The following is a 57,671-nucleotide window of genomic DNA, read 5'->3' as shown; positions in this document are numbered from 1 at the left end:
AGTTTGACTTAAAACCGCAAACGACTTTAAAGAATAAAAATATTGAACATGTTCTGTCTAACTCTTTTGGGTTTGGAGGAAACTGTTCCACTCTTATCTTCTCAAAATGCAATTAAAAAAAACATATATAAATGGAATAGGTTGTATTTCGACTCAAAAAACATTTGATACTGTTTTTTTAGAAGAAGCCACACACAACCTCGACGAGAATGTACTTAAAATCGTTCCGCCGGTTTACAAGGATTATATTTCTCCTGCTGCCATAAGAAGAATGGCAAAAGGTGTGAAAAATGGAATCGTGGCCTCGGCAATTGCCATGAAAGATGCACAACTTGAAAATGTAGATGCCATTATTACCGGAACAGGATTAGGATGTATTGAAGATTCTGAAAAATTCCTGACCAACATCCTCGATAATAATGAGCAATTCTTAACACCAACTTCATTCATCCAGTCGACACATAATACGGTTGGCGCTCAAATTGCGTTGTTGCAAAAATGCAACGGTTACAATTTTACCTATGTCAATGGAGCTGTCTCTTTTGAATCGGCACTTTTAGATGCTAAAATGCAAATTGAGGAAGAAGAAGTACAGTCTGTTCTTGTGGGCGGTGTGGATGAAAATGGTGATTACACTACTGCGCTTTTTAAATTGTCAGGACGTATCAAACCAGACGGCCAGCAACCCTACAACCTTTTAGAGGCTACTACAGGCGGTGCCGTTTATGGAGAAGGTGCCAGTTTTTTTGTTCTGGAAAATGAACGAAAAGAGACTACCTATGCTGAAGTACTGGACATTGCCTTACTAAATACGCTGGAAGAAAATGAAATTGAAGCCGCAATCAGATCTTTTTTGAAATCCAATCAATTAGAAATTTCAGATGTCGATGCCTTGATTTTAGGATTTGACGGTAATGCAGATTTTGAAAATTATTATAAAAATCTAACCCAAAAGGACTTCGCTCAAACTCCGCAATTGTATTACAAACATTTGAGTGGTGAATACGATACCGCTTCGGCTTTTGCTTTATGGATGGCGTCTAAAATTTTAAAAACTCAGGAAATCCCTGAAATTATAAAAGTAAATTCAGTCGAAAGACCGGCTTATAATACGATTTTATTGTACAATCAGCTCAACGGAAAAAACCATAGTTTTACGTTACTTTCAAAATGATAACGCATAAAAACATTTCGTTATTCTTTCTCTTTGTATTGCTGCTACTGCTTCTTCTGAATCTCTATACAGCAATTAACGGAGCATGGTTTATCGCAATTGTTTTAATTTGGTTAGGCATAAATGCTGTGGGCTCTGCTGTAATTTCTTCTAATTATCATGTAAAAGCTTACTGCAATAATTCATTGGAAACCCAAAAGAAAATTGCGATTACCTTTGATGACGGACCCTCTATTTTTACTCCGGAAGTTTTGACTCTTTTAAAGAAATATGAGGTCAAAGCTACTTTTTTCTGCATCGGAAAAAACATCGAAACTCATCCTGAAATCGTACAACAAATTATAGCAGAAGGACATTTGGTTGGCAATCATTCGTACAGCCATTCTCCTTTTTTTGATTTTTACAATGCTACAAAAATCACGACTGAAATTCAGAAAACGGATGCTCTTTTAGAAAAGTACACCTCCAAAAAAATAAATTTTTTCCGCCCGCCCTACGGGGTTACGACACCCTCCATCCGAAGAGCTTTAAAACGTACCGGCCACAAAGTAATTGGGTGGAATATTCGTTCATTGGACGGTGGCACAACCAACCAAAGTTTAATTTTCAAACGAATCATAAAACGTATTTCTCCGGGAGGAATTGTACTTTTGCACGACACAGGAGTACACTCTGTTTTAGTACTGGAACAGTTTTTGCAATTTTTGCAGCAAAACAATTATAAAGTAATTTCAACCGAAGAACTTTTGAATCTGAAAGCTTATGAAAACTGAACGCGGATGAAGCTGATTCGCTTACGCGAAGACGCGGATAAAAAACGGATTTTAATCCTTTAATCTGTAGCAAACTAATAAAGCACAATTCGTAATAAATATGAAAACTAAAATAGCACTCTTAATTTTATTTATCTCAGGCAATTTGTTGGCTCAGGAACAAAAAATGTCTGATGCCGAAATTAATGCTTTCAAGCAGGATGTAAATGTAGTTTCCAAAAAAATCAAAACCCTGAGTACCGATTTTGTTCAGTACAAACACTTGGACTTTTTATCGAAAGATATTGAGACTTCGGGAAAAATGATTTTTAAAGAACCTTCTTTACTGCAATGGCAATACAAGAAACCATACAATTACAGCATTGTTTTTAAAAACGGGAAAATCCTGATTAACGACGAAGGGAAGAAAAGTGCCGTTGATATGGGTAACAGTAAAATCTTTGGCAGAATCAACAAATTGATTGTCGGAAGCGTAAGCGGTAATATGTTTGACGATAAGGAGTTTGTCATTTCTTATTTCAAATCAAAGGGACAGAATATCGCTAAGTTTGTTCCTAAAGATGCCACTTTAAAAAAATACATCAAACAAATTGAACTGACTTTCGACAAAGAAGAAGCAACTGTCGTTCAGGTAAAACTCTTAGAATCCTCTGAAGATTATACCCGAATTGTACTTAAAAATAAAGTGATCAATGCAAAAATCGACGATTCAGTTTTTACTAATTAATTGCTTCCTTGCAATTGTTCTGGTTTCTTGTGGTTCTGTCACAAAAAACTATACTCCTAAAAAATTAGACCGAACGTCTTATCAGGTCCCTTATTTCGCAGATTCAAAAACCGATTACGTGTATAAAACCAACATTACGGTTTACGGCCATGAAATGTCTGGAATTTTCATCGCCAAAAAAATCAATGACACTACACATCGTATTGTTTTTACAACAGAATTTGGCAACAAATTAATGGATTTTGAGATTTCTGAAACAGCCTTTAAAATCAATTCGATTGTATCCGAACTAGACCGAAAAATCCTTATCAATACCTTAAGAGAAGATTTTCGCTTGCTGCTGAAAAAAGATTATATCTTTCAACAACAATTCGAAAACGAATCAGCTGACATCTATAAATCACAGGATGGAAAAAAACGTGACAACTATCTTTTTGTCTCCAAAAAAGACCAAAAGTTAGAAAAGGTCGTTCAGTCTTCTAAAACAAAAGAAAAATTTACACTGACATTTAGTTCAGAAAACAATATTTTTGCGGAGAAAATTTTGATTAATCATCAAAATATTAAGCTGAAAATTGAATTAAATTATTTGAAATCAGAGTAAAAATTTAAACTAAACCTAAACTTAAACCAAACCAAAAATGAAAAAAATAACCGTAATTGCCTTTGTTTTATGTATTGGAGTTATAACGTCAAATGCCCAGGTAAAGGTTAGTCCGGGATTACGCGGAGGTTTAAATATATCGGATTTAAGTAATATGCCGGGGAATAGCAGTTCAAAATCTGATTTTTATGTGGGTGCGTTAATGGCTATAAAATTCAATAAATATTTTACGCTGCAGCCCGAGTTAAATTATTCCAGACAAGGCGCTGATATTCGTTTGTCTTACTTAGATTTTGACAACAATACTTCCCGTCGCAGAAGCCAGAAAGCCGAAATCAACTATCTTACACTTGGAGCTGTGGCTAAATTTAATTTTAAAGGAAAAGGTTTCCACGTATTAGCAGGACCATCAATAGATTTAAAAACCAATGATAATTTTGACAAATTTGGCGAGAACCCTGTTGATGTTGACTTTGCTATTGTTGGCGGAGTTGGATATACCCTTCCAAACGGATTAACTTTTGAAGCCCGATTGAAACAAGGATTAGTTGATATTTATGGCTACGACGGATATGATTATGATAATGATAATAACAGACGCTATTATGATGACATTACTTTAAATCAGGTTTTCCAGATTGGTATTAGTTACACGTTCAAAGTAAAATAATTTAAATCATGAACAAAAGAAATTTAATAATTATCGTATTGGCCTTGTTTGCCATAACAAGTTCACAGGCACAAGTTACCTTTAAACCTGGTCTGAGAGCAGGAGCTTCTTTTTCTACATTCTCCAATACACGTTCCGACTATAAAACTGATTTTTATATTGGAGGTTTTGGTGAAATCAAATTGACTAAAATTTACACTTTACAACCGGAAATCACGTATAGCCAGCAAGGAGCGAGTAACGTTAAAACTTTTATCAGTTATAATAATGGCAATGATGTTGTGAGTTCGAAAGATTTAGAAATTGATTATCTTTCCATTGCTGTAGTCAATAAATTTACTTTAAAAAATGGCTTTCAGTTTCAGGCTGGGCCCACTTTAGATTTTAGATTACAAGACAACTTGCTTTATGAAAAATCAGATATTGATCTGGCTTTTATAATGGGTATTGGTTATAGATTACCTTCCGGATTGACTTTTGAGGCCCGTTTCAAAAAAGGAATTGTGGATGTTCTTGATAGTGATTATTACGGCAGCAACGGTAACAATAATGATTATTGGTTTAGAGATTATAATACAAATGTTAGTTTTCAAATAGGTGTTTCTTATCCTTTTGGCAGATAAAAAAAATATGCTTTTAAAATTCTTTTACAAAGTTCTTTCCGAAGAAAAAACAGGAGATTCTAAATACACAATTTCGATTCTGATCAATGAAAAACACGACGTTTTCAAAGGTCATTTCCCGGGCAATCCGATTATGCCTGGAGTTTGCATGATTCAGATTATTAAAGAACTTACGGAGTCTATCACCAAAAGTACTTTGATCATGCAGACACTTTCCAATGTGAAATTTATGGCGCTAATCAATCCCGAAGTAAATCCGGAATTACGCTTAGAACTTGATATTGTTACAACAGAAGAAGATTTGGTTAAGGTGAAAAACACCACTTATTTTAACGACACCGTTGCGCTGAAACTGAGCAATGTGTACAAAAAAATATAACTATGAAATTAGTATTGTCATTGTTTTTATGGGTTCATTTTGTGAGTACTCCGGATTTGTCCAGCATCAGAAAAATGTATGCCGACGTCACAAAATCAGAAGCAAACGCTAAAGAATTTTCAGAAAAACTTTCTGGTATTTCTGCCAACGATGATAAAATTCTGGTAGCCTATAAAGCGGCTTCTATTTTATTGGATTCGAAATTTAAAAACCGGTTAAAAGATAAAATGGATCGTTTTAAAGAAGGCGCAAAGTTATTGGAAGCCACTATAAAAAATGATCCCAATAATATCGAAATGAGAATGATTCGGCTGAGTATTCAGGAGAACGTTCCTGGAATTACCGGCTATAGAAAAAACATTAAAGAAGACAAAAAATACCTCACCGAGCATTACGCAGAGCAAAGTGCTGCTTTAAAAGAATATCTAAAAAACTTTGTTTTACAATCAAAGAGTTTCTCTGAGAAAGAGAAACAATTTGTGAAGTAGATAAAGGAAAAAAAACTCATGATACCTACTTTACCACAGCAGGAATTACTAAACGCTACAAATTTTTGTGTGATTGTACCCACGTACAATAATCACAAAACATTGAAAAGAGTGTTGGATTCTGTTTTAGATTTCACTTCAAATGTCATTATTGTTAATGACGGTTCGACCGACGAAACTTCTGAAATTCTGAAACACTATTCGCAATACACTCAGATTCATCATCCTAAAAATCTGGGAAAAGGAAGAGCTTTACGAAATGGTTTCAGAAAAGCAATCGAATTAGATTTTGAATACGCGATTACAATTGATTCAGACGGACAGCATTTTGCTACCGATATTCCGAATTTTATTGCCGAGATTCAAAACCAACCTAATTCTTTATTGATTGGGAGCCGAAATATGACTCAGGAAAATGTTCCTAAAAAGAGCAGTTTCGGAAATAAGTTTTCTAATTTCTGGTTTAAATTTGAAACCGGAATTCAACTCGACGATACTCAATCCGGTTACCGACTGTATCCTTTGAAACTCATTCCGAAACAATTTTATACCAATAAGTTTGAATTCGAAATTGAAGTAATTGTGCGCTCTGCCTGGAAAGGTATTGTGGTTAAAAATATTCCTGTTCAAATTTTGTACGATCCTGCTGAACGTGTTTCTCATTTTCGTCCGTTTAAAGACTTTACCCGCATCAGCATATTAAATACCGTTTTGGTCATTTGGGCATTGCTGTACATCAAACCCAGAGACTTTTTTAGAAAAGCAAAAAAAAAAGGTTTTAAAAAATTCTTTTTGGAAGACATTTTAGAAAGTAGTGATTCCAATTTTAAAAAATCGGCAGCAATTGCTTTGGGAATTTTTATCGGAATTTCTCCTTTTTGGGGGTTCCAAACCATCCTGCTTTTAACTTTTGCTACCTTATTTAAGCTTAACAAAGTGATTGCTTTTTTAGCTTCCAATGTGAGTTTTCCGCCTTTCATTCCTTTTGTTATTTACGGATCTTTAAAAATGGGAAGTTACTTTGTTTCAAACGATGTTATGCTTACTGCAAATGGTTCGGTTACACTCGATGATATTCAAAAAAATGCAACACAATATATCGTGGGAAGTCTTATTTTAGCATCCGTTTTAGCGCTCTCAGCAGGTCTGGTAAGTTATTTACTTTTAACCGCTTTCAGCGCGAAGAACAAAACAAAGATTACATAATGTTTTGCCACAGATTGAAAGAATTAAACGGATTTTTTTCGCCACGAATTTCACAAATTAGCACAATTTAATTGGCGAAAATTCGTGAAATTCGTGGCGAAAAAAACTGTAAGCAAAAACAATACTAAATAAACATGCATCAATATTTCTACGCCATTCATCTATTTGTAAACCGAAGAAAATCTTTATCGGTTATTCTGGCTATTTTGATCCTTTTTGTTTTTGGCTTTTTTGCCTCTCAAATTAAATTTGAAGAGGATATCACCAAACTGATTCCCACGAATGATAAAACAGATGTCACGGCAAAAGTGCTTAAACAGCTTAATTTTGCTGATAAAACTACGGTTATTTTCAAACTCGATAAAAACGGAACCGAAGACGATCTAAAAGAAATGGCAACTGCTTTTTCAGACAGTGTCACTCAGTCCTGCAAGCCCTATGTAAGCGGTATTCAGGGAAAAATTGACGAAGAAAATATTCAGGAAACCATTGATTTCGTCTACCGCAATCTGCCTCTTTTCCTGGAAAATAAAGATTACGAAGTCCTGCAAAGTAAACTTCAAAAAGACAGTATCGCGGCGACAGTTCAGGGAAATTATAAATCAATTATCGCTCCATCCGGATTTATCACGAAAGATTTTATTTTACAGGATCCGTTAGGAATCTCCTTTATCGCTTTAAAAAAATTACAGCAATTAAATATTGGTGACGATTTTACGCTTGACAATGGTTTTGTTATGACCAAAGACAAAAAGAAATTACTTCTTTTTATTACCTCAAATCTTCCTTCAAGCGAAACCGAACAGAATACCATTTTTGCAGCAAAACTGAAATCCATTCAGGACAATCTGAATCAGAAATTCAAAACCAAAACCTCGATTCATTATTTTGGCTCTGCCCTGATTGCAGTCGCAAATGCCAATCAAATCAAAAGTGATATCATCCTGACCACATCAATCGCGATGTTTACACTGATGCTCATTTTGATTTTGTTTTATAGAAAAGTATTGATTCCGATAATTATTTTTCTTCCTACTGTTTTTGGCGCTTTGTTTGCCATCGCCTTTTTATACTTTGCAAAAGAACAAATTTCTGCTATTTCATTAGGAATTGGTTCTATTTTATTGGGAATCACCATTGATTATTCCCTTCATATTCTCACACACTACAAGCACAACAGCGATATAAAAACCTTGTACAAAGACATTACTATGCCGGTAATCATGAGCAGTTCAACAACGGCTGTTGCCTTTTTGTGCCTGCTTTTTGTAAAATCAGATGCCTTAAATGACTTGGGGATTTTCGCTGCCGTTATCGTAATGGCTTCTGCATTTTTCTCTCTTTTAATTATTCCGCATCTCTACAAACCAAAAGAGAATAACGTAGAACACAAGAAAAATGTGATTGATAAACTGGCTCATTTTTCCTTTCACAACAACAAATTTCTGATTGGTTTTTGTGTTTTAATAGTTATTGTTTCCTGCTTTACTTATAAGAATGTGGGGTTCAACAACGATTTGTCACAACTGAATTTTATTCCGACAGAAATAAAAGCGGCTGAAAAAGATCTGGAAGAAAGCACTAGCCTAACCTCCAAAACTATCTATATCGCAGCCTACGGAAATAGTATGGAAGAGGTTTTACGAAATAACACTGCCCTGTTCTCCGATTTATCAAAAGAAAAACAAAACGGCAAAATATTGAATTTTAGTTCTGTTGGCGGTATTATGCTTTCGCAAAAGGAGCAACAGCAAAAAATCGATCGCTGGAATTCGTTTTGGGACACCAACAAAAAACAGCTTCTACAAACAGACCTAATTTCTGAAGGTTCCAAACTCGGATTTAAACCTACTACTTACACCGCTTTTTTTGAGCATTTGAATTTCAATTTCAAACCCATTTCCGCACAGGAATATTTGAAAATACAGGCTTTACAGCTGAAAGAATTTGTAACCGAAAAAAACGGATTCTTCACCATTTCTACTCTCGTAAAAGTGAGTCCTGAACAAAGAGATTCTTTCGTAAAATCAACTGAGACGAAACAAAATCTGATTGCAATTGATCGCCAGCAGATGAATGAAACGTTTTTCAGTACTTTAAAAACCGATTTCAACACACTGGTAAATTATTCGTTTATAGCAGTGATTCTGATTTTATTTTTCTTTTTCCGAAGACTGGAATTGGTTATTGTAAGCTGTATCCCAATTGCTTTAACGGGAATTGTTACGGCTGGGATTATGGGTGTTTTTGGACTTCAGATGAATATATTCAGCTTGATCGTCTGTACCCTGATTTTTGGTCATGGTGTCGATTTCAGTATTTTTATGACCAGCGCCCTTCAAAAAGAATACACGACCGGGAAAAACGAAATTGCTATTTATCGAACCTCTATCATTCTTGCCGTAATCACCACTATTTTAGGAATCGGTGCAATGATTTTTGCTAAGCATCCGGCCTTGCGATCTATTTCATCAGTGTCACTAATCGGGGTTTTTGCGGCCCTTATTATTACGTTTATTTTCTATCCTATTCTTTTTAAAATATTCATTTCAAACCGTTCAAAAAAAGGAAATCCTCCGTTTGTCTTACGCACTTTTATACACGGTGTCATCTCTTTTTTCTATTACGGTATGGGCGGAATCTTGATGTCGCTTTTCAGTATCACTATTATGCCGCTGCTGCCGATTAAGGAGAAAACAAAAATGAAAGCCTTCCGATACGTGATCTCAAAATTCATGAAATCGGTATTGTATTCCAATCCGTTTATTCATAAAAAAGTCGTCAATAAATTTGGAGAAACCTTCGAAAAACCGGCCATTATTATTGCCAACCATTCTTCGTTTATTGATATTTTGGCAATGGGAATGCTGAGCCCTAAAATTATATTTTTAGTAAGCGACTGGGTGTACAACTCTCCTATTTTTGGCGGTACCGTCAGAAAAGCAGGTTTTTATCCGGTTTCGGAAGGAATTGAAGGCGGAGTAGAACATTTGCGCCAAAAAGTAAACGAAGGGTATTCGTTAATGATTTTCCCAGAAGGAACGCGTTCTGAGAGCAATCAGGTCAAACGTTTTCATAAAGGAGCCTTTTATCTGGCTGAGGAATTTAATCTGGATATTATTCCTGTGGTCATTCACGGAGCTTCAGAAGCGATTCCAAAAGGCGATTTTGTCATTCATCACAGCCATCTTACGATTTCAATCTTGGAACGAATTTCTCCGGACAATACTTCTTTTGGAAAAAATTATGCTGAGAGAACCAAACAAATGAGTGCTTTTTTTAAAGAAGAGTACCACAAAATCCGTCAACAATTAGAAGGTCCGGACTATTTCAAAAAAATGATTTTACACAGTTTCGATTATAAAGAAATCGAAATCATCCATAACGTCAAGAGCGATTTAAAAGAGCATCTGGAAGTCTATTATCGTTTAAACAAACAGCTTTCGGCAAAAGACAGGATACTCCATTTATCCAATGATTATGGACAATTAGATGTGTTACTAAGCTTGCAGGAGCCTCAGCGAAAAATAACTTCGTTTAATTTTGACGAAGAAAAACGAGCGATTTCAAAAACCAATTATTTCCTCAAAAAAAGAAAAATCTCTTATTTAGATACGCTTGAACCGGCTTTGCAAAATCAATATGATGTTCTTTTGATTTCCGATAAAAATCAAGCCAATGATCTTGAAAAAATCATTTCTCTAACTTCTACGGTAATCTTGCTCAATCCTTCTGATTTAAAAAACACTTTGATTACATTTGATTTTGAATGTGTTTTTGAAGATAACAGTATAATTGTATTAAAGAAAAAAGGAGCATGAAAGAACATTACGATGTTGTAATTGTTGGCAGTGGATTGGGTGGATTAGTCTCTTCGATTATTCTCGCCAAAGAAGGTTATAGCGTCTGCGTACTTGAAAAAAACAATCAGTATGGTGGAAATCTCCAGACTTTTGTACGTGACAAAACCATTTTTGATACCGGAATTCATTACATCGGAGGCTTAGAAAAAGGACAAAATCTGTTCAAATATTTCAACTATTTGGGCATTATGGAGCATCTTAACCTCAAAAAAATGGACGATAACGGTTTTGACATCATCTCTTTTGAAGACGATCAAAACGAATATCCTCATGCACAGGGTTACGCTAATTTTACTTCTCAATTGGAACATTTTTTTCCGGAAGAAAAAACCGGTATTGAGGAATACTGCAAAAGAATCAAAACAATTTGCGAATCTTTTCCGCTCTACAATTTAGAATGGGAAGGTAAATACGATAATGAAATCTTAGGCTTAAACGCCAAACAGACGATCGATGAATGCACCCAAAATGAAAAACTGAAAGCTGTTCTTGCCGGTTCTAATTTTTTGTATGCCGGAATTGCCGACAAAACACCTTTTTATGTTCATGCCCTTTCTGTAAATTCTTATATTCAAAGTTCGTGGCGCTGCATCAATGGCGGAAGTCAGATTACCAAGCAGCTTTTAAAACAGCTTAAAAAATATGGTGGTGAATTTTACAAATACAAAGAAGTTACCCGTTTTAATGTTGAAGATAAAAAAGTAACTTCGGTAAACATGAAGGACGGGACCAATGTTTCCGGTACTTATTTTATCTCAAACATAGAGCCTAAAACAACTCTTAAAATGACCGGTGAGGAACACTTCCGAAAATCATTTTACAGTAGAGTTCAAAGTCTTGAAGGTGTAATTTCGGCGTTTAGTCTGTACATTGTCTTTAAACCAAAAACTTTTAAATACATCAATCATAACCATTATCATTTTAAGAAAAGCAGCGAAGTCTGGACCGCTCATAACTATGATGATGATTCCTGGCCAAAAGGCTTTATGGCCTCAATGAATACCTCCAAAAAACAGGAAGAATGGGCAGAAGGAATGACTTTTATTACCTACATGAAATACGATGATGTAATCCCGTGGGCAGATACTTTTAACACTACCGTTGAAGAAAATGACCGCGGAGAGAGTTACGAAGAATTTAAATCCAGAAAGGCAACGAAATTCTTAGACGAAATCGAACTAAAATTTCCGGGGATCAAAAATTGCATTCAATCCGTTCATACTTCAACACCACTCTCCTATCGCGATTATATTGGCGGGCACAATGGCAATATGTACGGATATGTTAAGGATTCGAATAATCCGATGAAAACGCTGATTCCCTCAAAAACCAAACTGGATAATTTGTATCTTACGGGCCAAAGTATCAACATGCATGGGGTTCTCGGAGTAACTATTGGAGCCGTGGTAACCTGTTCTGAAATTGTTGGTAAAGAATATTTGGTAAACAAAATCAATCAGGCATCTGAATAAAAAGCTATGAAAAACCGAATTATATTCTTTTTATTTATCGGTTTTTTAACGATGTTGGCCTCTTGTGGAACATCAAAATCAATGCGACACCAGCCTGAGATTGCCAAATACAATGCGACAAAACCTGTTGTCACTAAACTATCGGACAGTATTTTTATTTCCGGAAAAAATTCGCTTTTAAAAAACAGACAAGGCCTTTGGGAATTGTATGCCGAAGGCGATCCGTTAGAAATCGGACTCAACACGGGTGCTTTATCAGATTCGCTTTTAAAAAAACAAGAACGTATTTTCTTCTCTAAAATACAGGATATCGTTCCGTCAAAATTTCAACAGAAACTCCTTCGCCATTTCCTGAAATGGTACAATCGAAAACTATATTTGAATGTTCCGGAAGAATATCAAACCGAAATTTTTGGAGTTTCACAATACACCTCTCCTGATTTTAATAACATTGCACCACGATACCAGCGCAGTCTGTACCTGCATGCTGCACACGATATTGGCCATGCCCTGCAGGATTTGGCTTTAGTGGGCTGTTCATCCTTTGCAGCATGGGGAGAAAAATCGGAAGACGGAAATTTAATCCTCGGACGCAACTTTGATTTTTATGTGAATGATGCTTTCGCAGAAAATAAAATCGTGGCGTTTATCAATCCGAAAGAAGGTCACAAATTTATGATGATTACCTGGCCCGGAATGATTGGTGCGGTTTCCGGAATGAATGAAAAAGGACTAACGGTTACCATTAATGCCGGAAAATCTGAAATTCCGTTGATTGCCAAAACACCCATTTCAATTCTTACCCGCGAAATATTACAGCACGCCAAAAACATAAACGAAGCAATTGCTATTGCCAAAAAAAGAGCCGTTTTTGTATCCGAATCAATTATGGTGGGAAGTGCCGAAGATAACAAAGCCGTTCTGATTGAAGTCACCCCTCAAAAAATGGACGTTTACGAGACTCCAAACAGCAATCAATTATTTTGTTCGAATCATTTTCAGGGAGAAGATTTAAAAAACGAAAAACGCAATCGCTTCCAAATGGCCAACAGTCATTCTGAATATCGTATGGAAAAGATGAAGGAACTTTTTTCTCAAAATCCGAAAATCGATCCTAAAATTGCCTCTGAAATTCTTCGAAATAAAGAGGGTTTAAATAATATTAGTTTGGGATATGGTAATGAAAAAGCACTTAACCAGCTGATGGCTCATCACGGTGTTATCTTTAAACCTGCTACAAAACAAGTTTGGGTATCCACAAATCCGTATCAATTAGGCGAATTTGTGTGTTATAATCTGGATACCATTTTTAAAGAAAGAAAAACAGATCGCATTGTTTCCTTACAGCAAGTAAATTTAGACATTCCGAAAGATCCTTTTTTAGAAACAATAGCCTATAAAAATTACCAAAAATTTAGAGTCGAAGACCACAAATTTGATTCGTATCTGAAAAACAAAGAAACAATAAGTCCTGAATTCATACCGAATTACCAATCGTTAAACCCTGATAATTGGGTTGTGTATTACAAAGCAGGGTTGTACTTTTATCAAAAAAAAGAGTACCGTCTTTCTCAGTCCAATTTTGAAAAAGCACTAACAAAAGAAATCACAACTGTTCCTGACAAAACAGTCATTGAAAAATATTTAAAAAAAATCAAAAGAAAATTACAATGATTCCATTAATAGAAAAAAAATCTCTAGAAGAAATTAAAATTTTTCAAGAGCAGAAGTTAGCGGAACTATTACACTATATCAGTCAAAATTCTCCTTTTTACAAACGTCTTTTCGCCGGACAAAACATTGATCTTTCGAAGATTAAAACCCTGGAAGATTTACAGCATTTACCCGTAACAACAAAAGAAGATTTACAAGAGTACAACGATGATTTTTTATGTGTTCCGCAACATCAGATTATTGATTATGCTTCTACTTCCGGAACTCTGGGTGATCCCGTTACTTTTGGTTTAACCGATTCTGATCTGGATCGTCTGGCTTATAACGAAGCCATTTCGTTTGCCTGCGCCGGAATTGCCGAAGGTGATGTGGTACAGCTGATGACGACAATTGACAGAAAGTTTATGGCCGGTCTGGCTTATTTTCTGGGATTGCGAAAATTAAAAGTGGGGGTAATCCGCGTTGGTGCCGGAATTCCGGAATTGCAATGGGATTCCATTTTAAAATACAAACCGTCTTACCTGATTACCGTTCCTTCCTTTTTACTGAAATTAATCGAATATGCCGAAGCACACGGAATTGATTACAACAACTCCAGCATAAAAGGCGCCATTTGTATTGGCGAACCTTTGCGAAATCAGGATTTTTCAATGAATACTCTGTCAAACAAAATCACCGAAAAGTGGAATATTAAGTTGTTCTCCACTTATGCGTCTACCGAAATGAGCACCGCTTTTACCGAATGTGAACACGGTGTTGGCGGTCATCATCATCCGGAATTGATCATTGTTGAAGTTTTAGATGAAAATAATAGGCCTGTAAAAGAAGGTGAAATTGGCGAATTGACTTTTACCACTTTAGGTATTGAAGCCATGCCTTTACTGCGTTTTAAAACCGGAGATATTGTACAACTACACAACGGTCCTTGTGCCTGCGGAAGAAATACCTTGCGTGTTGGTCCGGTGGTTGGCCGCAAAAAACAAATGATCAAATACAAAGGTACAACACTTTATCCGCCAGCGATGAATGATGTTCTGAGTGGTTTTGACAATATCGAAAATCATATTATCGAGATCTCTACCAACGATTTAGGAACCGATGAGATCCTGATAAAAATAGCCGTAAAAAATCAGACTCCCGAATTCTTGCAGGAGATCAAAGATCATTTCAGAGCCAAATTAAGAGTAACCCCAAAAATTGAATTCGCTCCAAAAGAAGCGTTGAATCCTTTGGTTTTTAACCCTATGAGCCGAAAACCTATTCGTTTTTTTGATTACCGAGTTACGGTTTAAAGTTGCTAAGATACTGAGATTCTAAGGATCTAAGTTTCTCTTTTACTATTTAATAAGAATGAAAACTCAGAACCTTAGCATCTTAGAGACTTAGAATCTTTTAAATTGAACTAAATGTTGTAATTTTGCAAAAAATATTGAAGATGGTCAAGATTGGCAACATAGAATTACCCGAATTTCCTTTATTACTCGCACCGATGGAAGATGTGAGCGATCCACCGTTTCGCAGATTGTGCAAAACGCATGGCGCTGACTTAATGTATTCTGAATTTATTTCGTCGGAAGGATTAATTCGTGATGCTATCAAAAGTCGAATGAAGCTGGATATTTTTGATTACGAACGTCCTGTTGGAATCCAGATTTTTGGTGGTGATGAAGAAGCAATGGCACTTTCGTCTAAAATTGTTTCTGCCGTAAAACCGGATTTGGTGGATATTAACTTTGGATGTCCGGTAAAAAAAGTAGTTTGCAAAGGTGCCGGAGCCGGAGTTTTGAAAGATGTTGATCTGATGGTACGTTTAACCAAAGCAGTGATCAGAAGTACCGATTTACCTGTAACGGTAAAAACGCGTTTGGGCTGGGATGACAGCTCTATTAATATTGATGAAGTAGCCGAAAGGCTTCAGGATATTGGTGTTCAGGCTCTGACGATTCACGCCAGAACCCGTGCACAAATGTATAAAGGCCATTCTGATTGGTCGCACATTGCACGTGTAAAAAACAACCCAAGAATCACCATGCCTATTTTTGGAAATGGCGATATCGACAGTCCTGAGAAAGCATTAAAATATAAAAATGAATACGGTATCGACGGGATCATGATTGGTCGCGCTGCGATTGGTTATCCATGGATTTTTAACGAAATCAAGCACTACTTTAATACCGGTGAGTACTTACCTTCCCCTACCGTAATTGATCGTGTTGAAGCGGCCAGAAATCATTTGCAATGGTCTATGGATTGGAAAGGCGAACGCTTGGGAATTGTAGAAATGCGCCGTCATTACACCAATTATTTCAAAGGAATCCATTCGTTTAAAGAATACAAACAAAAACTGGTTACTACAGACGAACCTGAAAATCTTTTCGCTGTTATGAAAGAAATCGAAGAGGTTTATGCCGGATATGAGTTTGTTTAAAATATAAAAAAGAGGAAGTTTCATTTACATGGCTTCCTCTTTTTGCATAAAATCATTTAATTCTCAAACTCAAGAAATGCATCATTTTCAAAATAAAAAATGAATGCATCAAACAATTGATTAATGGATGGATTTTCTAATTCTTCTTTTGCATTTTCTACCACATCTTCAATGCTTGCAGCATCCAAGGTTTCTATCCAACCCATTTCTTTTACTTGTTTTGGCAAATATTCATCTGAGTCTGGTGCAAAATCACGACTATCAAGTGAAAAAATTCCTAAGGTATCTAAATTCCATTCGCCAGAATTTGGTGGAAGATAAAACCATTCTAAATTCTTTTCCGGATGTGATAATACGTCTCTAATACTTATTAATTCCATACTATTTTCACTTAAAATTACACCTGCACACGTTTCCATTTTCCTTTTTTATAAAAGAAAATCCCTGCTAAAGTAATAGCCGTTTCAGCAACCGGAATTGCAATGAAAACACCTTTTGGTCCCATATTAAAATGTTTTGCCAGCACAAATGCCAACGGAATCTGAAACAGCCAAAATCCAAAGAAATTAATTCCTGTTGGTGTCCAGGTATCTCCCGCCCCATTAAATGTGTTGATCAAAACCATCCCGATTCCGTAAAAAATAAATCCGATACTCATAATCTGTAACGCTTCAACAGCAATGGTTTTTACCATTTCGTCATTGGTAAAAAATGAAATGATATATTCTCCAAAACACAAGGTAATGATCATAATCGTTGCCATAAAGATGACATTGTATTTTGCTGTGGTATAAACCGATTTCTCGGCGCGCTCAATTTGTTTGGCTCCTAAATTTTGTCCTACCAAAGTCGCAGCGGCATTACTCAATCCCCAGGCCGGAAGAATAAAAAACATCATTATTCTAAGAGCGGTCTGATAACCTGCCGATCCGTGATCTCCTCCCGTTGTTGCTACCAGCTGTGCCAGAAAAATCCAACTACAGGAAGCGATCACAAACTGTAATACGCCCGGTGCTGCAATTTTTACTAAGGCATTTATCTGTTTAAAATCCGGTAAGAGGTAGGACATTTTAATTTTCAAAACTCCATTTCCATAGAACAAGTGATAAATTTGATACAGGACACCAATACTTCTTCCGGTAGTGGTGGCGATCGCAGCACCAAGTAAACCAAGCGCAGGAATTTCGGCAAAACCATTAATTAGTATCGGGCATAAAATAATATTACAAATATTGGCAATCCAAAGACTTTTCATAGCGATTGCAGCATTTCCGGCACCACGGAAGATTCCATTAATCAGAAATAAAAGCGTAATACTTAAACTGGAACCAATCATAATCTGGGTATACCTAAAACCATGCTCGGCCGCATCTGCAGATGCTCCCATTAAAAGGAGAATATCTTTGGCATAGATAATTCCAAAAATGCTTAAAAAAACACTTAACACAAATGCAATAACGATGGCCTGCATCCCTGCTTTTGCAGCAGCGACGGGATCTTTTTCTCCAATACGCCTTGCTACCACTGCAGTTGCTGCCATACTTAACCCGATGTCAATAGAATATATAATGGTTAAAACCGATTCGGTTAATCCAACCGTCTGGATTGCAAAACTGCTGTGCTCCAAATGCCCGACAAAATACAAATCGACTAAAGCAAAAACAGATTCCATCATCATTTCCAAAACCATCGGAATGGCTAATAGAATGACTGCTTTTTTAATGCTTCCTGCGGTATAATCAAAAGACTCATCTCCTTGGAGAGCCTGTTTTAAAGTCGTGTAAATTTTAGAAAATAGATTTTTCTGTATGGTAGTTTCTGTCATAATAAATTAAGATAAATGATAAAATTTGTCCAAATGCAACGATCTGAACTCAAAAAACAAACGTAAGTATCCTAATTATTCTAAAAATAAAATAGGACTAAGCAGAAACTATCATATGCTGTAGATTTTTAAGACGGTAAATATAGGTAATATTTTTCTGGTAGAAATACTAATCAAGAAGCTTTTTACTCACACGGCTGCTGGCAATTAAAGAAGCCACAAAACCAAGTGATACAATAGTTGCCATCACAATAAGTACATTTTCTAAAGTAAAAACGACCGGATAGGCCAAAGTGGGTGTCAGCATAATCAGATTGTATTCTTGTTGAAGCAATACTAAAATGATGCCCAGAACAAGACCAATTATACCTCCAAAAACACTTAACAAGGTTCCCTGAAGCAGGAATATTTTGCGTAAACTGGTGATTTCTGTTCCCAGATTAAAAAGCGTTTTCAGATTGTGCTTCTTCTCTAAAATCATCATAATTAAAGCACCCACTAAATTAAAAAGGGCTACGATAATTACTAGTGTAAAGATCAGGTACACTACAATGTTTTCGGTATTGAGCATCTTATACAAAGATTCGTTAAGCTGTGCTCTGTTTTTTATAGTGATTTTATTTTTGAATATCTTTTCAAGCTGAGATCTGATCGCAGTTTCATTGGCGTTTTCTTTCAGATTGAATTCTATTCCGGAAATCTGGTTTGTTTTATACAGCAGTAATTCCTGCGTCAGACCCAAATCTGCAAAAACATATTTTGAATCTAAATCTTCACTGATGGAGTAAATTGCAACTGGTAAAACGTCTGTTTTATTAAACGCTTCTTCCGGATTTTCGATCGCTCCTTTTCCTGGTTTAGGTGCAAATATCTGTAAAGGATTTTCGAAATCAAGAATTCCTAACGAAAAATCACGAGCAATTCCATAACCAATGACCACCTGATAGGTATCCGGTTTTAGCCATTCTCCGTTAAAAAGTTTTTTCCTGATATCGTTAACAACAATATAGTTTTTGTCAACGCCTTTTAAGTAGGTTACCAGCTGTTTGTCTTTAAACAAAAACAAAACCCGTTCTTCGATAATCTTACTGTAGGAAGCAATTCCATCAATGTTTTTAAGCTGAGTTTCCTGATCCGGCGTTACAAAAAATGATTTTCCGTAAGTGCTGCTTATTTTCAGATCAGGATCTATTTCGTTGGTGAACGAAAGACTGAAAACCTTTAGTCCGCTAAAAACGGACAAAACCACAAACAAAGCCATCGTTCCAACAATAATTCCCATGCTGGCAATACGATTGATGATATTGATAGCATTGTTTTTACTTCTGCTAAAAATATAACGTTTGGCTATGTAAAGGGGGAAATTCAATTTATGATTTTCTTCTTTTTTCTAAAAGATCACGGTTTTCAATTGGGTTCTCTCTGTTAGATAATGCATTATCAATCTTTTCGATATAATCTAAAGAGTCATCAATAAAAAACACCAGGTTGGGTACACGACGCAATTGCAAACGCACGCGTTGTGACAAATCGTGTTTGATTAAAGTTGTATTTGACTTTATGCCTTCTAAAGTTTCTTGGGCTTTATCCTGAGGAAAGATGCTTAAATAAACTGTCGCTACCGATAAATCTGTAGTAACACTAACTTTGGATACTGAAATTACTAAATTAGTGATTCCGTTTTTTCGCACTTCACCTTGCAAAATATCAACCAAATCTTTTTGGATGACACCGCCTATTTTTTTCTGTCTGTTTGTTTCCATACTGCAAAAATACTATTTTTAAATTTCAATCGGTGCAATTTCAAATGAACAATAGGATGATTTTTGTATTCTCGTTCACTTTCTTTCAAAAATAACTCACCTTTTAAAGAAAATTCAGCCAGTACTCTACTTGTTTCAACATTTTGAGAAGTTGTAAAACATGATAAAGGTCATTTGTTTTATGTGGATTATTTCACAATTTTAATAGAAATAATACAACACTTCCTATTATGAAAAAGAGAGAACCTATCAGTCATATTATGACTAAAAGCGTCATTACTGCAAGTGAAAGTGACGACCTTAAAAAAATCGTTGAACTTATAAAACATCACTCTATCCGACATATCCCAATCGTCAGAGGCAAAGAAGTAATTGGTATCATAAGCCGCACGGATATTAATCGCCTAACTTTTGGTGCTTTGTTCGAAGGACAGGAGGAAGCTGACGAAGCTATTTTAGAAATGCTCAGTATTTCTCAAATCATGACTTCAAAGCCAAAAACCGTTTCATCCGATACCAGTATTCGGGATTTAGCTCAAATTTTAGTTATGGAGGAATTTCACGCACTTCCTGTTGTCGACAATGGCAAACTTAGCGGCATTGTAACGACAACAGATGTTATGAAATATTTACTTGAACAATACGATTAACTTTAAATAAAAAAAACTTTTCACCAGTCTATTTCCGGTGAAAAGGTTTTTCTATTTAAGTCCTGAATCAACTTTAATATTGTACTGTTTTAGAAACTTTTTAAAAAGGGACTACTACTTTTTTTAAAACTGCTCCAGTGGAGCAAAATAGGTATAGTAATTTTAATTTCACGGTATCAAAAAGCTCCAGGGGAGCGGAATGTAAATCTTTTAACCCCTCCCTTTTTATACCAAATTTTCCGCAATCCAGTCATTTTGACAAGCAAAAAAATCTTCGCTGCGATTATACAATTTTGCCAAATTTTATCCTGATAATAGAAACAACAACCTCTGACATAGCGCTCCGCTGGAGCTCATTTGTCGTGCTTGATAATTGTGCTATACCTATTAGGCTCCTCTGGAGCCCAATTCGGAATTCATCTGTGGCATCTACGGCCATTTTCAAAATTATATTTATCTAGATTAATAGAAGTAACGGATAGTCGAAAATTTAAAAGTTCCCATTCAATACTATTATCTGTTTTGCAACCATCCCTCCGGATTGTTATTCGATGTATTTTGAAGAATCAAAAACTTAATGATGGTTTTTCCGGTGTCACCACTGGTTCTCACTTTTCCTATACTTTGTTTTACATTTACTTTATCACCTTTCTCCACAAAAACCTGACTAAGGTTTTGATAAACGGTAAAATAATCTCCATGCTGAATCATAACAGCTCTGTTGATTGGAGACAAAACAATTACACTCGATACTACTCCTTCAAATACGGCACGGGCACTTGCTCCTTGTTCTGTTGTAATCTCAACTCCTGAATTATGCACCGTTAATGTCGGATAAAGAGGGTGAGGCTGATCACCATATCCTAATGAAATAAATCCTTTTTCTACCGGCCATGGTAATTTTCCTCTGTTGGCTTTAAAATCGGCAGCTAAAATTTTTCCTTCCGGAGTCAATGCAATTTTAGACGAGGAAACCGGAGTTTTAGATGCTGTCGAACCAGGATTTTCTTTTGCTCTTTCCAGGGCAGCTTTTCTGTTGGCTTCTGCAATGGCTTCACGGATCAAACGATCAATTTGTCTGTCGATTCTTTTGGCTTCCTGCTGTTTGCTTCTCGTATCGGCAATAATTTTGTTCTTGTCCTTTTTAATCGAATTAACTAGTTTTTGCTGCTCTTTCTTTTCCGTTTCTAAACTTTGTTTTTCTTTTTCATTTTCAGCAATAATCTTCTTCTTCACAATACGCTGACCGTTCAGTCTCGCATTATAGTCTTCCAGCTGTGCCGTTTTGGATTGAATTTCCAATCCCTGGTTTTTTCTGAAATTGGTATATTGTTTTAAATATTGTGCTCTTTTATAAGCTTGTAAAAAGCTCTCTGAAGATAAAATAAACATAGCTCTGCTTTGCTCAGATCGGCTTTTGTATGATTTAAGAATCATTTTTGAATAATCTGCCTTTAATACTTCCAATTCTTTTTTAAGTTTATTAACCTTAACCTGATTAATATACATGTCATTACTCAAAAGTTTTTCCTGCTTTGCAGTAGTATTAATCAGCTTTTCTTTCAGCTTGATTTTATTGGACTGAATTAAATAAACATTTACTGCCGATTTTTCTTTTTTCTTTACCGATTGCAGCATCTTTTCATTATCTCTAATTTCCTGCTGAATCTGAGCTTTACGCTGTTCCAGTTTTTCTTGTTGCGAATCTTGTGCCCACATAAAAGTAGTGGCACATATAAAAATTAGGCTTAGGAGAAATTTTGGCATGTTTATATTTTCTTTTTGCAAATTTACTTAATTATAACTTTCTTATAACCACTTGGCACACTGTAAGGAAAAGAAAGTTCTTCGTTAAACGAAATCGTATTGTAATTTAAACTAATATTTGTTTTTCCTTTTGGCTGAATTGCACTGATTTCAATACTTGTTGGAAGTATTCCCTGATTGAAAACCTTACTGTCGGCATAGGAAATCTGCAGGAATCTGTTTTCTGATGGCTGCGAGATCTCTTCTTTTTGCAACAGGTATTTTTCAGGATCCAAATAGAATGATTTTTTCAGATTAGAATCTTTTTCATCTTCTAAACGAAAAAGATTATCTACTATCGTTTGTGCATATTTCCCTTTTCTCAAATCATCTAAAGCTTCACCAACCAATAGGTTCTGAACTTTACTGTAATCCAGTTCTGTTCCCAGCCATTTACTTAGACTTGTAAAATCGCCTTCGTAGTAGGTACCGTTTATTTTTTCGTAGTAGCTTACTGCTGTTGGCGTAATCAAAGCTTTTGCCATAGTAATACCCAGGAAACGAACACTTACTAAAATTTGTTTGTCTTTTTCAATTTTAATCTCGGCGGTAACATTCTGACTTTGTTTATCGTCAACATATCGTGCACCGGCTTTTACGTACAGCGTTGAAAAATCTAACTTATTGTTATAGTGATTCTCTATTACTTTTTTTTCTTCTTTTGGCGTAATTTCTTTTACTTCGCTGGTATTGTTCTGCACGGCAACCGCCTTTGATTTACAGGAAATCATAAAAACGGATAATACCGCTATCGCTATATATTTTTTCATTTACCGCCTTTTTTAATTTTGAATCTGGACAAATCAAAATCTGTTTAATTGTTTATAGTGTTGTTTCAGGTTGCCGAAAATAAAAATCAAGATCTTAGCATATAAGCACATCCCCCTCTTTCCTCTATTTTCTTTCCTCTATTTTTTCTTTTTCAATAATTCATTTGCCTTCAAAAAGTATTCCTCTTTTTTCTTTGCATCTCCCAATCCATTGTAAGCCTCTCCCAACTGAATATTAAAATTTGCCTCCAGTGTTTTGTCCTCTACCACATAATCGAGTCCTATTTCTAAAACGGTTTTTGCATTTTTAAATTGCTTTAACTGATTATTTCCTAAACCGGCGTAGTAATAAAACTGCGGCTGACTTGGATAAACCTCAATCATGCTCATTGCTCTTTTTGTCATTGGCTCAAACTGTTTCATCTGAGCATACGCTTCAAGCAAAAGCAAATTAGTTTCACGGTCTGTCTCTGAATTGGCTTTTAAATCTTTTTCATAATATTTAATCGCATTTTCAAACTGACCTTTACTGTGATAGAATTTTCCAATTTCTTTGGCCACATCCACATTAGGATCGTTATCGAAATAGGAAATGGCTTTCTCTAAATCTGACGCATACTGTGGATTTTTGTTTGTATAGATCAAAAACTCATTTAAGGTACGATGTTTTATTTTGGAATCAATTTTTGAACTTCCCAAAATTACATTCATTGCCTTAATCGCTTTATCAGCCTGATTGGAATCCAGATACCCTTTAAACAAACTTACCTGCGCCCATTCTGAAGTTGGAATTTCCTTTGCCAGCTGTTTTGCAACATTTAGCGCCTTATCTGTTTCTTCTGATTTTGAATATAAAAAAATCAGATTTACATAATTTGATTCTTCTTTTGGATGCTGCTTTATCTGCTCAATCAAGTTATCAATTTCTGCATTTTGATATTTCCCCTGAGATAAGATTTGCAATCTATAGCGATCACGATCTTCTGATTTCCCATACTTATCATTCATTTCATTGATCGCCACCAACGCTTTATCAAACTGATTGGTGATCATATACAGCGAAATCAAATCATCTTTGTACTCTTCATCAAAAACCATTATTTTCTGAATGGTTTCAATCGCCAAAGGATAATTTTTGGTTTCAAAACTTACATCATAAATTCCCAGCCAATACCATTTGTTTTTAGGATCAAGTTGAGTCGCTTTTTCAAAAGAATCCTGCGCGCTTCGATAATCTTTTAAGGACAGATAATTTTTCCCGAGTTCAAAATAAGCCACCGCATCATTGGGTTTTAGTTTGATACACTTTTGTAATGAAGTGACGGCCTTATCATAATTTTCAATTCCTTTTTGTTTCAACGATTCATAAAAAGCATCCTGATACTCATCGGTTGCCACAGCAATATCTTCCGGCTCTGTTTGAGCCATAACCGAAATGGGATTGCCAAGCAAAACGAAAAATAAAATCGCGATAACTCCTTTTTGTATCATTTATTAAAATTTATTTTTAAACAAAAACGAATCTATTCCAACTGATAATCTATTCTAAAACTGAATAATCTCCGATGCTAACACTGCTAAACTTACCATCATAAACCACATGATTTCCAATCATTGCATTGTCAAGCTGTGCATTTTTTATTTGAGAATAAGTTTGTATTAAACTGTTGCTAATTGTACTGTCTGTAACGTGACAACCTTTACCAATGGATACATTTGGACCAACTGTTGTGTTTTTCAACACTACATTTTCGCCAATATAACACGGTGGAATGATAGTTGAGTTTTCCAATTTCACATCGTAATCTACTAAATGCTCCCCATCATTGTGTAAAAACCCTAACATCCTTGAATTTGTTTCAACAGTAACATCCTTATTTCCGCAATCCATCCATTCATCCACACTTCCGGTTTTAAACACTTTACCGTTTGCCATCATGGCTTTAATTCCGTCGTTGATCTGATATTCTCCACCATTTTGAATATTATTATCCAAAACTCCCTGAAGTTCCTTTTTCAAATCACCTACTTCTTTAAAATAATAGATTCCAATAACTGCTAAGTCACTAACAAATTCTTTTGGTTTTTCTACTAATTCTATAATTTCATTATTAGTATTTAATTTTACGACACCAAATGCTTCCGGCTGATCCACTTGTTTCACCCAAATAACAGCATCGGCAGAAGGATCTAATTCAAAATCGGCTCTGATCAAAGTATCTGCATAAGCAATTACTGCCGGACCTGATAAAGATTCTTTGGCACACATAATCGCGTGTCCAGTCCCTAAAGGTAAATCCTGACGGTAGATGGAAGCTTTGGCTCCTAAACTTCCTGCCAATTCTTCTAAACTTGCTACAAGATCATCACCAAAAAAAGCAGGATCTCCTAAAATAAAAGCAACCTCTTCAATAGGTTCTTTTAGTATTTTGGCAATGTCTTCCACCAATCGGTGCACGATCGATTTACCTGCAACCGGAATTAATGGTTTTGGAACTGTTAAAGTATGTGGTCTAAGTCTTGATCCACGACCCGCCATTGGAACGATTATCTTCATTTCTTTTTATTTATTTTAATGGAAAGGTTTAAAAAACCCTCTTAGTTTGGTTCTTAATTTTAATCGTAAAGGTTATTTATACTGTAAGTTAAAACTTTTTTACCGCAAAGTTCGCAAAGCTTTTTCGCAAAGATTCCTAAGTTTTTTCATTTCATTTTTAAGATCGCAATCTATTAAAACTGATTACTGCGACCGTGACTGAAAACTATTTTACTCCTGTACTTCCAAATCCGCCTTCTCCTCTTGACGTTTCAGAAAGCTCGTTCACTTCTATCCATTCTGCTCTTTCGTGTTTTGCAATGATAAGTTGTGCGATTCGCTCTCCATTTTCAATGACAAATTCTTCGTTGGATAAATTTACTAAAATTACGCCTATTTCGCCTCTATAATCTGCATCGACAGTTCCGGGAGAGTTTAAAACGGTTACTCCTTTTTTCGCCGCCAGTCCGCTTCTTGGTCGTACTTGTGCCTCATAACCAATAGGCAACTCTATAAAAAGTCCGGTTTTTACAATGGTTCTTTCTAAGGGTTTTAACGTAATAGCTTCTGTTAAATTGGCACGTAAATCCATTCCTGCCGAAGCGATCGTTTCATAGTTCGGTAAAGCGTGCTGTGATTTATTGATAATTTGTATTTTCATTTTTATTTTAAAAGATTAAAAAGTACCCTTACTTTTTATTCATAATTCCTTTGATTGTTTGTTTTTCGTTATGATAAACAAAATAGACAAAGCCCAAAAACAAAGGGATTCCAACAAAATAATTTTCTCTGAATCCGTAAAAAGAGATAGCCGAAAATACAATTGAAATTCCTAAGTAAGCTCCAATTTTGTTCATATCATAAGGGATGGGATAGTATCTGTTTCCTAAAATATAAGAAATCAGCATCATACTTCCGTACGCTGAAATAGTCGCAATTGCAGAACCGTAGTAACTGTACTTTGGAATTAAAACATAGTTTAAAATCAAAGTCACGATGGCTCCCACAATCGAGATATAAGCTCCAATTTGTGTTTTGTCTGTTAGTTTATACCAAACCGATAAGTTGTTGTAAATCCCTAAAAAGAAGTTTGCCAAAATGATTAACGGCACCACTTTCATGGCCTCCCAATACGATTTATTATCTAGCAATAAATATTTTAAAACGTCTGCAAATACAATAACACCTAATAAAATCAATGATCCTAAAATCACGAAGTATTTTGTAATTACGGCATAGGTCTGAGGTGCATTTTCGTTTTTCGCATGACTGAAAAAGAAGGGTTCAATCCCGAGTCTGAAGGCCGTTGCAAATAAAACCATGAACAACCCTAATTTATAACAGGCTGAATACGCTCCAACTTCAGATTTTGCAAGATTCTCCGGCAACAGATATCCCAGCAAAATTTTATCAAAATGTTCGTTAACTGCGAAAGCAAGTCCTGCCACTAAAATAGGCAAACCATATCTCATCATTTTCTTCCAAAGTACCGGATCAAATTTTCGTCCAAGTGAAAGATAGTTTGGTGAAAGCACGATGAACGTCGCTAAACTCGCCAATAGATTGGCAATAAAAATATAAGCAATCTGAAAGTTTTCGACATACAAATTATCCCAAACAGAATTAGGGTTTGATGCTGCCAGTTTAGGAAGGTACATCAGGAAAAATATGTTCAGTAACAGATTGATTATAACATTACCAATTTTAATCGCCGCATAAACCATAGGCCGCTGATTGGCTCTTAACTTAGAAAAAGGAATTAAAACCAAAGCATCTAAAACCAGGATCCATACGGTGTAGGTGATGTACTGCACATCTACTTCGGCCAAAGTTGCCAATGTATTTCTAAAAATTAAAGCTGCAAATAAGAAAATTATCGACGACCAAAATATTGAAATTGTAGAAGTAGCTATTACATTTTTCTTGTCGTCTTCGGCACTGTAAAACCTAAAAAATGCCGTCTCCATTCCGTACGAAAGTACCACATTAAAGAAAACCATCCAGGACAAAACAATCGAAACTTCACCGTATTCTGCAGTTGGTAAAATACCGGTATACAATCTGACTAACAGAAAACTCAGCATTCGCGGCAAAACCGTCGCTAGTCCATAAATAGCCGTTTGTTTGAATAGATTTTTATATAATCCCAAAATATATGTGTGTAATAAAATTTATAAAACAAAAATAACCAATTCTTTGGTTTATTATTGATTTTGCGCTTCAATAAAAGAACTTGCCGGAATTTTAGTGAGTTAATTTTTTTTCGTCTAAAATTTTAACAAAATGAAAACCTCTTGGTCCGTACCCCTGATTGTAATAGAAACGGTGCGCAGCAAAATTTCCGGTAAATGCATCCAGAACGATACTGCTGCAATCTAAATCAATTGCTTTTTGTTCGATATAATCCGTTAGCAATTTTCCAATTCCTTTTGATCTAACGTCCGGATTTACGACAAAATTGTCTATCTCAAGATATTTCCCTGTCCATAGTTTTGTAGCCGACCAGCAACCGGTAATCCCTAAACAAACACCCTCTTCAAAAACACCGATCTGGATATAATTATGAGGAACCATTTCTGAAAGATAGGCCGTGTACTTTTCAACTGAAAGATTTGGATAAAGAAATCGCATGGTATCAATCTGATCCACCATTTCTTTGATTGTCGTGAGTTCTTTTATTTGTAGTTTCATTGTTTAAAAAAATAGATTTCAAAAATACTTATTTTTTCGTTGTCGCTTATATAATTCTCAACCCGATATAGAAATACACGAATAACCGCTAATCTGCTTCCGGACAATGCTTTTAGACAGTCTTTCTTTTATTTCAAATTTTTTCTAGCATCCAATATGATCAAAAACCGTCATTTTAGGACTAACAACTGAAAATAACTTTAATTCTCATTGTCACACTAAAATGTTACAGTTAATCTTCATTTTACTAAGAAAGTCTTTGTTTTTGTTTAAGATTATTCTTACTTTTGCAAAAATCTTAGGACAAGGATACCTATTTTCTGTTACTTGTCTAGTATATATAACATAAGTACATTACTGGCTCACCGGACTTACTTTAAAAAAAATAAAAACCATGATAACAAACATTGATGTAACAGATTTTACTCCGACATCTGAAAGAATAGGGTCAACAATTACCATATTTGCGCCCCCTCAGGAAGTTCCTCCAAATTCTCTTAGAGTTCTTAATGCTATGTTTTATCCCGTAGCAGAAGGACAGCGTCATCAGCGTCCTGCAACTGCACATATAATAGATCATGAAAAGTATACAAAATTATCAATACAGCCTTCAAAATATCTTGAAGGAGGGAAGCAATATTGCTTTATTATTAGTTTGGTAAATGAACAAACAGGTGATAAGTATAATTTTCGCAGTCCGGCAGGTAAACATTTTAACCTGCTTTAAAAATGCATTTATGGCTCAAAAAACCAAGTAAAAGCGGTAGATTTCGGATAGCTATATATTTTTAAAACCAAAATAGGCCTTTTTCAAAAGTACTTGAATAAAAAAAAGAGTTTAAATCTAAGACTCAAACTCCTTTTATATTTTAAAAATATCTTAAATAAGCTATCCGTTCAAAGCTTCCGCTCCACCAACGATTTCTAAGATCTCGTTAGTAATAGCAGCCTGACGTGCTTTATTGTAAGTTAATTTCAATTGGTTTCTTAATTCAGTTGCGTTGTCAGTTGCTTTGTGCATTGCTGTCATACGTGCTCCGTGTTCTGAAGCAAATGAATCGCGGATTCCTTTATATAATTGTGTTTTCAATGATTTCGGAATCAAAGTCAACACGATTTCTTCTTTTGAAGGTTCAAAAATGTAATCTCCTGTAGAAACTGCAGCATCAGATTTAATTGGCGCTAACGGTAAAAACTGTTCTGTCTGAACAATTTGAGTCGCAGCATTTTTAAACTGATTGTAGATCAATTCGATTCTGTCGTACTCTCCAGTAAGGAATTTCTCTGTTAAACTATCAGCAATTCCGGCAACATTTTCAAAAGTTAAATGATCAAAAATTGCATTATGATGACCGTGTACTTTATGCGTTTTGCTTAAAACATCATTTCCTTTTTTACCAATAGCAAAAACGTCAACTTGTTTTCCTGCGTAAAATTCGGTACGATTCTTAACCTCTTTAATTACGTTAGAATTGAATGCACCACATAAACCTCTGTTTGAAGTTATGGCTACAAGCAATACTTTTTTTACTTCACGTTGAGTAGTGTAATCACCTCCAACTTCACCATCAAGTGTAGCGGAAAGATTTTGCAACAACTCCGTTAATTTCTCGGCATAAGGGCGCATCGCAGTGATTGCATCTTGTGCTTTCTTAAGCTTTGCAGCAGAAACCATTTTCATAGCCGATGTAATCTGCATCGTCGATGAAACGGAAGTAATTCTATTACGGATTTCCTTTAAATTTGCCATCTATTAATTAGAAAATGTGACAATTTGCAAATTAGATAATTAGAAAAATGCGGAACATTCACTAATTATCTAATTGCCTAATTATCTAATTAATTATATTTTGCTGAAATTTCTTTTGCTGCTTTTTCGATAACATCAGTAATGTTGTCATCTAACTTACCAGCTTTTAACGCGTTAAGCGTATCTTTATGTTTGCTGTTTAAGTAAGCTAAGAACTCAGCTTCATATTCTTTTACTTTATTTACAGGTACGTTTCTTAATAAGTTTTTAGAACCTGCATAAATAATAGCTACTTGATTTTCAACAGGATAAGGATCATTTAAACCTTGTTTTAAGATTTCAACGTTTCTTTTTCCTTTTTCAATTACGTTTAAAGTAACTGAATCTAAGTCAGAACCAAATTTAGCGAAAGCTTCTAATTCACGGAATTGAGCTTGATCTAATTTTAAAGTTCCTGAAACTTTTTTCATTGATTTAATCTGAGCATTACCTCCAACACGAGATACAGAGATACCTACGTTGATCGCAGGACGAACTCCAGAGTTGAACAAATCTCCATCAAGGAAAATCTGACCATCTGTAATCGAAATTACGTTTGTTGGGATATATGCAGAAACGTCACCAGCCTGAGTTTCGATAATTGGTAATGCCGTTAACGAACCACCACCTTTTACGATAGACTTGATAGAATCTGGTAAATCGTTCATGTTTTTAGCAATTCCATCATCAGCAATTACTTTACAAGCACGCTCTAATAAACGAGAGTGTAAGTAGAAAACGTCTCCAGGGTAAGCCTCACGTCCCGGTGGTCTTCTTAATAAAAGAGAAACCTCACGGTAAGCAACAGCTTGTTTAGATAAATCGTCATAAACAATTAAAGCCGGACGACCTGAATCTCTAAAATACTCTCCAATTGCAGCACCTGCGAAAGGAGCATAAACTTGCATTGGAGCTGGATCAGAAGCATTAGCTGCAACAATAACTGTATAAGCCATTGCACCTTTTTCTTCTAACATTTTAGCAATTCCTGCTACAGTTGAAGCTTTTTGCCCAATTGCAACATATATACAGAATACAGGTTTTCCTGCATCGTAAAATTCTTTTTGATTTAAGATTGTATCGATACAAACAGTTGATTTACCTGTTTGACGGTCACCAATTACAAGCTCACGTTGTCCACGACCAACCGGGATCATAGCATCAACTGCTTTTACTCCTGTTTGTAATGGCTCCGTTACCGGCTGACGGAAGATAACACCAGGTGCTTTTCTTTCTAAAGGCATTTCGTATAAGTCTCCACCAATTGGTCCTTTTCCATCAATTGGAAAACCAAGAGTGTTTACTACACGTCCTACCATTTGCTCACCTACTTTAAGAGAAGCAATACGTTGCGTTCTTTTTGCTGTTGATCCTTCTTTGATTCCAGTTGATGGTCCTAAAAGTACCACACCAACGTTGTCTTCTTCAAGGTTCAATACAATAGCTTCAAGTCCGTTGTCAAATTCAACCAACTCACCATATTGTACATTCGATAGCCCGTAAATACGAGCAATACCGTCTCCAACTTGAAGTACTGTTCCTACTTCCTCTAGCGTAGCACCAGATTCAAAACCTTCTACTTGCTTTCTTAATATTGCTGAAATTTCAGCAGGTTTGATTTCCGCCATCTTAATTTATAATTTAGACACTTTTATGTGTAATAAAACTAATTACTTAACTCTCTTTTTAATACCTGCAATCTGTTTGCAACAGAAGCATTGTATTGTTGATCCCCTATTCTTAAAATAAACCCTCCAATGATAGATGGGTCTACTGTATTTTCAATTGTTATTTTTTTATCTGATAAAGTTGCCACTTTTGCCAAAACTTTAGCTTCTAAAGCGGCATCCATTGGGATTGCTGTTGTAACTTTTGCTACTTCAACACCATTACCTTCGTCAAATATTTTTTTGTATTCTAAAGCAATAGCTTCCAGAATTTCAAATCTTTTGTTTTCAAATAATAAATGAAATAACCCTTTAGTTACACCATTTACATCTGCAAAAACTTCTAAAAGAGCACTTTCTTTAACTTCAACTTTTGTAGTTGGGTTTTGAATAAAGGCACTTAATTCTTCATTACTCTCAATTGCCGTTGCAATTGACTTCATATCGTTATTGACAGCTTCGGCAACACCTTTAGAGTTTGCTAAGTCCAGAATTGCTTTTGCATAACGAATTGCTGCTCTTGTACTTGCCATAATCTTAGTTTAGCTTTACGTCACCTAACATTTTCTCTACTAATTTAGTTTGAGATTCTTTGTTAGATAATTCTTCTTTCAATAATTTTTCAGCGATGCTTAATGATAAAGTTGAAACTTGTGATTTCAATTCAGCCATAGCAGCATTCTTTTCACTTTCGATAGCAGCTTTAGCTTGCTCGATCATTTTTTGACCCGCTTCTTGTGCTTCGTTTTTAGAATCAGCAATCATTTTCTCTTTCATTTCACGAGCTTCTTTTAGCATCGCGTCACGCTCTGCACGAGCTTCATTCAAAATTCTTTGATTGTCAGCTTGTAAGTTTTCCATTTCTCTCTTTGCATTTTCTGCAGAAAGTAATGCATCTTTAATACCTTCTTCTCTTGCTGTAATAGATTCCATAATTGGTTTCCAGGCAAACTTTACTAAAAGTAAAATCAAAACCAACAAGATTAGTGCTTGCCAAAAGAATAAACCGAATGAAAAATCGTTAATTAACTTATCCATTTTATAACTATATTAAATATTTAATTTCTTTTTTTAAAAGTAACAACACCTTTAACCAACCGTTAAAGATGTTGTTAGTTCTTTCTTTATTATTTTCCTAAGATCAAAGCAGCAAATGCTAAACCTTCTAATAAAGCCGCGATAATAATCATCGCAGTTTGAATTTTACCAGCAGCTTCTGGCTGACGAGCAATAGCGTCCATAGCAGATCCACCGATTTTACCTAGACCTAAACCAGCACCGATTACTACTAAACCTGCACCTACTAAAGTTGGAATTGTTCCCATAAGTATTTATATATATAAAATTAAACTTCTAAATTAAATAATAACATTATCATCGTGTCCGTGTCCATGATCATGGTCGTGATCTGCAACAGCCATACCTATAAATAATGACGATAACATTGTGAAAATGAACGCTTGCAAAAATGCAACTAAAACTTCAATTACCGAAATAAATAATGTTAGTCCTAAAGAGATTGGCAAATCTGCTGCTAAATTTTTACCTACGAAAATCATCGCGATCAAACTCATAATTACTACGTGACCTGCAGTAATATTTGCATACAAACGAATTAATAATGCAAATGGTTTTGTTAATGTACCTAAAACTTCGATCGGAGCTAAAATAATTTTCATCGGAACTGGTACTCCTGGCATCCAGAAAATGTGTCCCCAATAATCTTTGTTAGCACTAAACTGAGTAATGATAAAAGTAAACGCAGCTAAACAAACTGTGATTGCAATATTTCCTGTAACGTTAATTCCAAGTGGAGTCATACCTAATAAGTTTAACAACCATACAAAGAAAAACACCGTTAAAAGGTAACCCATAAATTTTCTGTATTTTTTCTCTCCAATATTTGGAACAGCGATCTCATCTCTGATGAAAATAATAAGCGGTTCTAATACTCTTCCGAAACCAGTTGGGATTGGTCCTTTTTTATAAGACTTCGCTAATCCGGTAAACATTAAAAATAATAATACCGAAACAAAAAGCATTGACACTACATTTTTTGTAATCGAAAAATCTAATGGTTTTTCGTTTTCAGGATGTCCGTGGTCATTAAAAGTAATAGTTCCCGCAGCATCCGTTTTGTAAATTTTACCGTGAACTAATTTGTAGAAGTTTCCGTCAACTTCAGCAACTGCTTCACCGTGGTGTAATTTTGAAGAAGAGAAAATTTTCAAACCTCCGTCAATAAGAATTACAGGTAATGGAAAACCGTAATGTTTATTTTCTTTTTCATCTGAGAAGAAAACAAAATCATGAGAATCTTGTAAGTGATGATCAATAAAAGCGTCCACTTTTGCTTTTGGGTCAAGAGCTGCATGCTCCTCTTCCGACGGCGCGTTATGTGAAATTACTTTTTCTTCATGAGCGGCTTCAGCATGTACATGCGTTGAGTCATTCTCTGAATTTGCAAAACTCATTACTGGAGAACAAGCTACTAAAGCTGCAAGAATAAATTTGAGCGGTTTGTTTGAAATCACCATATCTGTTAAAAATCTTATTTTTTACGTTTCTAAAATTTGGTGCAAAGGTACATTTTTTATTAATATTCAAAAGGATATGAAAAATTATTTTTGAACCTTCTTTTGCATAATCCCCATTTTAATGCTTTTCATTTAATAATCGGACAGTTAAAAGCGTCTGAAATAACAAAAACAAAATAAATGTTATAAAAAAATTGATTTTTTCAACCACTATCTCGCCACTTTTGTTTTCCAAAATCGGTCTTAAAATTAAATAGGCCAATAACATTTGGCTGGCGGTCCCGAACAGGAAAGCCATTCCGACAATTTCAAAATTCTTCTTTTTTACTACTAATAATATAAGGTATAAAAATGCCGACAGTGCGAAAAAAATCAAATACAAAAAGGCTGTACTATAATAAAAGTTTTGGGTATTAATTTCTAAAACTGAAAAAAGTGCTTTGTGCAATAAGTAAGCCGCCAAAGCAAAAAAGAATAAATATAAAATGGGTTTGTAATTTTTTAAAAGCATTTGAATTTTTTTTTTGCAAAGATGCAATATTTATTTCAAGCCGTTTAAAAGATGATTTACTTTGTTTTATTGATTTCGTTAACTTGACGAATTACATTGTACAAAGCCAATCCAACTCCAATCATGACAAAAATGGTGTTGTAATCTAATTTTGGACTGGGATGATTTTCATCCAGCCAGGTACCAAAATAGGAAAATAAAAAAATAATAATCCCCATTTGAACGGGAATATTAATGAGCGGAAGCCACTTGTTCCTTTTGTTTTTGTTCGGTTCCTTTTCCATCTTTTAGGGTTACATCTTTAGTATGAGCTAACATGGTACAGGTAGCGGTAAAATTTGCGCCTGGTTCAATAGACAGTTTTCCTATGGCAACTTCTCCATGAATCTGTGCCGATGCTTTTATATTAAGGACTTCTAAAACTTTAATTTTTCCCTGAAATACGCCTTCAATATCAGCATTATTACAAACAATTTCGCCTTTTACAATGCCGGAGGCTCCTATAACCAGTTTGCCCTGCGAAGTAAAATTTCCTATCAATTCTCCGTCCAGTCTAAAATCGTCTTTAGCAACAATGTCTCCTACAATAGAGGTTCCTTCAACTATTCGATTCGTTTTTCCTAAAAGTTCTGTTCCGTTTTTTTTTACTTTATCAAACATGATTATGGTGTTTTGGGGGCTAAGTAGGTATCGAGGTTTTTCTTAATTTGAATCAATTTGTAATTATCACTCGATATGATAATTGCGGGATTCGGTATTTTATACTTTTTATCATCTCTAAAAACTCCTGAAATATCTCTGGCGTATGCCTCTGATTTTAAACCGTGAATCACCACAAAACTTTCAGTTCTATTGTATTTATCAAAAGAAGTTGTCAATCTCTCATAATTTTCAACTAATAAAAAGACTCTGATCGCTTCTTCAATCTTTTGACGGGTTTTAGTGTCGTTATTAGCAACTACATATACAATTTTCCAGTTTTTACTGTCAACTGAAGTAAAATCAAGTTTTTCTAAAACTGGTATTTGCTTTTCTAAAATCTCGCGCGCATTTTTTCCTTCATCACTGTTTGGATAATTATCGGCAACTGATTCTAAACCTTTTTTGTATGCGGTTAAACCATTTACTTTTCCTAAGGTATTGGCTTTTAACAATTCATACTTAGAAACAATTTCATCACCTGAATATTGATTGATCAGATTGTCAATATTATCTAAGACGGTATCAAACTGCTCCTCCTGAAACAATTTATACCATTTTTGGTACTCTTTATCCGGTGATGCTAAATCGCCCGCATTGGTATTGTTCAAAATTTGAGCGTATCGTGAAGTCGGATAATTGTTTGTAATATCTGATTTTATCCTTTCGGCGCGCGCAGGATTTGTAATTTGATATATTTTGTACAAGTTATACATCGCCGGTAAAATCAATTTTTCTTCCGGCTTATTTTTTAATAATTGTTCCAGTTTGTCACTCGCCAGATTATATTCCTTAAATTTTTCTTTGTAAATAAGTCCTAATTGATAGTACGCAAAATTACGTTCTACACCAATACTATCGATTGCAGCTTGTGTTTGAGGGAGCTGTTTTTCGTAGAAATCTGTAGTATATTTTTCAATAACTATAGAATCTTTGAGAGTATTTGCCGCATTTTTATTTAAAGTATCATTTAATGCGGCATTATTGGCTGATTTCGCAGCGGCCAATCTCCAGTTGCCTTCTAAAACTCTATTACCCCATAATTTCTTAAACTGTAATTTTCCGTAAGCAACTGTGGTAGGATTGTAAAAATAAAAAGTACTGGTACCGGTACTTGCCGTTTCATTTCCTGGCGGCGGATTAAATGCTCCTATTCCGGGATTAGCCGTTCCAACTGACTGAGGATTAACCGCTGTTGGTCCTCCATTAGCATTTGTATTACGATCGATATTGGCCAGTTTTTCCTTTTCTTTTTCTTCTAAAATTCGTTTCTCCTCGTCTTTTTCTTTGAGAACAGCGATATAATCATTAAAATAACTTTTTCTGTCAGTCGGAGACAAACCATATACTTTTATGATACTATCGTTACGTTTTGCAATTGCTTCGTACTTGATAACGTTGTCCAGATTTTTTCTGTTTTTTTCAATAAAAGCAAACTCTCTGGATTTAGGATCTAATTTTACTAACGTACTGTCATAATATTTGGCAGCGATAGTGTAGTTGGTATTCTTAAAATACATGTCGCCAATATTTCTATAAGTCGACGCTACCAAGTAAGGGTCTTTTGATTTTCTTCCCAATGACTTATTGTAGAAAACCAAAGCATCCTGTTGCTCCTCATTTTTATCAAAGAAGACTCCCATTTCATAAAATAAAACATCCAGATAAGGTCTGTTTTCACGATCTGCCACTAACTTATTGTACATTTCTAAAAACAAATCCTGATCTCCATTTTTATAATCAAACATTTGCGCCTTTTTTGCATAGGCATGCATCATGTATTTTCGATCCGCTTTTCTGTTCATGTCAATTACACCGTCATAGTAATAGAAGGCGCTGTCTCTTATCCCGGCTTCCTGATACATCTGACCTAAGATAAAACGGTAACGTGCACGGTCTTCATTTATTCTGGTAAACTCCTCAGCGATTTTAAGTTTAGCAACTGCACTGTCCTTTTTTTCCAAATTTAAATACGCTTCTGCCAATAAAGCATTCGCATCCGAAAATGTCTGCTTGTTCAGATCTGTATTTTTTAAGAGCAGATTGATATTTTTTACCGCAATAGCATCATTACCTAAACGCATATTGGTTTTCTCGCGCCAGATTTTCGCTGTATAAATATTACTGCTGTTTGGGTATTTGTACAAAATATAATTGAATGCCTCCAAAGCCGGAATAAACCTCTGATCGTAGTATCTGGCTTTCCCAAGCATTAAATATGCTTCGTCTATTTGTGAATTTCGCTCTCTTCCTCCAATATTCATGGAATGCTTCTGAATCGCTTTTGTGGCCTTGGTCTCCGCCTTTTCGAAATCAGCATTTTTGGGTTTATCCCCTTGTGAAAAATTCTCATCAAACTGCATCTTTTCGATCGGAAGCATTTTCCAGAAGTTATCCTGATTATTCGCATGAACAGCCTTTAATCCTTTGTCAAGACCAATTCCGCCATTGTACAGAATGTTATATTTTGTACTTAGCGCATGGGAATTTCTGGCCAAAAAATTATTTTTCTTGGTAGAACAGGCTATCAAAAAGAATAAAAAAACAATAAAAAAACTATATTTAAGAATATTCTTTTTCAATAGAAAAGAGTTTATATCAATTAACTTCTAAAAAGGATTTTTAGTATATTGACTTGTAAAAATACGCTTCTTTTTGAAATATAGAAACTTATACTGCAAAAAACAACTCCAGTTCTTGTAAGGTTTCTTTTGAAGTTTGAATATCTTTTACAATTTCTCCTTTATTTAAGGCTACTATTCGGTCACAAACCTCTACGGTATGCTGCAAATCATGACTGGAAACCAGCACAGTAACGTTTGGATTATCTGCCAAATCTTTAATAATCTTTTTTAATCGGCTTACCGTTGTCGGATCCAGATTTGCAAAAGGTTCATCTAAAATAACAACTTCAGGGTTACCGATAAGTGTAGCAATGATACCTACTTTCTTCTGATTTCCCTTAGATAAATCTCTCAAATATTTTTTGTTGTTCAGGATTTCTCCGTTAAAAAACTCTTCATGCTGCTGTAATAAGGCATCAATATCGGCTTTGTTCTGGTGGCGTAAATCCCCAATAAAATAAAAATATTCCTCAGGAGTTAAATACCCAATCAAAAAACTTTCATCGAGAAAAGATCCTGTGAAGGATTTCCAGTGCTCGTTTGCATTCACCTGAATATTGTTGTTTACTATATTTCCGGTTGAAGGCTGAATCAAATCGAGTAACAAGCTGAAAAAAGTGGTTTTTCCTGCCCCGTTATTTCCTACTAATCCGAAGCTCTGCCCTTTTGGAATTTCAAGATTGTTTATGTTTAAAACTGTTGTATCGTTATATTTTTTTGAAAGTTGGTTTACTTGTATCATTTTTGAAAGTTTAATTGTTGATTTGATTAATCGTTAATTTAATTGATTTCCAATTATATGCTATCAATTTTCTAATTGACACATTATCTAATTAACTAATTAGTTTTTTTGTTTATAAGCGCTTATAGTGCTGTACTTCTCTATTTTATATCTTTTTTCGATCAGTGAAAATACTTTTTCTTTAAAAGCAAAACCTAAAACTCCGGCACCGGCTACAAGTGCTAATCCTATGGTTTTGTTCCCTAAATACAATCCGATTCCATAAAGTCCTAAAGGCACTAATATCTTTGGTAATGTCAGTAGCATTGCATTAACATTAAACGCTTTTTTATCTCCAAAGGCCCCTCCCGCCGAACTCAAATCAATTGGCGTTTTTGTAAAAGCACCGCCCAAAAGTACCAGATGCGAATTGACTCCTATATTGTAAATTGCTCCAACAACAACCGTTAAATAAATTTGCCATCCAAAGAAAAGATAAAAAGACGCCAGTATTGTAGAGATGAAAGTAGCAATAACAATCAGCCACCATTTTGACGTTATGTATCCGCGATACGGAATATTCTGCGTCATCATTAATTGGTAATACGAACTATCCCAACTCGGTACAAATTGTCCGAAGACAAATAAGAATCCACCAGAAACAAATATTCCGGCAAAGATGGTCATCACCTCGGGCTGTTGTTTGTTTCCGAAAAAGATAAGTCCGTAAAACAAAAAGATAAAACTCATTACCAGAGTCGTTTTTGATCTTTTGTTTCTCTTAATCAATTTGATATCGTTTTTAAGAAAGGTTCCTAAAGTCCCGAATTGATTCAGCCACGAAAGATTTTCAGTGGTAGCGATATCTTCTTTTTGCGAAAGTCCTGCATCTAAAAACAAATTATTCTTGAAATATTTGAAAGTAAACAGATAGAGCCCTATCAGAATCAAAGCAGGAATCAAAAACAATCCTTTTGTTGCATAAAAACCTTGGAAAATTGGCGTTGTAAAACTGGTAATATCAAAGAGTTTATAATACTGAGCGGCTCCTAAAGCGATAATTGCTCCAACAAAAACAACAAACAACTTGTCGATATTACTTAGAATAATATTCAAAAAATTGTTGATATAAATTAAGGAGAATGCCGCTAAAAACCAGAAGATAACTCCCAAAAGATCATACCCTTCTAAAACTAACACTATTGAAAAAGGAATAAAAAACAGTGCATGAACCCAATTGAAAAAAGACAATGCTGTTTTGCCTAATGAAAAATGAACAATGGTCGGTTTTCTGAACGGTAGAATCAATAATGGTTTAATATTCAAAACCGGAATTGCCTGCATCAATAAACGAACTACCAGATCGAAAAGAAAATAATAAATCAAAAATTGGTTGATTGTCACCAGAGGCTCCAGTTTCATTTTTTTTAAAATATAGAATGCTCCTATTCCAGCTCCAACAAAAAGCAAGGAAAAATAGACCATTAAAAAACCTAATAAAACTTTCATCACGACACTTGTGCCGAATGATGCAGATCTAACAAAGGCTTTCCATTCCAGATAAATAAACTTTTTAATCATGGTTATTTGTTTTGAGTTTTCTAGTATGTGATCAAATGTAAGAAAACGTTACAAAAAAAGTTAAAAATAATCGTTTAGTGCCTGTCAATTAACTGTCGTTTGCTACTTTTGCATAAAAAATACAATCATGCCTTCATTCTTAAAACTAATAATTAAAGAGGTAAAACGCGAAACTGCTGATGCTGTTTCTGTACTTTTTAATGTTCCCGAAGAACTAAAATCAGACTATAAATTTATAGCCGGACAATACATAAATTTAAAACTAACTCTTGATAACCAAGAGATTCGTCGTGCTTATTCTATTTGTTCTGCACCGGAAAGCAGCGAATTACGCATTGCTGTAAAAGCAGTAAAAAATGGTTTGTTTTCTCAATTTGCCAATACGAAACTTAAGGCTGGAGATGTTCTTGAAGTAGGTCATCCGGAAGGAAAATTTACTTTTGAGCCAGATGCTGAAAGACAAAAAAACTATGCGGCTTTTGTGGCCGGAAGCGGAATTACTCCGGTACTTTCTATTATTAAATCGGTTTTAAAAAGTGAGCCAAAAAGTTCATTTGTATTGGTTTATGGAAACAAAACTCCTGAAGATACTATTTTCCATCAGGAACTACACGATTTACAATTACAGTACGTAGGCCGTTTTTTCATCCATTATGTTTTTAGTCAGGCTAAGGCTGAAAATGCTTTGTTTGGAAGAATTGATAAATCGGCAGTAAATTTTGTACTGAATAACAAACACAAAGAATTACAATTTGACAAATTTTTCTTGTGTGGTCCTGAAGAAATGATCGATACGGTTTCGGCAATTTTAAAGGAAAAGAATGTAAAAGAATCCGCAATTAAATTTGAACTTTTTACTTCTTCTACTCAGGAAAATAAAATCAATACTTCCTTAGAAGGACATACAAAAATTACGGTTTTGGTTGATGATGACGAAGTTACATTCGAAATGTCTCAAAAGCAAACCATCCTTGATGCCGCTTTAAAACAAGGAATCGACGCGCCATACTCTTGTCAGGGAGGAATTTGCAGCAGCTGTCTGGCTCGTGTAACTTCCGGAAGTGCTGAAATGACTAAAAACTCGATTTTAACGGATAGCGAAATTGCTGAAGGTTTAATTTTAACCTGCCAGGCACATCCTACTTCAGAGTCTATTTATGTAGATTATGATGATGTTTAATCGTTAAAATCTCAAAATATTCAAATTCCAAATCCCAAACTTACAATTGGGATTTGGAATTTTTTTTGTTTTATAATTATTAGCAATCTTTGTAAAATTTGAATTTGGAACTTAAAATTTACGTTATGAAATCTGTACAGGAAATTTTTAAAAATAAAGAATATCTTCTAGAGGAACCTGAAGTTGAAAAACTTGTGGAATATTGTGAAGAACTTCAGGATGAACTTATAGAATTTAAATTTCAGAAGACAAACAATAAAGAACTCGCCATGCTGGATATGCTTAAAGAAGTTATAAAAGGCTGCGATGCTGTCGAAAAAGAACAAATGGAACACGAACGATTTGGTTATGAAGCACCAAATTATCAAGTCACAATTTCGAATCTAAAAAGTTATATTTATAGCAGATGCCGGGATGAAAAAATTTGGCTCTAATTACAATTACAATAAAAGCATTTTTTCGATAAAATATTGCTGAATTTTTATTATATTAGAGGTAAAATTATAGCAATCACAATCTCATATGTTTTTGTGTAGATATGTAGCGCTAAATCGAATTTGTCAACACGTTTAAATCTTAAATATTATGACAATACATCACTTACTTCGTTTATCATTTATAGCACTTTTTGTAATAACAGTTCTTTTTTGTATCTACTTTATAATTAAGAAACAACAAAATAAAAAAGGTCCCAAATTGCTTACCAAAGAAAAATATAGTGCAACAATGATTGGTAAAATGACTGAAATAAATGTTTCTGAGAAGAATACTTTTAATATCTGGCCCTACATAAGCAAATTAAAAGCGGCTAAAATACTATCGAACAAAATTAAAGAGTCACAATTGGTGCACAAAATCTACAGAAATTCAACGGAAGATTTTGAGCACATTTTATTGTCTACAGAAAAAGAAAATCATTTTGTTGTAATCGTTGCTAATAAAAACAAAAAGAAAACAGTTGGCTACTTTCTTTATGATTTAAATGGATTATATGCTTAATTGAATCTTCTTGACTATATCTTCGGGCGAAATCGATCTCATAGCGTCTTCATAACCTTCAACGATTTTGTTTCCATAAACAGATGTTGGTAATTTAGGATATTGATTTCTGTCCGAAACCAAAGCATTTTCCATTGTTTGTCCGAATGGTAAAAATCCCGCATACGGATGTGTAGCACCCCAAAGTGTAATGACTTTTACTCCCTGCATTGCCGCAATATGTGCATTTCCGGAATCCATAGAAAGCATTACGTCTAAATTACTAATGAGTTGTAATTCCTGTTGAAATTTAATTTTTCCAGCCACATTAACTACATTTTCAAAGGATTGTGCAAACGAATCCAGGATTTCAATTTCTTTCTTTCCTCCACCAAAAAGTAAAATGGTATACGTTTTATTTTCCGTCAATTTTGCAATTACTTCCTGCATTAAATCTTGTGGATATACTTTGGAATTGTATTGTGCGAAGGGTGCAATCCCAATTAATTTTTGATTCTGATCGCCAATAATTTCTAAAATATCCGGGCTTAATTTTGCTTTTTGCGGGAATTCAGGATTTGATATGTCTAAAGGAAAACCAAGTTTTTCAAATACTTTTGCATGCCTTTCAAACATGGTTGGCAATTGTGCAAAAATTTTATTCTCGGCACGGGTTAATTCTTTTTTACCTTCACGTCCTTTGTCCACTGTGGCTCTTTTTTTTCCGCTTAAAGCAAAAAGGAGACTTACAATTTTGGATCTCAGAACATTATGAAGGTCTGCAAAAGCATCGATTTTGAGTTTTTTTACATCACTGTATAATCTAAGTAGCCCTGCAAATCCTTTGTGACGCTGCTTTTCATCAAAAGCAAAAAACTCAAGATTCGGGATTCCTTCAAAAAATGGTTTAAAAAACGGTCGTGAAATAACGGTGATTTTAACCGTTGGATACTGCTTCACAAAAGTGCGTAAAACAGGAACCATCATGGCTACATCTCCCATTGCGGATAGTCTCATGACGGCTATATGCTTTATTGTATTGGACAATTTTTCTCGATTTAAAATTAAAAAGTGGTGAAATATTTTAAAAAAGTAGTGTTTTTTGGCCATTCTTTGGCCATTTCAGTTTGAAAAAAGCACTTATAAATCAATACTTTAAAGCATACTTATGAACAAAAAAGAATGGTTTTCAACAATTTAACGACTTTTCTTTGGCCTTTCTTTGGCCATTTCTATGCTTTTATTACGTTTTTTATTCATTTCTTTCATGCCTATATTTAATGCTTCAGATATTACTTGTATCTCTTTTATATATTCTTGACTTAATTTATATGTTGAACCAGAACCTTCACCTTCTTGTTCAAGAATTTTGTTTGAAACTAATTTATCCACTCGAAATCTTACTTGCTTTCTGGATAATTTATTTTCAAAAAGACCTACAAAGTCTTTCATTTTTGCCTTTTCTTCTTTTCTTAAAAACTGTAAAATTGTACCCAAAACCTGATCATCATCTATCTCTTGCAGGCTATAATATTTTGCTTTTTCATCCGTAAAATCATAGTAATCTTTAGATAAGATATAAAAGATTGCATTAGTCTTACCCCTCTTCTCAATCAGCTTTTTCTGTAAAAGCTGATTTATTTGTTCTAAATCGAGTTCACTTTTTTGAATACCATTTTTAATTTTATTCAAAGTAACTATTTCAAGAACTGAAAGCCTTTCACTTTCAGGAAGCTCTTTTTGTATTGAATCAATAAATAAAGCAAAGGCACGATCTTCTATTATTGCAGAAAGTTTGAGATTTACTTGAAAGTTATCCGATTTTGAATAGTCAGGTTCTGCTTTACCTTCAGAAAGAGTATTATAATATATCTTGTCAACTCCTTGTCCTGAACGTTCAACAATTCCTGTTTTTTGCAAAATATCTGCCAATAATCTATTTCTTGGGGTGCTTGGTATTTTTATTAAATTATCTAGAGTCACTCCTGCAGGAAAACCACCAGCATTAATAACATCAAGTCTATGGGGAAACTGTTTAATTACAATTTCTGAAGTTCTCTTATAATCACGATGTGAAATTGCGTTATTAATAGATTCACGAATTACTTCTTCATTAAAGTAAGGAATATTAAAAATATATGCGCCATCCTGAATAGGAAAACTACCATTTCTTAAATTAATAGTTTTCCATAATTCATCTATTAAAATAAAAAAAGGTTCTACAAATTCTATTCTGTTGTCGAAAGGAATTTGGCTTTCCGAATTTCTATATTCTAACATTACTTTAGCTTGTGGCAGCCTTTCTTGTAACGTTTCTTTTTTTGCTAACAGAATTAATGCGGCATTAGTTAGCTTACCTTTTTTTAAAAGATCGAGATCAGAAAGAATCTGTTCGTTTGGTAATAACTTAAACTGTGGATTGTTTTGTTTAATAGAATATTTTTCTTTCAGCAATAACGTGGCTTTGTCATCCAAATCAGAAATTGTTAAACCTTCGCATATTTGCTGTGAAAAATCAGGTTCTTGTTCCTGAACAATTTTTAAATAAACTTCATCTGACATTGGTTTCAATTCTTCACCAACTCTCATTAAAGCAACATCTTCAAATTTAAAAACCTTTCCAGCTGGTCTACATGGCACTTCTATTACTAATACTCTTTTAGAACCTTCATAGAGTTCATATATTTTTGGACGAATTCCTGTATCGGTATATACTTTAGATTCAAGTTCACCTATTGATCCCAAATTCTGCTGAGTGCCCACTACTTCATGTGGATAATTATCAGTCATTCCAATAACTAAATATCCTCCACCTTCATTACATAAAGCAGTAATATATCCTAAAATACACCTTCGTCTATCGCTCGGTTTTGGTTTAGAACCACCATCATAGGATATATTACCTCCTTCACCTTTTTTAAATTCAACTTTGTCTTCTGACTCTTTGAGCTTTTTTAATGTTTCAATTGTTATCATAGACAAAAATTAATCTAAAAATTTATTTTTTATTTTGATATAAAACAGGATTCAATTCATCGTCATTGTACATTTTCATTTGTTTGTACACTTTCATGAATTTATCTCCATTTTCAATGTCAGTCAATAAATCATCAATTGCAGTCGATAAGTCACTTCTTTGTTCTAAAAGTACATTTAATTTCTCCTGACATTTATCTCTGTGCTCTTGTGAAGCTTCAGCACGAGTAGCTTCTTCATGCATGTGATAAATTTTTAACGCTAAAATAGACAATCTATCAAAAGCCCATGCAGGACTTTCGGAATTGATTTTTGCACCATCTTTTACTTTTACATCGCTGTATTTTTGCAAAAAGTAGCTGTCAATGTATTCCACCATATCTGTACGTTCCTGGTTTGAGGCATCAATTCTTCTTTTTAAAGTCAGCGCCGCTACCGGATCAATTTGCGGATCACGGATAATATCCTCAAAATGCCATTGAACAGTGTCAATCCAGTTTTTTAAATACAATAAATGCTCAAACTTATCCTTTGGGTAAGGATTGTTTATAGGTTGATCAACATTATCAAATTGGTGATAATCTTTGATGCTTTGTTCGAAAACAGAATATGCTAATTTTGAAAACATGTCTTTATTTATTAGAGACACAAAGATACTTTTTATACTTTTATGGTGTGAAGAAAACGATTAATTTTTCGTTATTGCACTACAATCTATCCATAATTCTAAAAATTCAGTATGAAAATTCATTATATCTCCAAAAATAACAGCGTATTAAATCACTTTTTAGGCCAAATCAGAAATGTTAATGTTCAGAACGACAGCATGCGTTTCCGAAGAAATATTGAACGAATTGGCGAAATTATGGCTTATGAACTGAGTAAGGATCTGGCTTATAAAAATGTTGAAATTCAAACTCCGCTTGGCATTAAAAATACGACTGAAATAGAGAGTGATTTAGTTTTATGTTCCATTTTAAGAGCTGGTTTACCGTTGCATAACGGTTTTTTAAATTACTTTGACCATGCCGAGAATAGTTTTGTTTCGGCTTGCCGATACCATCCAAATAACGATGCCGAATTCGAAATTCGGGTTGAATACCAAGCTGTTTCAAACATAAACGACAAGACTGTTTTACTTCTTGATCCAATGTTGGCAACGGGTCAGTCGATTGTTGCTGTTCACGAAAAGCTAATTCAAAATGCCACTCCAAAAGAGATTCATATTGTTGTAGTTATTGCTGCGCCAGAGGGTGTTGCTTTTCTGGAAGAAAATCTTCCGGAAAACTGTCATTTATGGGTCGCTTCTTTAGACGAAAAGCTAAATGAAAAAAATTATATCGTTCCGGGTCTTGGCGATGCCGGAGATCTTGCTTATGGAAGTAAATTATAATTGAGAAAAAAATGTAAATAAACTGCACAAAATCAATACATAAAAAACAATTTCGTTATTGAGTTTTTGTTGCATATACTCTACATGACTTGCTGCCATGATCGTCAAAGGCGCAACACTAAAAAAGAGCAAATCGTTACTTTTATCCGGCGATAGAATATAAACAAAGGCTGCAATAAAGAAACAAGCTACTACTTTTTTGTATGAAGAATGCACTATTTGTGGTCGATTTGATAATGTGGTCAGCATCGAAACTACAAAAAATAAGGCTACAGCCACATAGATTGAAAGTGCTCCATTTTCATAATTGCTCTTAAAATAATCAATATTAAAATCGATTACGGCACGTTCCTGAAAAAAATCTGTGATGTCGATATGGAAAATTAAAGAGACCAATAAAAAGATTATGGACACTGCCACAAGTGCTATAAAAGGTAAAATCCAGTTTCTATAATCTCTGGAAACATGGAAAACTATCGAGATAAAAACTAAAATCAGGAAAAGAATACACCAAAATTGAAACAAAGAAGCTATTAAAATCCAAAATGATGCATCAAATATTTTTTCTTTAGAAGCTTTCAACGACTGCAGCGAAATCAATCTTCGAAGTGCCAGAAGTATAAAAAAGTTACCATATATTACATTGGAATTGTTGAATATTGTGGGGAAAAACAATAGAAACAATAAGTAAAAAAATATCGCGTATCCATTGTCTTTACTGAGTCCGTTCTTTTTTACGATAAAATTTATCAGGAAAAATGAGGCCAAAATAAAGCACAACAAGCTCACTTTTTGGAATGCCAAAAAATAAGATGTTATCCAGGAAGGTTCCTGAATTTGAAACAAAAAAAAGAAAACCAGTATTAAAATTACGACCAATGAATAATTTAATGGTGTAGATTTTTTAAAAACACTTGTTATCATAAGGATATTTTATACTTTTGTGATTGTAAATATAATACTTGTTTAAAAAGGAAAAACAACAAGTTGAAAAAAGATTCTGCTAACAGACTTCTGGTTTCAATGCGTTACACAACAATAAATAACATATAATTTTATAAAATTATGACAGCTTTTTTTGAAGGAATACAGTACTTATTCGTTAACATTTTATTCGCACCGCTTGATTTTTTACGTCGTTTGGAACTTGTTACATGGTTTGGTGCTAATACTATCAACTGGATTTTTATGATCATCTGTTCATGCGCAATCGTTTATTGGATTAAACAATTACGCATTTTTGATGATGCCGGAACAGAAAACCAAGATACTACGGCTCACTCTTTTTTAAAGTAAGTCGAAGCCGATATCTTTTCTAAAATACATCTTATCAAAGCTTAGTTTATCTATGTTTTGATAAGATTTTTTTATGGCCTGTTGGAAATCGTCTCCATAAGAAGTTACCGTTAATACACGTCCTCCATTACTCACGATACTATCGTTTTCTAATTTTGTACCTGCATGAAAAACAATAGAATCTTCAATATTTTCTAAACCGCTAATTACTTTTCCTTTTTCAAATTCTTCAGGATATCCACCAGAAACCACCATAATGGTAGTTGCACTTCTTGGATCAACTTTTAATTCGAATGTATCTAATTTTTGATTGGCTACCGAAAGAAACAATTCCACTAAATCAGATTCTAATCTCGGTACTACCACTTCAGTCTCAGGATCTCCCATTCTTACGTTGTACTCAATTACAATCGGTTCATTTTTTACATTGATCAAACCAATAAATACGAATCCTTTATACTCAATTCCATCCTTCTGAAATCCTTCGATAGTTGGTTTTACGATACGTGTTTCAATTTTTTCCATCAAAACAGCGTCAACATAAGGAACCGGAGAAACAGCTCCCATTCCACCTGTATTTAAACCTGTATCGCCTTCACCAATACGTTTGTAATCTTTTGCTGTTGGAAGGATTTTATAGCTTTTCCCATCAGTCAAAACAAAACAGCTTAATTCAATTCCGTCCAAAAATTCTTCGATTACCACTTTTGAACTCGCTGCTCCGAATTTTTCGTGAACCAGCATGTTTCTCAATTCTGTTTTAGCTTCTTCTAAATCCTGAATAATCAAAACTCCCTTTCCTGCAGCCAAACCATCAGCCTTTAAAACGTATGGAGGTTGTAATGTTTCTAAAAAAGCACATCCGTTCTCTACCGTTTCAGCCGTAAAACTGTCGTAAGCAGCAGTTGGAATATTATGTTTCATTAAAAACTCTTTAGCAAACTCTTTACTTCCTTCTAACTGAGCTCCCAATTTTGATGGCCCAATAACCGGAATATGTTGTAAGCTCTCGTCGTTTTTAAAATAATCGTAAATCCCTTTAACCAAAGGATCTTCCGGGCCTACGACTACCATTTTTACATTCTCCTGAATTACAAATGCTTTGATTGCATCAAAATCTGTTGGAGACATTGCAACATTTGTAGCAATTGCCGACGTTCCAGCATTTCCAGGTGCAACAAAAAGTTTTTCGCAAAGCGGACTCTGAGTCATTTTCCAGGCAAAAGCATGTTCTCTTCCGCCCGATCCCAATAGTAAAATTGTCATGGTGTAGTTGTATTTAGTTGTGGTGCAAAAATAATTGCTTTTACACGTAAAAAATAATTAAATCTTAAAAAGTTGTTGATTGTTCTCTGTTAGTAATTTGATAGTATTATTTTTGACGAAAATTAGCTCTTCAAATGATTTCTCTTTTCGATATTTCGCTGCAATTAAATGGTTTTCCGATAAAGAAAGCCAAAACGCAATTGGATGAAATCCGAAATTTATCGGAAGAACAGTATACACATTTTCTTCAGAACAGAAAAGAAGAAATCGTAGCTTTTCATTTGAAAAACAATTCTTTCTATCAGGAATTGGCTGGAGGTAATACTAAATTGGAATGGGAAAATTTACCCATCCTTAACAAACAAAATTTACAAAAACCACTGGAAGAAAGGCTTTCAAAAGGCTACACCTTAAAAAATGTGTACCTCAACAAAACTTCCGGATCCAGTGGAACTCCTTTTGTTTTTGCCAAAGATAAACATTGCCATTCCCTGACCTGGACTTCCATTTTTATGCGTTTTGGCTGGTACGATATCGATTTTAATCGCTCGTATCAGGCTCGATTCTATGGTATTCCGATGAATTTTACAGGATATTATAAAGAACGAATTAAAGATTTTCTGACTCATCGTTTCCGATTTCCGGTTTTCGATTTATCTGATGGCGTTCTGGAAAAGTTTTTGCAAAAATTCAAAACTAAAAAATTTGATTATATCAACGGTTACACGAGTTCGATTGTTTTATTTGCTAAGTATTTAGAGCAAAAAAATCTTATCTTAAAAGAAGTTTGTCCCTCTTTAAAAGCTTGTTTTGTTACTTCGGAAATGCTTTTCGAATCCGATAAAAAACTTTTAGAAAAACAATTCGGAATTCCAGTTATCAATGAATACGGCGCTTCAGAACTCGATTTGATTGCTTTTGAAAACTTAAAAGGCGAATGGCAGGTCAATTCAGAAACACTTTTTGTAGAAATTTTAGATGAAAACAATCAGATTCTTCCCTATGGAAAAGAAGGCAGGATTGTGATTACATCTTTGTTCAATAAGGCACATCCCTTTATCAGATATGATATTGGCGATATCGGAATTCTGGATGAAAAAAGTACTCCGCAGAAACCCATTCTAAAAAAACTTATTGGAAGGACCAATGATATTGCTCTCTTACCAAGCGGAAAAAAAGCACCGGGCTTAACCTTTTATTATGTAACCAAAAGCATTATTGAAGACGATGGAAACGTTAAAGAATTTATTATCAAACAAATGCAATTAGATTCTTTTGAAATCGAGTATGTAAGTGATATTGAATTAAATGCATCTCAAATTGAAAAAATAGAAAAGGCAATTACGGTATATTTAGAACCTAATCTAACTTTCAGCTTTACCCGAAAAACAGTTTTAGACAGAAGTAAAAGTGGAAAATTAAAACAATTCAAATCTTGTCTTTAAATATAAATAAAATCTTACATTTGTTTTTTTTAATGAAAACTTATGGAAGATCAATCTTTACTTTCTGAAGAAACTATTTCTAATAAAATATATTATATCCGCAATCAAAAAGTGATGTTGGATAGTGATTTGGCGCTGCTTTATGATGTGGAAACAAAAAGATTAAATGAACAGGTAAAAAGAAATTTATCTCGCTTTCCTAAAGATTTCATGTTTCAACTTACTGAAAACGAATTTGAAAACTTGAAGTCGCAAATTGCGACTTCAAGTTGGGGCGGAAGCAGAAAATTACCTTTTGTTTTCACTGAACATGGGGTAATGATGTTATCTAGCGTTCTAAAAAGCGATAAAGCCATTCAAACCAATATTCAGATCATGCGCATTTTCACCAAAGTGAGAGAAATGCTGCTGGATACAGCTGAAATTAAAGTGGATATTCTTCAGATTCAAAAGAAGTTAGAAAATCAGGATAAAAATATCGAATTGGTTTTTTCCTATTTAGATGAATTAACGGAGAAAAAAGAAGACGGAAATGAAAGAGTGAAAATTAGTTATAAAAAATAAGCAAATTCACAGTTCATTATTTAAGAAATTATTCCATTCTGATTAAATTCCAATTTAAACTTTACTTTTGCCGAAAGAATGTTTTTAGAAAGAATCTAATAGTCCCATGAAAATCACCCTAATCGCAGGTGCAAGACCTAATTTTATAAAAATAGCACCCCTTATTAATGCTATAAAAGACAAGCAAAATCAAGGTTTTGATGTTTCCTTTCGTTTGGTTCACACAGGGCAGCATTACGATAAAAACTTAAGTGATACCTTTTTCGAAGAATTAAATATTCCAAAACCAAATGTAAATCTGGAAGTAAAAAGCGGCTCTCAGGCCGAACAAACTGCCGCAATTATGATTGCTTTTGAGAAAGAATTACTTCAAAATCCAACTGATTTAGTTTTGGTTGTTGGCGACGTAAACTCGACGATGGCTTGTTCGATTGTGGCTAAAAAATGTCATACAAGAGTAGCACACGTTGAAGCGGGAATTCGTTCCGGAGATTTAACAATGCCGGAAGAAATCAATAGAATGCTGACAGACAGCATTACGGATTACTTTTTTACGACCTCCAAATCCGCCTCAGAAAATTTATTAAAACTAGGATCAAATCCTGAAAACGTGCATTTTGTAGGAAATGTTATGATCGATACTTTATACCAAAACATCAATAGAATTTCGGCTCCGGATTTTTGGGAAGAACATCAGCTTAGTGAAAAAAACTACATTGTTCTAACCTTACATCGTCCGGGAAATGTAGATGAAGTTTCTTCTCTTATTGCTTTACTACATGGAATTGATGATTTGGCAAATAACAAAAAAATATTGTTTCCTATTCATCCCAGAACACAGGCTATCTTAAGTGAAAGCTCAGCTAAGTTTAAAAATATCCTCTTTGTTGCTCCACAAAGCTACCTGAATTTCATGTATTTAATACAAAACAGTTTTGCCGTTATTACGGATAGCGGTGGTATTTCTGAGGAAACAACTGTAATGGGAATTCCTTGTTTTACCATGCGAAATAATACTGAGCGTCCTGAAACCGAGACCATTGGTTCAAATACTATTGTTGGAACGTCATTAGAAAATTTACAAAAAGTATACGGTTCATTTTTAAAAAATGGTCCCAAGAAAAGTGGTGTTCCGGATTTATGGGATGGAAAAGCATCTGAACGAATTATTTCAATTTTATTGGCTAAAAAATAATGAAGGATATTCTAATCATATCAAACTATTATCCACCCGAAAAAGGTGCAGCGGCCAATAGAATAGAACAACTGGCTTTAAAATTGGATCAAAATGGTTATGAAGTTTCGGTAATTTCTCCTCTTCCAAATTATCCAAAAGGCGAGTTATTTCCGGAATACAAAGGCCGGTTTTCTGTTACCGAAAAAATCCAGAATATTACCTTAAAACGACTTTGGATCTATCCGAGTAATAGTTCGAACATCTTTAAACGAATTGTCTCGACATTGTCGTTTTCCAGTACTTTGTTTTTTTATTTATTGTTTGCCAAAACACCTAAAAAAGTAATTGTACAATCTCCTCCACTATTACTTTCGTTTGTTTCTGTTTTTGTGCTTTGGATTAAGAGTAAAACAATCCTTTTGAATGTTTCAGATCTTTGGCCAACTGCCGCTATCGAACTGCAAGTATTAAAGAAAAACAGTATTTCACACCGGATTTTGCTTTTTATTGAACGTTTTATTTACCAAAAAGCAACGCATATTTTTGGGCAATCTAATGAAATCATTACCCATATTCATTCCGTCTTTCCCGAAAAAAAATGTTTTCTATATCGTAATTATCCGGATCATTTTGTGGAAGATCTCCTCGAAGAAAAAGACAATTCAAGTGAACCTATTAAACTATTCTACGCCGGATTACTAGGTGTTGCTCAAGGGGTTTTTGAACTTATTCAGCAATTGAATTTAGAAAATGACAACATCGAACTGCATATTTTTGGTGATGGTGCCGAGAAAACTCAGATTGTGAATTACCTCAACCAAAATCCAACTAAAAAAATTGTTTTTCACGGAATGTTAGAACGAAACGTTTTGCATGAAACTTTGAAAAATTTAGATATTGCCCTTGTTCCGCTCAAGACAAGAATCTACGGATCTGTTCCGTCCAAAATATTTGAGTATAGTGCTTTAGGATTTCCAATACTTTACTATGGTGGAGGTGAAGGAGAAAATATTGTAGAAGAAAATAACCTTGGTTGGGTAGTCCCCGTTGAAGATTTCCAACAATTAAATACAACTTTAGGAACAATCTCGACACTAGGTAAAGCAGAGATACAGAAGATGAAAAAGGCTATTTTTCTTCATGCCAAAAGTCATTTTAATTTGGACCAGCAAATGAAGGAACTCATCGAAAAGAATGCTTTTTAAGTAACTTAATAAAAAACGGGCAATTATTTCCAGAATAATTGCCCGTTTAAATTTTCTTATTTGATATAGTTCGAAAAATCTTTGTGTTCTTCCTTTGAAAGCTCTTCTTTTGAAAGTGATCTGAAATAGTCATACGTAATTTTCATTCCTTCAGAACGGCTTACTTTTGCTTCCCAACCCAATAACTCTTTCGCTTTTGTGGTGTCTGGCTGGCGTTGTAACGGATCATTTATAGGTAATGGATGGTAGACTACCTTTTGATTCGTTCCTGTTAATTTAATGATCTCTTCTGCAAAATCCTTAATTGTAATTTCATCCGGATTTCCAATATTTACGGGATATACATAATCTGAATGCAAAAGTCTGAAAATACCTTCGACCTGATCGTCTACATAGCAGAAAGAACGCGTTTGCATTCCGTCTCCAAAAATGGTTAAATCTTCCCCGCGCAATGCCTGTCCGATAAAGGCCGGAATTACACGCCCGTCGTTCAGACGCATTCTTGGACCATAGGTGTTAAAAATACGCACGATTCTGGTTTCTACCCCATGAAAAGTATGGTAGGCCATAGTAATCGATTCCTGAAAGCGTTTGGCTTCATCATAAACTCCACGGGGACCAATGGTGTTTACGTTTCCATAGTACTCTTCGGTTTGTGGGTGAACCAGAGGATCTCCGTAAACTTCGGATGTTGATGCAATTAAAATTCTTGCTTTTTTCACACGAGCTAATCCCAATAAATTATGTGTCCCAAGAGATCCAACTTTTAAGGTCTGAATCGGAATTTTTAAATAATCAATCGGACTTGCCGGCGAGGCAAAATGTAGTATATAATCTAAATCACCTGGAATGTGCACAAACTTGGTGATGTCGTGGTGGTAAAATTCGAAATGTTCTAACTTGAATAAATGCTCTATGTTTTTAAGATCTCCGGTAATCAAATTATCCATTCCGATAACATAATATCCTTCTTTGATAAAACGATCACATAAATGCGATCCCAAAAATCCCGCCGCTCCTGTAATAAGTATTCTTTTCATAGTAATTATTTATACCTCGCAAATGTAACTGATTTAGCATTCTTAAAAAAAGTACCTAAGATTAATCTGCTATGTTTTATAAAAATAGGAAGTAAAATTTCTTTTCAAACCATTAAAATTTTTCTGCTAGCTTCTCCTTACCAAAAGCTCTCATTTCACTTTCAAAACGTTGCTTCGAGAACTTCATCGCATGTTCACGGATTACTTTCGGGTTAAATTCTATCTTTTCAAAGTCAATCACAGCTTCTTTTATACTTTGTGATGATTGTTCCTGAAAAAAAACTCCTGTCCTATTTTCAACAACTGTTTCTAAAGTGCCGCCTTTTGCTAAAGCGATAACCGGAGTACCACAGGCCTGTGCTTCAACCGGAATAATTCCAAAATCTTCTTCGGCGGCAAAAACAAACGCTTTTGCCTTTTGCATGTAGTTTTTTAAACTATTGGCTTCTACAAATCCAACAAACTCAATATTACTTTTAGCAATTGTCTGAAGTTTTTGAAATTCCGGTCCGTCCCCGGCAACAATTAATTTTAGATGTGGTAATTCATTAAAAGCTTCTACTATTAATTGTGTTTTTTTATAAGAAACTAAACGCGAAGCTGTAAAATAATAATTATCCTTCTGTTCTTCTAAACTAAAAAATTCAACATCGACGGGAGGATAAATGACTGTTGATTCACGGTTGTAAATTTTCTTTATTCTTTCTGCTATATAGTTAGAATTGGCAATAAAATAATCGACATTTTCAGAGTTTGAGACATCCCATTTTCTTATTTTCTGCAAAACATATTTTGCGTAAAATCCCTTTAAACCTTTATCTAAGCCTGAATCTTTTAAGTACTGATCCTGCAAATCCCATGCATATCGCATAGGCGAATGACAATAACAAATATGAAGCTGATCTTTTCGGGTCCGAACTCCTTTCGCTACAGCTGATGAAGAACTAATTATTAAGTCGTAATCACTCAAATCAAACCGCTCTATGGCTATTGGAAATAACTGCAAAAATTTACGATGGTTTTTCTTTACCGTTGGTAATTTTTGAATAAAACTGGTTTTCACTTTTTTTCCATTCAAAATAAACTTTCGGTCTTCATCCTTTAAAAAATCAATCAGTGCGAAGTGATCAAAATCATCCCAAATTGAATTTATGGAATGTATTACTTTTTCAGCACCTCCATTTACATAATACCAATCGCTAATTAATGCTTTTTTCATTTAAATTGTTCTTTTGAAAAAATAATAAAGAATTAAAAAATCCAAAAAAGATAACTCCATCGTGTCTGCTTAAAATATTCTCAAAAGAAAAATTAAGGAAAATAAAAAATACAAATGAAATATAAATCCCTAATTTATGATGAAATGCTCGTTTTAAAAGAAGATACTGTGAAAATAAAAATAAAACAAGCCCTAAAATTCCCGAAGACAAAATTATGTTTAAATATTCATTGTGCGAATTATAGCTGGTAACTTTATAAGTATCTGTATTTCTATATTTTTCATCATAACAAGATTGCAATTTGGCATCAACATCTCCTACTCCATAACCTACAATTGGTTCTGCTTTTGAGATTTCATAACCACAAAAATAAATTCCGTTTCTAATCTGTTCATTACTAATATTAGGATAATTGTCTTCATATTTCCCTTCTGGAAAAGAGAGTTTGTAATTTTTTAGTTTTTCAAATCTTTCTCCTATTCGATCTACTTTAAAGACTAAAATAAACGTCAAACTAATTAACAAGACACTGGCAATTGTCACTTGTATTACGTTCTTAGACAAACAAAAAAAGCAAACTATAATGGTTGCCACAAAAGGCATTCTGGATCCGATGATGTATTGCCAATAGAAAAAATATCCTACCATAAATAAAAATATGAAAATGATAAAATACTTTTTTGATTCAATTCTAATTTTATACACTAAAATAATTATCGCAAAACCAATCCACATTGCCAAATAAGTTCCATGTACTTCTATTTTGCTTTCGATAAGTTGTCTAAAATCCCAAAACTTTAAACTTGAATTGTATAATTCATGAAACAACGTTATGTGCAAGAAAAACAAAATTAAGCCCACAGCCAAGCAATAAACATTTGTAATTACTTGAAATTTCTTAGCATTCAAAAGATCTGTGTTATTAAACAGGAAAATTGCAGGAAATAAAACAGAAGGTAAAAGTCGTATTATAAATTTAGTCCCTGTCTTAATATCAATGGTATAAAACAATGAAAAAACAAAAATTAGAAATAGAGAGGAGAATAATAAAAGCTCTATTGTTTTTTCTTTGCTCCAGAATTTTTTTCCTTCGAAAATAAAATAAGACAATGAAAATAAAAATCCACCAAACATTAAAATGCTTTCCACTCCTTTTGGTAAAATAGGAAAGAGTGCTACTGCTATTAAAAAAAAATAGACGACCGATTTGTTATATTGTAAAATTAACTGCTTCATTCTAACTTTTTGAAAGCATTTAGATGCTTTTTAATCGATTTTTCCCACGTAAATTTCTCTAACTGTTTATGTGCCTCAGCGGACAAAAATTTACCTTTTGATGAGTCTACAATAGTATCCTGTATCAATTTTCCTAATCCGACATCGTCCTTTGGATCAAAATAAACGACCGCTTCTCCACCTATTTCCGGTAAACTTGCTGCATTTGAACTTAACACTTTTGTTCCAGTTGCAAGTGCCTCAAGAATGGGTAACCCAAAACCTTCATAGAGTGAAGGAAATACAAATAGATTTGCATTATGATAGATATGCGGAATCTCAGAATCATTTACATAACCCGTAAATGTAATATCTTTTTGTAGATTATTATTCTTTATAAAACTATGAATATCATTATCTTGAGTCAAAAATCCATCTTTCTTACCTATAAAAACCAATTTATAC

At 34.4% G+C, this 57,671-nt stretch carries 57 protein-coding genes (1 of these 57 running past the window's edge); 26 read left to right on the top strand and 31 right to left on the bottom strand.

What is annotated here, in order from left to right; genetic code table 11:
- The 15 genes from JO950_RS02650 to dusB form a co-directional block, all read left to right on the top strand.
- Positions 1 to 116, top strand: partial view of a beta-ketoacyl synthase gene (locus tag JO950_RS02650; protein ID WP_202700957.1) — the end only. Its footprint begins 1,087 nt before the window's first position; only the last 116 of its 1,203 coding nucleotides appear in the window; its start codon lies off the left edge, out of view; it ends in the stop codon at positions 114 to 116.
- Positions 107 to 1,174 (top strand): beta-ketoacyl synthase N-terminal-like domain-containing protein, encoded by a 1,068-nt coding sequence (locus JO950_RS02645; protein ID WP_202700956.1) that lies wholly within the window; start codon positions 107 to 109, stop codon positions 1,172 to 1,174. The genes JO950_RS02650 and JO950_RS02645 overlap by 10 nt, the downstream gene beginning before the upstream one ends.
- Positions 1,171 to 1,947, top strand: a complete 777-nt coding sequence (locus JO950_RS02640; protein ID WP_202700955.1) for a polysaccharide deacetylase family protein — start codon at positions 1,171 to 1,173, stop codon at positions 1,945 to 1,947. The genes JO950_RS02645 and JO950_RS02640 overlap by 4 nt, the downstream gene beginning before the upstream one ends.
- Positions 1,948 to 2,047: 100 nt before the next feature.
- Entirely contained in the window at positions 2,048 to 2,674 is a 627-nt protein-coding gene (locus tag JO950_RS02635; RefSeq protein ID WP_202700954.1) for an outer membrane lipoprotein carrier protein LolA, read from the top strand.
- The gene (locus JO950_RS02630) at positions 2,640 to 3,278 is read left to right on the top strand and encodes a hypothetical protein (RefSeq protein ID WP_202700953.1); all 639 of its coding nucleotides are present in this window, start codon (positions 2,640 to 2,642) and stop codon (positions 3,276 to 3,278) included. The genes JO950_RS02635 and JO950_RS02630 overlap by 35 nt, the downstream gene beginning before the upstream one ends.
- Positions 3,279 to 3,315: 37 nt before the next feature.
- Positions 3,316 to 3,948: a porin family protein gene (locus tag JO950_RS02625; protein WP_202700952.1), complete on the top strand. Its 633-nt coding sequence runs from the start codon at positions 3,316 to 3,318 to the stop codon at positions 3,946 to 3,948.
- An 8-nt stretch (positions 3,949 to 3,956) separates the two neighbouring features.
- A complete protein-coding gene (locus JO950_RS02620) occupies positions 3,957 to 4,571 on the top strand; it encodes an outer membrane beta-barrel protein (RefSeq protein ID WP_202700951.1) in 615 nt (204 codons plus the stop codon).
- A 7-nt stretch (positions 4,572 to 4,578) separates the two neighbouring features.
- A complete protein-coding gene (locus tag JO950_RS02615; protein ID WP_202700950.1) occupies positions 4,579 to 4,950 on the top strand; it encodes a 3-hydroxyacyl-ACP dehydratase in 372 nt (123 codons plus the stop codon).
- A 2-nt stretch (positions 4,951 to 4,952) separates the two neighbouring features.
- Positions 4,953 to 5,438 carry a hypothetical protein gene (locus JO950_RS02610; protein WP_202700949.1) on the top strand — a complete coding sequence of 162 codons (486 nt, stop codon included), beginning with the start codon at positions 4,953 to 4,955 and terminating at the stop codon, positions 5,436 to 5,438.
- 18 nt (positions 5,439 to 5,456) lie between these two features.
- Positions 5,457 to 6,644 (top strand): DUF2062 domain-containing protein, encoded by a 1,188-nt coding sequence (locus JO950_RS02605; protein ID WP_202700948.1) that lies wholly within the window; start codon positions 5,457 to 5,459, stop codon positions 6,642 to 6,644.
- A gap of 134 nt (positions 6,645 to 6,778) precedes the next feature.
- The gene (locus JO950_RS02600; RefSeq protein ID WP_202700947.1) at positions 6,779 to 10,465 is read left to right on the top strand and encodes a 1-acyl-sn-glycerol-3-phosphate acyltransferase; all 3,687 of its coding nucleotides are present in this window, start codon (positions 6,779 to 6,781) and stop codon (positions 10,463 to 10,465) included.
- A complete protein-coding gene (locus JO950_RS02595; RefSeq protein ID WP_202700946.1) occupies positions 10,462 to 11,979 on the top strand; it encodes an NAD(P)/FAD-dependent oxidoreductase in 1,518 nt (505 codons plus the stop codon). The genes JO950_RS02600 and JO950_RS02595 overlap by 4 nt, the downstream gene beginning before the upstream one ends.
- Positions 11,980 to 11,985: 6 nt before the next feature.
- A complete protein-coding gene (locus tag JO950_RS02590) occupies positions 11,986 to 13,653 on the top strand; it encodes a C45 family peptidase (RefSeq protein WP_202700945.1) in 1,668 nt (555 codons plus the stop codon).
- Positions 13,650 to 14,945, top strand: coding sequence for a phenylacetate--CoA ligase family protein (locus JO950_RS02585; protein ID WP_202700944.1), 1,296 nt, complete (start codon positions 13,650 to 13,652; stop codon positions 14,943 to 14,945). Before JO950_RS02590 ends, JO950_RS02585 begins: the two co-directional genes overlap by 4 nt.
- A gap of 143 nt (positions 14,946 to 15,088) precedes the next feature.
- Positions 15,089 to 16,081 carry a tRNA dihydrouridine synthase DusB gene (gene dusB, locus JO950_RS02580; protein ID WP_202700943.1) on the top strand — a complete coding sequence of 331 codons (993 nt, stop codon included), beginning with the start codon at positions 15,089 to 15,091 and terminating at the stop codon, positions 16,079 to 16,081.
- A 56-nt stretch (positions 16,082 to 16,137) separates the two neighbouring features.
- Here the strand turns inward: dusB and JO950_RS02575 are convergent, their stop codons facing one another.
- The 4 genes from JO950_RS02575 to rbfA all read right to left on the bottom strand — a co-directional run bounded on the left by JO950_RS02575 (position 16,138) and on the right by rbfA (position 19,669).
- Entirely contained in the window at positions 16,138 to 16,500 is a 363-nt protein-coding gene (locus JO950_RS02575) for a hypothetical protein (RefSeq protein WP_202700942.1), read from the bottom strand.
- Positions 16,479 to 17,906 (bottom strand): MATE family efflux transporter, encoded by a 1,428-nt coding sequence (locus tag JO950_RS02570; RefSeq protein WP_202700941.1) that lies wholly within the window; start codon positions 17,904 to 17,906, stop codon positions 16,479 to 16,481. Before JO950_RS02570 ends, JO950_RS02575 begins: the two co-directional genes overlap by 22 nt.
- Positions 17,907 to 18,075: 169 nt before the next feature.
- Positions 18,076 to 19,275, bottom strand: coding sequence for an FtsX-like permease family protein (locus JO950_RS02565; protein WP_202700940.1), 1,200 nt, complete (start codon positions 19,273 to 19,275; stop codon positions 18,076 to 18,078).
- Between the two features lies 1 nt (position 19,276).
- Entirely contained in the window at positions 19,277 to 19,669 is a 393-nt protein-coding gene (gene rbfA, locus JO950_RS02560; RefSeq protein WP_017496883.1) for a 30S ribosome-binding factor RbfA, read from the bottom strand.
- Between the two features lie 260 nt (positions 19,670 to 19,929).
- On the opposite strand from rbfA, the gene JO950_RS02555 reads away from it, so the two are divergent.
- Entirely contained in the window at positions 19,930 to 20,319 is a 390-nt protein-coding gene (locus tag JO950_RS02555; protein ID WP_370528111.1) for a CBS domain-containing protein, read from the top strand.
- A gap of 513 nt (positions 20,320 to 20,832) precedes the next feature.
- Here JO950_RS02555 and JO950_RS02550 read toward each other — a convergent pair.
- The 7 genes from JO950_RS02550 to JO950_RS02520 form a co-directional block, all read right to left on the bottom strand.
- Entirely contained in the window at positions 20,833 to 22,086 is a 1,254-nt protein-coding gene (locus JO950_RS02550) for a murein hydrolase activator EnvC (RefSeq protein ID WP_202700938.1), read from the bottom strand.
- A gap of 23 nt (positions 22,087 to 22,109) precedes the next feature.
- Entirely contained in the window at positions 22,110 to 22,895 is a 786-nt protein-coding gene (locus JO950_RS02545) for a DUF4292 domain-containing protein (RefSeq protein ID WP_017496879.1), read from the bottom strand.
- A gap of 138 nt (positions 22,896 to 23,033) precedes the next feature.
- Entirely contained in the window at positions 23,034 to 24,386 is a 1,353-nt protein-coding gene (locus tag JO950_RS02540; protein ID WP_202700936.1) for a lipopolysaccharide assembly protein LapB, read from the bottom strand.
- Between the two features lie 49 nt (positions 24,387 to 24,435).
- Positions 24,436 to 25,452 (bottom strand): sugar phosphate nucleotidyltransferase, encoded by a 1,017-nt coding sequence (locus JO950_RS02535; protein WP_202700924.1) that lies wholly within the window; start codon positions 25,450 to 25,452, stop codon positions 24,436 to 24,438.
- A 205-nt stretch (positions 25,453 to 25,657) separates the two neighbouring features.
- A complete protein-coding gene (gene dut / locus JO950_RS02530) occupies positions 25,658 to 26,092 on the bottom strand; it encodes a dUTP diphosphatase (protein WP_202700922.1) in 435 nt (144 codons plus the stop codon).
- 28 nt (positions 26,093 to 26,120) lie between these two features.
- Entirely contained in the window at positions 26,121 to 27,581 is a 1,461-nt protein-coding gene (locus tag JO950_RS02525) for a lipopolysaccharide biosynthesis protein (protein ID WP_202700920.1), read from the bottom strand.
- 94 nt (positions 27,582 to 27,675) lie between these two features.
- Entirely contained in the window at positions 27,676 to 28,122 is a 447-nt protein-coding gene (locus JO950_RS02520; RefSeq protein WP_202700918.1) for an N-acetyltransferase, read from the bottom strand.
- Positions 28,123 to 28,516: 394 nt separating this feature from the next.
- Here JO950_RS02520 and JO950_RS02515 point away from each other — a divergent pair, with 394 nt between their 5' ends.
- Entirely contained in the window at positions 28,517 to 28,849 is a 333-nt protein-coding gene (locus JO950_RS02515; protein WP_202700917.1) for a hypothetical protein, read from the top strand.
- A gap of 162 nt (positions 28,850 to 29,011) precedes the next feature.
- Here the strand turns inward: JO950_RS02515 and atpG are convergent, their stop codons facing one another.
- The 11 genes from atpG to JO950_RS02460 all read right to left on the bottom strand — a co-directional run bounded on the left by atpG (position 29,012) and on the right by JO950_RS02460 (position 40,251).
- On the bottom strand, positions 29,012 to 29,872 hold the full coding sequence (gene atpG, locus JO950_RS02510) for an ATP synthase F1 subunit gamma (RefSeq protein WP_202700916.1): 861 nt from the start codon (positions 29,870 to 29,872) through the stop codon (positions 29,012 to 29,014).
- An 89-nt stretch (positions 29,873 to 29,961) separates the two neighbouring features.
- The gene (gene atpA, locus JO950_RS02505) at positions 29,962 to 31,539 is read right to left on the bottom strand and encodes a F0F1 ATP synthase subunit alpha (RefSeq protein ID WP_202700915.1); all 1,578 of its coding nucleotides are present in this window, start codon (positions 31,537 to 31,539) and stop codon (positions 29,962 to 29,964) included.
- Positions 31,540 to 31,577: 38 nt separating this feature from the next.
- A complete protein-coding gene (gene atpH / locus JO950_RS02500; RefSeq protein WP_017496871.1) occupies positions 31,578 to 32,111 on the bottom strand; it encodes an ATP synthase F1 subunit delta in 534 nt (177 codons plus the stop codon).
- A gap of 4 nt (positions 32,112 to 32,115) precedes the next feature.
- On the bottom strand, positions 32,116 to 32,616 hold the full coding sequence (locus JO950_RS02495) for a F0F1 ATP synthase subunit B (RefSeq protein ID WP_017496870.1): 501 nt from the start codon (positions 32,614 to 32,616) through the stop codon (positions 32,116 to 32,118).
- An 89-nt stretch (positions 32,617 to 32,705) separates the two neighbouring features.
- Positions 32,706 to 32,903 carry an ATP synthase F0 subunit C gene (atpE, locus tag JO950_RS02490; protein WP_008465835.1) on the bottom strand — a complete coding sequence of 66 codons (198 nt, stop codon included), beginning with the start codon at positions 32,901 to 32,903 and terminating at the stop codon, positions 32,706 to 32,708.
- Between the two features lie 33 nt (positions 32,904 to 32,936).
- Positions 32,937 to 34,115, bottom strand: a complete 1,179-nt coding sequence (gene atpB / locus JO950_RS02485; protein ID WP_202700914.1) for a F0F1 ATP synthase subunit A — start codon at positions 34,113 to 34,115, stop codon at positions 32,937 to 32,939.
- Between the two features lie 567 nt (positions 34,116 to 34,682).
- Positions 34,683 to 34,910 (bottom strand): AtpZ/AtpI family protein, encoded by a 228-nt coding sequence (locus JO950_RS02480; protein ID WP_202700912.1) that lies wholly within the window; start codon positions 34,908 to 34,910, stop codon positions 34,683 to 34,685.
- Positions 34,858 to 35,286, bottom strand: a complete 429-nt coding sequence (locus JO950_RS02475) for a polymer-forming cytoskeletal protein (protein WP_202700910.1) — start codon at positions 35,284 to 35,286, stop codon at positions 34,858 to 34,860. Before JO950_RS02475 ends, JO950_RS02480 begins: the two co-directional genes overlap by 53 nt.
- 2 nt (positions 35,287 to 35,288) lie before the next feature.
- Positions 35,289 to 37,907 (bottom strand): gliding motility protein, encoded by a 2,619-nt coding sequence (locus JO950_RS02470; protein WP_202700908.1) that lies wholly within the window; start codon positions 37,905 to 37,907, stop codon positions 35,289 to 35,291.
- An 88-nt stretch (positions 37,908 to 37,995) separates the two neighbouring features.
- Positions 37,996 to 38,691, bottom strand: a complete 696-nt coding sequence (locus JO950_RS02465; protein ID WP_202700906.1) for an ABC transporter ATP-binding protein — start codon at positions 38,689 to 38,691, stop codon at positions 37,996 to 37,998.
- 99 nt (positions 38,692 to 38,790) lie between these two features.
- The gene (locus JO950_RS02460) at positions 38,791 to 40,251 is read right to left on the bottom strand and encodes a DUF5687 family protein (RefSeq protein WP_202700904.1); all 1,461 of its coding nucleotides are present in this window, start codon (positions 40,249 to 40,251) and stop codon (positions 38,791 to 38,793) included.
- 127 nt (positions 40,252 to 40,378) lie between these two features.
- On the opposite strand from JO950_RS02460, the gene JO950_RS02455 reads away from it, so the two are divergent.
- The 3 genes from JO950_RS02455 to JO950_RS02445 all read left to right on the top strand — a co-directional run bounded on the left by JO950_RS02455 (position 40,379) and on the right by JO950_RS02445 (position 42,430).
- On the top strand, positions 40,379 to 41,431 hold the full coding sequence (locus JO950_RS02455; RefSeq protein WP_202700902.1) for a ferredoxin--NADP reductase: 1,053 nt from the start codon (positions 40,379 to 40,381) through the stop codon (positions 41,429 to 41,431).
- A gap of 125 nt (positions 41,432 to 41,556) precedes the next feature.
- Positions 41,557 to 41,865, top strand: coding sequence for a hypothetical protein (locus JO950_RS02450; protein ID WP_202700900.1), 309 nt, complete (start codon positions 41,557 to 41,559; stop codon positions 41,863 to 41,865).
- 262 nt (positions 41,866 to 42,127) lie between these two features.
- Positions 42,128 to 42,430, top strand: coding sequence for a hypothetical protein (locus JO950_RS02445; RefSeq protein WP_237732262.1), 303 nt, complete (start codon positions 42,128 to 42,130; stop codon positions 42,428 to 42,430).
- Here JO950_RS02445 and JO950_RS02440 read toward each other — a convergent pair.
- The 3 genes from JO950_RS02440 to JO950_RS02430 form a co-directional block, all read right to left on the bottom strand.
- Positions 42,419 to 43,426, bottom strand: a complete 1,008-nt coding sequence (locus tag JO950_RS02440; RefSeq protein ID WP_202700898.1) for a glycosyltransferase family 9 protein — start codon at positions 43,424 to 43,426, stop codon at positions 42,419 to 42,421. The genes JO950_RS02445 and JO950_RS02440 overlap by 12 nt on opposite strands.
- Positions 43,427 to 43,606: 180 nt before the next feature.
- Positions 43,607 to 45,385: an ATP-binding protein gene (locus JO950_RS02435; protein WP_202700897.1), complete on the bottom strand. Its 1,779-nt coding sequence runs from the start codon at positions 45,383 to 45,385 to the stop codon at positions 43,607 to 43,609.
- Positions 45,386 to 45,407: 22 nt separating this feature from the next.
- Positions 45,408 to 46,013, bottom strand: a complete 606-nt coding sequence (locus tag JO950_RS02430) for a DUF4254 domain-containing protein (RefSeq protein ID WP_202700896.1) — start codon at positions 46,011 to 46,013, stop codon at positions 45,408 to 45,410.
- Positions 46,014 to 46,124: 111 nt separating this feature from the next.
- On the opposite strand from JO950_RS02430, the gene upp reads away from it, so the two are divergent.
- Positions 46,125 to 46,778: a uracil phosphoribosyltransferase gene (gene upp / locus JO950_RS02425; protein ID WP_017496857.1), complete on the top strand. Its 654-nt coding sequence runs from the start codon at positions 46,125 to 46,127 to the stop codon at positions 46,776 to 46,778.
- On the opposite strand, the gene JO950_RS02420 is transcribed toward upp, so the two are convergent.
- Positions 46,773 to 47,702 (bottom strand): DUF6427 family protein, encoded by a 930-nt coding sequence (locus tag JO950_RS02420; RefSeq protein ID WP_202700895.1) that lies wholly within the window; start codon positions 47,700 to 47,702, stop codon positions 46,773 to 46,775. The genes upp and JO950_RS02420 overlap by 6 nt on opposite strands.
- A 141-nt stretch (positions 47,703 to 47,843) precedes the next feature.
- On the opposite strand from JO950_RS02420, the gene JO950_RS02415 reads away from it, so the two are divergent.
- A complete protein-coding gene (locus tag JO950_RS02415) occupies positions 47,844 to 48,074 on the top strand; it encodes a hypothetical protein (RefSeq protein ID WP_017496855.1) in 231 nt (76 codons plus the stop codon).
- Here the strand turns inward: JO950_RS02415 and purD are convergent.
- Positions 48,066 to 49,340, bottom strand: coding sequence for a phosphoribosylamine--glycine ligase (gene purD / locus JO950_RS02410; RefSeq protein WP_202700894.1), 1,275 nt, complete (start codon positions 49,338 to 49,340; stop codon positions 48,066 to 48,068). The two genes, JO950_RS02415 and purD, sit on opposite strands and share 9 nt — an antisense overlap.
- A 134-nt stretch (positions 49,341 to 49,474) precedes the next feature.
- On the opposite strand from purD, the gene JO950_RS02405 reads away from it, so the two are divergent.
- The 4 genes from JO950_RS02405 to JO950_RS02390 all read left to right on the top strand — a co-directional run bounded on the left by JO950_RS02405 (position 49,475) and on the right by JO950_RS02390 (position 53,731).
- Positions 49,475 to 50,785 carry a phenylacetate--CoA ligase family protein gene (locus tag JO950_RS02405; protein WP_202700893.1) on the top strand — a complete coding sequence of 437 codons (1,311 nt, stop codon included), beginning with the start codon at positions 49,475 to 49,477 and terminating at the stop codon, positions 50,783 to 50,785.
- A 42-nt stretch (positions 50,786 to 50,827) separates the two neighbouring features.
- Complete coding sequence (locus JO950_RS02400; RefSeq protein ID WP_202700892.1) at positions 50,828 to 51,349, top strand: ORF6N domain-containing protein; 522 nt, start codon at positions 50,828 to 50,830, stop codon at positions 51,347 to 51,349.
- A gap of 106 nt (positions 51,350 to 51,455) precedes the next feature.
- A complete protein-coding gene (wecB, locus tag JO950_RS02395; protein ID WP_202700891.1) occupies positions 51,456 to 52,544 on the top strand; it encodes a non-hydrolyzing UDP-N-acetylglucosamine 2-epimerase in 1,089 nt (362 codons plus the stop codon).
- Positions 52,544 to 53,731 (top strand): glycosyltransferase family 4 protein, encoded by a 1,188-nt coding sequence (locus JO950_RS02390; RefSeq protein ID WP_202700890.1) that lies wholly within the window; start codon positions 52,544 to 52,546, stop codon positions 53,729 to 53,731. The genes wecB and JO950_RS02390 overlap by 1 nt, the downstream gene beginning before the upstream one ends.
- 56 nt (positions 53,732 to 53,787) lie before the next feature.
- Here JO950_RS02390 and JO950_RS02385 read toward each other — a convergent pair whose 3' ends face one another.
- The 4 genes from JO950_RS02385 to JO950_RS02370 all read right to left on the bottom strand — a co-directional run.
- The gene (locus JO950_RS02385) at positions 53,788 to 54,771 is read right to left on the bottom strand and encodes a UDP-glucuronic acid decarboxylase family protein (RefSeq protein ID WP_042564890.1); all 984 of its coding nucleotides are present in this window, start codon (positions 54,769 to 54,771) and stop codon (positions 53,788 to 53,790) included.
- Positions 54,772 to 54,883: 112 nt separating this feature from the next.
- A complete protein-coding gene (locus JO950_RS02380) occupies positions 54,884 to 55,990 on the bottom strand; it encodes a glycosyltransferase (RefSeq protein ID WP_202700889.1) in 1,107 nt (368 codons plus the stop codon).
- Complete coding sequence (locus tag JO950_RS02375) at positions 55,971 to 56,900, bottom strand: O-antigen ligase (protein WP_202700888.1); 930 nt, start codon at positions 56,898 to 56,900, stop codon at positions 55,971 to 55,973. Before JO950_RS02375 ends, JO950_RS02380 begins: the two co-directional genes overlap by 20 nt.
- 323 nt (positions 56,901 to 57,223) lie before the next feature.
- Positions 57,224 to 57,671, bottom strand: a 448-nt coding sequence (locus JO950_RS02370; protein WP_202700887.1) for a glycosyltransferase, incomplete at its 5' end; no start/stop codon positions are given.

Origin of the sequence: Flavobacterium sp. UGB4466, assembly GCF_903469665.1 — a bacterium.
GTDB classification, from domain to species: domain Bacteria; phylum Bacteroidota; class Bacteroidia; order Flavobacteriales; family Flavobacteriaceae; genus Flavobacterium; species Flavobacterium lipolyticum.
The sequence above is the reverse complement of the archived record's forward strand: the minus strand, read 5'-3'. Positions and strand labels throughout refer to the sequence as shown.

Excerpts from the sequence above, each read along its gene's own strand:
- JO950_RS02645 (WP_202700956.1), top strand. The coding sequence starts at position 107 with ATGCAATTAAAAAAAACATATATAAATGGAATAGGTTGTATTTCGACT.
- JO950_RS02640 (WP_202700955.1), top strand. The coding sequence starts at position 1,171 with ATGATAACGCATAAAAACATTTCGTTATTCTTTCTCTTTGTATTGCTG.
- JO950_RS02635 (WP_202700954.1), top strand. The coding sequence starts at position 2,048 with ATGAAAACTAAAATAGCACTCTTAATTTTATTTATCTCAGGCAATTTG.
- JO950_RS02630 (WP_202700953.1), top strand. The coding sequence starts at position 2,640 with ATGCAAAAATCGACGATTCAGTTTTTACTAATTAATTGCTTCCTTGCA.
- JO950_RS02625 (WP_202700952.1), top strand. The coding sequence starts at position 3,316 with ATGAAAAAAATAACCGTAATTGCCTTTGTTTTATGTATTGGAGTTATA.
- JO950_RS02620 (WP_202700951.1), top strand. The coding sequence starts at position 3,957 with ATGAACAAAAGAAATTTAATAATTATCGTATTGGCCTTGTTTGCCATA.
- JO950_RS02615 (WP_202700950.1), top strand. The coding sequence starts at position 4,579 with ATGCTTTTAAAATTCTTTTACAAAGTTCTTTCCGAAGAAAAAACAGGA.
- JO950_RS02610 (WP_202700949.1), top strand. The coding sequence starts at position 4,953 with ATGAAATTAGTATTGTCATTGTTTTTATGGGTTCATTTTGTGAGTACT.
- JO950_RS02605 (WP_202700948.1), top strand. The coding sequence starts at position 5,457 with ATGATACCTACTTTACCACAGCAGGAATTACTAAACGCTACAAATTTT.
- JO950_RS02600 (WP_202700947.1), top strand. The coding sequence starts at position 6,779 with ATGCATCAATATTTCTACGCCATTCATCTATTTGTAAACCGAAGAAAA.
- JO950_RS02595 (WP_202700946.1), top strand. The coding sequence starts at position 10,462 with ATGAAAGAACATTACGATGTTGTAATTGTTGGCAGTGGATTGGGTGGA.
- JO950_RS02590 (WP_202700945.1), top strand. The coding sequence starts at position 11,986 with ATGAAAAACCGAATTATATTCTTTTTATTTATCGGTTTTTTAACGATG.
- JO950_RS02585 (WP_202700944.1), top strand. The coding sequence starts at position 13,650 with ATGATTCCATTAATAGAAAAAAAATCTCTAGAAGAAATTAAAATTTTT.
- dusB (WP_202700943.1), top strand. The coding sequence starts at position 15,089 with ATGGTCAAGATTGGCAACATAGAATTACCCGAATTTCCTTTATTACTC.
- JO950_RS02575 (WP_202700942.1), bottom strand. The coding sequence starts at position 16,500 with ATGGAAACGTGTGCAGGTGTAATTTTAAGTGAAAATAGTATGGAATTA.
- JO950_RS02570 (WP_202700941.1), bottom strand. The coding sequence starts at position 17,906 with ATGACAGAAACTACCATACAGAAAAATCTATTTTCTAAAATTTACACG.
- rbfA (WP_017496883.1), bottom strand. The coding sequence starts at position 19,669 with ATGGAAACAAACAGACAGAAAAAAATAGGCGGTGTCATCCAAAAAGAT.
- JO950_RS02555 (WP_370528111.1), top strand. The coding sequence starts at position 19,930 with ATGACTAAAAGCGTCATTACTGCAAGTGAAAGTGACGACCTTAAAAAA.
- JO950_RS02550 (WP_202700938.1), bottom strand. The coding sequence starts at position 22,086 with ATGCCAAAATTTCTCCTAAGCCTAATTTTTATATGTGCCACTACTTTT.
- JO950_RS02545 (WP_017496879.1), bottom strand. The coding sequence starts at position 22,895 with ATGAAAAAATATATAGCGATAGCGGTATTATCCGTTTTTATGATTTCC.
- JO950_RS02540 (WP_202700936.1), bottom strand. The coding sequence starts at position 24,386 with ATGATACAAAAAGGAGTTATCGCGATTTTATTTTTCGTTTTGCTTGGC.
- JO950_RS02535 (WP_202700924.1), bottom strand. The coding sequence starts at position 25,452 with ATGAAGATAATCGTTCCAATGGCGGGTCGTGGATCAAGACTTAGACCA.
- dut (WP_202700922.1), bottom strand. The coding sequence starts at position 26,092 with ATGAAAATACAAATTATCAATAAATCACAGCACGCTTTACCGAACTAT.
- JO950_RS02520 (WP_202700918.1), bottom strand. The coding sequence starts at position 28,122 with ATGAAACTACAAATAAAAGAACTCACGACAATCAAAGAAATGGTGGAT.
- JO950_RS02515 (WP_202700917.1), top strand. The coding sequence starts at position 28,517 with ATGATAACAAACATTGATGTAACAGATTTTACTCCGACATCTGAAAGA.
- atpG (WP_202700916.1), bottom strand. The coding sequence starts at position 29,872 with ATGGCAAATTTAAAGGAAATCCGTAATAGAATTACTTCCGTTTCATCG.
- atpA (WP_202700915.1), bottom strand. The coding sequence starts at position 31,539 with ATGGCGGAAATCAAACCTGCTGAAATTTCAGCAATATTAAGAAAGCAA.
- atpH (WP_017496871.1), bottom strand. The coding sequence starts at position 32,111 with ATGGCAAGTACAAGAGCAGCAATTCGTTATGCAAAAGCAATTCTGGAC.
- JO950_RS02495 (WP_017496870.1), bottom strand. The coding sequence starts at position 32,616 with ATGGATAAGTTAATTAACGATTTTTCATTCGGTTTATTCTTTTGGCAA.
- atpE (WP_008465835.1), bottom strand. The coding sequence starts at position 32,903 with ATGGGAACAATTCCAACTTTAGTAGGTGCAGGTTTAGTAGTAATCGGT.
- atpB (WP_202700914.1), bottom strand. The coding sequence starts at position 34,115 with ATGGTGATTTCAAACAAACCGCTCAAATTTATTCTTGCAGCTTTAGTA.
- JO950_RS02480 (WP_202700912.1), bottom strand. The coding sequence starts at position 34,910 with ATGGAAAAGGAACCGAACAAAAACAAAAGGAACAAGTGGCTTCCGCTC.
- JO950_RS02475 (WP_202700910.1), bottom strand. The coding sequence starts at position 35,286 with ATGTTTGATAAAGTAAAAAAAAACGGAACAGAACTTTTAGGAAAAACG.
- JO950_RS02465 (WP_202700906.1), bottom strand. The coding sequence starts at position 38,691 with ATGATACAAGTAAACCAACTTTCAAAAAAATATAACGATACAACAGTT.
- JO950_RS02460 (WP_202700904.1), bottom strand. The coding sequence starts at position 40,251 with ATGATTAAAAAGTTTATTTATCTGGAATGGAAAGCCTTTGTTAGATCT.
- JO950_RS02455 (WP_202700902.1), top strand. The coding sequence starts at position 40,379 with ATGCCTTCATTCTTAAAACTAATAATTAAAGAGGTAAAACGCGAAACT.
- JO950_RS02450 (WP_202700900.1), top strand. The coding sequence starts at position 41,557 with ATGAAATCTGTACAGGAAATTTTTAAAAATAAAGAATATCTTCTAGAG.
- JO950_RS02440 (WP_202700898.1), bottom strand. The coding sequence starts at position 43,426 with ATGAGACTATCCGCAATGGGAGATGTAGCCATGATGGTTCCTGTTTTA.
- JO950_RS02435 (WP_202700897.1), bottom strand. The coding sequence starts at position 45,385 with ATGATAACAATTGAAACATTAAAAAAGCTCAAAGAGTCAGAAGACAAA.
- JO950_RS02430 (WP_202700896.1), bottom strand. The coding sequence starts at position 46,013 with ATGTTTTCAAAATTAGCATATTCTGTTTTCGAACAAAGCATCAAAGAT.
- upp (WP_017496857.1), top strand. The coding sequence starts at position 46,125 with ATGAAAATTCATTATATCTCCAAAAATAACAGCGTATTAAATCACTTT.
- JO950_RS02420 (WP_202700895.1), bottom strand. The coding sequence starts at position 47,702 with ATGATAACAAGTGTTTTTAAAAAATCTACACCATTAAATTATTCATTG.
- JO950_RS02415 (WP_017496855.1), top strand. The coding sequence starts at position 47,844 with ATGACAGCTTTTTTTGAAGGAATACAGTACTTATTCGTTAACATTTTA.
- purD (WP_202700894.1), bottom strand. The coding sequence starts at position 49,340 with ATGACAATTTTACTATTGGGATCGGGCGGAAGAGAACATGCTTTTGCC.
- JO950_RS02405 (WP_202700893.1), top strand. The coding sequence starts at position 49,475 with ATGATTTCTCTTTTCGATATTTCGCTGCAATTAAATGGTTTTCCGATA.
- JO950_RS02400 (WP_202700892.1), top strand. The coding sequence starts at position 50,828 with ATGGAAGATCAATCTTTACTTTCTGAAGAAACTATTTCTAATAAAATA.
- wecB (WP_202700891.1), top strand. The coding sequence starts at position 51,456 with ATGAAAATCACCCTAATCGCAGGTGCAAGACCTAATTTTATAAAAATA.
- JO950_RS02390 (WP_202700890.1), top strand. The coding sequence starts at position 52,544 with ATGAAGGATATTCTAATCATATCAAACTATTATCCACCCGAAAAAGGT.
- JO950_RS02385 (WP_042564890.1), bottom strand. The coding sequence starts at position 54,771 with ATGAAAAGAATACTTATTACAGGAGCGGCGGGATTTTTGGGATCGCAT.
- JO950_RS02380 (WP_202700889.1), bottom strand. The coding sequence starts at position 55,990 with ATGAAAAAAGCATTAATTAGCGATTGGTATTATGTAAATGGAGGTGCT.